Source organism: Psychrobacter sp. ANT_H3, from assembly GCF_027919975.1.
Classification (GTDB): domain Bacteria; phylum Pseudomonadota; class Gammaproteobacteria; order Pseudomonadales; family Moraxellaceae; genus Psychrobacter; species Psychrobacter maritimus.
The window spans coordinates 1-57,671 of sequence record NZ_JAQISM010000007.1 but is presented as its reverse complement, the minus strand read 5'-3'; the positions used below and the strand labels follow the sequence as shown (position 1 = coordinate 57,671).

The following is a 57,671-nucleotide window of genomic DNA, read 5'->3' as shown; positions in this document are numbered from 1 at the left end:
GTCAATTGAGTGATAAAGTATCGAGCTTTTTATTACCATGTTTTTTATTATAATTCCTGTTGCTATTGTCTAGCCTTTCTACTTATTTTGTTTATATATTAACTGTCTACAATAAGAGAAAACTTAAGCCATCATATAAATATTCCAGCATAATAGAAAGATTAAACTTTAAATGAGCGGTGACTGTCACGGGTATCATGACTGCTATTGAGCGTTTGTACCTTTAAAAATGGAATACAAGTTTCAAAATCACGACAGTCGTGACCACGATGACGACGGACAAAATAGTCTTGTACCATACGCGCCTGCTGTTCAATGCCATAGTTAAAAAAGGACTTACCTGCTTCAAGTACATAATCATAACGGCGATTTATGATAGCGCCACGTACGACTTTAAGACCTTGCTGCAATTGCCAAACGTGGGTCAATTCATGGATAAGCCAGCTTTGCTTAGCCAAGGAACACTGGCTAAAATCCGTAACCCAGTCGGCCAGATGGAAATAAATATTACCATTAGGACTGACAGCATAATGCTTTAGTACCCACCACGCGGTCTTAAGCTGCACACCATCAAGCTTAAGGCTGTCACCGAACACTGAGCGTGCCAGTGCTATCTCTCCCTCAGTCAGCTGGCGTGACTGTTGCTTTGGGCCTTTAGCAGCTATAGAAGGCTTAAATAAGCGCTTGAAAGTCGACTGCAACATCATTAGTGTCTTACCTTATATTCAAAAACTGAGCATTTATAGATGCTATTTTATAAGTACTATTTTTTATAGAACTGTTAAACCTTTAATAAGGGTAAAAACTTAAAAAATAAAGCCTTTAAGACATAAGCTGTACACTTAGCTGACTTTTATTAACGTAAATCTGCGTTAGCCTAGCTAGAACGACATGAGTCATTGTTTTTAGCGTTAAGCTTAAAATAAAGATACACCCTAATAAGAATTAAAAATATTTAATTGATAATAGAGACCTTTATGCCACCTAATTTTCATGCCGATACGCCCCTTGCTCAGCGTATGCGCCCTGCAACCCTTGATGCTATTATCGGTCAAGAGCATCTGTTAGCAGCGGGTGCACCGTTACGGCGCTTGGTCGAACAAGGACATTTGCCGTCGATTATTTTGCATGGCGAAGCAGGTATTGGCAAAACCACCATTGCGATGCTGTTGGCTGATGCCGTTGGGCGACCCTTTCATGCGTTATCAGCATTAAATACCGGCGTTAAGCAATTGCGTGAAGTATTAGATACCAAGGATTCACTAAGCTTTGAGTCACCGGTGGTGTTTATCGATGAGATTCATCGTTTTAATAAAGCCCAGCAAGATGCGTTACTTGGCGCAGTAGAGTCAGGTGATATTACTTTGATTGGGGCGACAACCGAAAATCCATCATTCAGCGTTAATAATGCGCTGCTATCGCGCTGCCAAGTTTATCGTCTAGAGCCGCTGACGCCTGAACAAATCAGTGCCGTATTACAGCGCGCGCTTTTAGAAGATAACATTCTCAAAAATTTAACCGTTGATTTACAGGCGCAACAAACGATAAGCCAGTTGGCACATGGTGATGCCAGAAAAGCGCTCAATTTATTAGAGCTTGCTATTCAAACGGCGGATGCTAAGCAGTCGCCGCTTGTCATTGATGATGAATTGGTCGCCCGTGTCGCTCAGACGGCGCTCGTACGCTACGATAAAGATGGCGAGCAACATTACGATATTATATCTGCCATGATAAAATCCGTACGCGGCTCCGACCCTGATGCTGCGCTATATTGGATGGCGCGGATGTTGGTTGGCGGCGAGCCTGCCGATTTTATCGCGCGGCGCTTGGTCATCTTGGCGAGCGAAGATATCGGTAATGCCAATCCTAATGCCCTACTTCTTGCGGATGCCGCATTGCGCAGTGTGCAGTCCATTGGCATGCCTGAGGCACGTCTAATTTTAGGGCAAGTGGTGGTTTATCTGGCGACCAGCGCCAAAAGTAATAGCACTTATAAAGCCATCAATGCGGCGATGGCCTTGGCAGAAAAAGACGCCTCACCTGTGCCGCTACATTTGCGTAATGGCGTGACCAAATTGATGCGCAATCAAGGTTATGGTCAAGGCTACGCTTATCCGCACGATTATCCCAACCACTATTATCCGCAAAGCTATTTACCCGACAATTTAGTCGGGACAAGTTTTTATAAATTTGCTGACAATCAGCGCGAGCAACATAGTAAGCAGTTTATGGACTGGCTAAAGGGTCAAGCGGCCAGTAACGAATAAAGGCTATGCGTTTGCATCATTGATAATACTTATGATTATTTTTAACCTATTAACTGACATATTGGCAAGATGACGCAGCACATTGGGGTGAAAAGCGTTAAAATGTCCTCATAATGATATATACAAACCAGTTGATCGGAAAACTTTATAGCACATTGCTTCTATTTATGTGGCTCTTATCAAGCCATGCTTTGCTTTACCGCAACAGTGTTTTTGTCAATCTACTGCTACAATAGGCAGATGATGATGTATATCCCTAATTAAACCTATCTATAAATAATAAAATATTGAGACTTCCTATGAGTTTAAATACGATTCCTGAGATTATCGAAGATATTCGTGCTGGAAAAATGGTCATCTTAATGGATGACGAAGATCGTGAAAACGAAGGCGATATCATTATGGCAGCGACCCATGTGCGCCCTGATGATATTAACTTTATGATTACCCATGCGCGCGGTTTGGTTTGTTTGACCTTATCAGAAGCACGCTGTCAGCAGCTGGCACTGCCACTGATGTCAGACCGCAATGAGGCAAAATTTAGCACCAACTTTACCGTGTCTATTGAAGCCGCTGAAGGCGTGACGACGGGTATTTCTGCCGCTGACCGTGCGCGTACCATTCAAGCAGCGGTATCTTCTTCAGCAAAACCAGAAGATATCGTCCAGCCTGGGCATATTTTCCCAATCATGGCTCAAAATGGCGGTGTCCTTCATCGTGCCGGTCATACTGAAGCGGGTTGTGATTTAGCGCGCCTAGCAGGTCTGGAGCCAGCAGCGGTTATTGTTGAAATCATCAATGATGATGGGACGATGGCGCGCCGTGATGACCTTGAGATATTTGCCAAAGAGCATGGTATTAAAATCGGTACGATTGCAGACTTAATTAACTATCGCATTGCCAATGAACAAACGGTCGAAGAGATTGAATCACATCCGTTTGAGACCGAATACGGTACCTTTACCTTACATCGTTTCCGCGAATTTGGCGCTGACGAAACTCATTTAGCCTTGGTAAAAGGCGATGTGAGCGAAGGCGTTAGTACCGTTCGTGTCCATGGTTTCCATCCATTACGCGACTTATTTGCCGCTAAAAATGACACCACTGGTCGTAGCGGATGGAGCGTACGCTCAGCATTAGAAGAAATACAAGAATCAGAACGCGGCGTGCTGGTTTGGATTGGCAATCATCAGCCGATTGATTTAGGAGAGGCGCTTGATAAAGCCGCTGAAAATCAATCAATCTCAACCATTGCTCAGCAGCCGTATCGCAGCATTGGGGTTGGCGCACAGATTTTACGCCATTTAGGGGTTCGTGATATGCGCTTACTGTCATCACCGATGAAGTTTTATGCCTTGTCAGGGTTTGAGTTGAACGTCGTTGACTTTGTTCACGCGCCTAAGCAAAAATAAAGACCCACAGTAAAAGCTAGCAGTAGAAATAGAACAAAAAAGGCACGCTAATCATTTAGCGTGCCTTTTTTTATGAGTTTTTTATTGATTCTTTATTGATGATTACTGTTTTACCGTTATCATTTTAGTAGCATTTATAACCTACTAAATAAGCCGACTTTTTAAAGTTTTTAAAGCTCGGGCGTATGACCAACGCTTGCTTCTAATGCCACTAAGCGCTCACGCTCCTCATTGGTCCAAGGCAACTTATCCTTGCCATCACTGTCTAAACGGACAATGACCGCATCAGCGGTTGCGACAATCATCTTTTGGGCGCAGCTATAATAGCTATACTCGATTACTATGCTGGTATTACCCAAACGCTGACAACGCACGCCTAATAATAAGGTATCGGGATAAGTGACAGGGTGTAGATATTGGCAGCTTGATTGCGCTAAGACCGTGACCATACTGCCATCAAACATGCCAAGCGCCTGCAAATAGCCAATCCGTGCTGACTCCGCATAGCGATAAAACACTACGTTATTTAGATGGTTAAAGGCATCCATCTCACCCCAATGTATCGGCTGATGATGAATAATTGGATAGTGCGCCAACTCGTCAGGACGGGCATTACTTAAACTTTCATTACTTAACGCTGTATTTTTCTCAAAACTATTCATCACTAGCTTTCTCTTGTTTTTATCTTATAGAGTTTTAAAAAACACCATTAACGTTTAGGCTTATCTAAAATTTGCTTGGTTAATAATGGCGTAGGTTTTGGCGCATTGGCAATCAATCGATCTAGCCAGTCTATAACCTCGGTAATGTCATTAGGAGACGATTTGGTTTGTACCTTATCTTTATTAGCGGTTGTACTATTCGCTGTTGGAGAGGTTTTATTATTAGTAGATGTTGTTTGTGGCGTTGACGTTTGTGGTACTAGGGTTTGCAGCTGTTTGCGCGCTTGACGCAGATAGCCGACCAGCTGCTCTTTTTCACGCATATTGCTGGCTTGGGTGGCGAGATTCAATGTCATAATCACTTCGTGAATCATGAGCTGGCGACGCGTTAAGCTCATATTATTATCAAGGTTTTGAGTCAAATCGCTGGCATTAGCAGGATGTTCACGCTCGTAGCTGTGCAAAAACTCTTGGATATTTTGAATGGCTATATTTTGTAGCTGCCACGGACTCGGCTGTGAGCTTCTTGCCTGCAGGCGCTCAATATCCTTTGCCAAGCTTTGTTTAATCACCACAGTCAGCGCTGGGGCAATCTCATTACTGCTTTGGGACAATTGCCAATGCAGGCCACGTAATAATTCAATCGCCGCACTTTCGTTATTGTCTGCCAATAATCTATCAGCCGCTTGTATTTGAATACGTAATAAATCGAGCTGGTTTTGGGCTTGGCTACTGGCGGCGGTACGCGGTGCTGGCAAGGTTTGCTGACTCATAGCAAATATGCGATCATCCATCTCATTGAGGCGACTGACCACTTGCTCATTGCTTTGCAAACGCTCATTGACATTATGCTCAAAACGCTGCTGACTGATATAAAGCCACAGTAAAGCGGCGATAAGCAATAAAATCATTAACCATTGCAGGCGCACCAAAAACATATTTGCTTGCCGGCGCTGCTGAATAGCAGAAGGTTCCTGAGATAACGATTCAGAATTCATGGACATAAGGCAGCACCGTTAGTGATTGATAATTTTTAAGCAAATATAAAATAAGTAGATTAATAAAAGTCTGTGTTCTGGCTTACTCTGTTTTCTTACCTACATTGAATCCACTATTGGCGAATGGATTGCCGCAAGGATAGTGGCCGGCGCCAAATCTTCCACCCGCCAATAGCTTAACTGCTGACGCGCGACCATATTGGCTAAGCGCTCACCTAATACCACGTAAGCAAAATCATTAAGCTGCAGCGGTGAACCGGCTATTTTGTCTTTATTTGACTCTGAAGCTTTTGCGGCAACTGTCTTAACAATCGCTTCCCAATGCTCAAACGCCGTGCCACTACTGACAATCACGATGGGCTTTGGCTGTGCTACTGAGGTTGTCTGCTGCAAGGATTGTTGGGTAAGAAACTGCGTTTGCCATTGCTCATACTGCGTCATAGCATCGGCAGGCATTTTGCGCTCATACCAAGCGATGCTATCGATATGGACGCCGCGCGCCTGTAAGGTATCGACCAATAAGCGCCGCCCACCAAGCCCGCGCCATACCAAGAGCTTATCGCCAGCTTGGAGACTGTCAATTTCAGGCATGGCTAGCATACCTTCATTATTGGCAATTAACGGCTGCAATACTTGATAGCTTGATGCAGCCAACTTTGCATCATTTAACACCGCTGCGGTGGCTTCCCCAACCGCTATCAGATGACTTGGCGCTTCTAAACCTGTAAACCCTGTCTCTTTTTGCTGACTAGCATTTTCGCTAGATTTTTGAGCATGGCGCTCATGCTCAAGTGCTTGCCAAACAGCCAGCCCTGAAGCTGCTGCTGTCGGGCTCACGATAACGAGTGCTTGATAGTTACCTGCAAACCATTGGCGCATCAATCCCATATCCTGCTCGGTAGTTGGACGCGCCTCTAAGGTCAACATCGGCATATCAATCACTGACATCCCTGCTGCTTGTAAATGCTCGGTCAGCGGTGCGGCACGCTCAACTGGGCGCGTATTGATGACAACCTGCGGCAGCAATACTGGCTTATCAATAGGTTGATTCGAATCAGTGGACTTCGGTGATGACCAAGACATAAACATACCGTGACAAAAGGCTTAGGAAGAAAGGACGCTTAATCATAGAACCATCTAAATAAAGATAGCACTATGATTGAGATGACAATAATAGTTAAACATTATTAAATATAGATGCTATTTAGGATTATAAATGGCTGATAAAATATCACCAGCACCGATGGCTAGTAGCATTTCAGCGACGTCAATACCTAGCTGGTTGGCTTGCGCTTCTTGTTCAGCTTGGCTGCCGCTTAAAGTCAGGCGTTTATCAGCTTTGAGCAGCTCGCTACCGTCTTCTTGACCGACGCGGCCACGTAGCCATAAGCTATCACCGGCATCATTATTGCCGTTTTGGCTATCGCTATCGTCGTCTGCATCAGCCATTTGCAATACTGCATAAGCCGCAATCGGTACTTGGCAGCCACCTTGTAAATGACGGTTTAGCGCGCGCTCAGCGATGAGGCGGATACGAGCTTTATCATCATTTAACGGTGCTAGTAATTTTAGAACCTCATCATCGCCTTCACGGCATTCAATCGCTAGAGCACCTTGTCCGACCGCTGGCAAGCAAATATCAATATCCAACTCACTGCGAATGCGCTCATCAAGCTCAATACGCTGCAAACCACTGGTGGCCAAAATAATGGCGTCATACTCGCCCGCATCAAGCTTCCCTAAGCGCGTACCGACGTTGCCGCGCAGGGTCTTAATTTGCAAATCAGGACGATAGGCCTTGATTTGGCATTGGCGACGTAGACTTGCGGTACCGACTACCGCACCTTGTGGCAACTCATCGATACTATGATAAGTGTTAGAAACAAAGGCGTCAGTTGGCGAGGCACGTTTACAATAGACACCCAGCGTCAAGCCTTCTGGCAATTCCATCGGTACGTCTTTTAAAGAATGCACCGCAATATCGGCCTGCTTGTCATACAATGCTTGCTCAAGCTCTTTAACGAACAAACCCTTGCCGCCAATTTTTGCCAGTGGCGTATCTAAAATCTTATCCCCTTTAGTGACAATCTTTAGCAGGTTAATCGTCAGCTCAGGATATAGCGCCAGTAGGCGGTCACGGATATGCTCAGCTTGCCATAATGCCAATGGGCTTTGGCGGGTGGCGATATTTAAGGTAGTCAAAGCAGGTGGCTGCATGGTGCTCATAAAAGGCCTCAATAAGTTCGATACTAGAATGTCAGTGCGCAACAATAATGCAAATTTGGCACCCAAAACGGGCGCTACAAACGATATATAAAGCAGAATGATGCAAAAAAATACCCCTATTTAAGCATAAATAAGGGTTTGATGATATGGCATGATTATGTCAACAGCATGAAGCCCTTATCACTACATGCTTTGAATCTTTTCACGGAGTGCCGGTAGATGGCGACGACTGACTGCTAGCGTCTCATCAATCCCTTTAAAGTGCAGTTGAAACTGTCCTGCATCTAAGGCTTCTAAAAAATATAGATATTTGATATTGATAATCGCGTTACGATGCACGCGAAAAAGCCTGTCTTCAAACTCTTGCTCAAGCTCTTTTAGGGTGTCATCAATGAGGACAACGCCTTCTTTATGGCGTACTTTGACGTATTTTTGATCGGCAGTAAAGTAGTAGATATCTTTGAGCTCAATCAGCTCAACCCCGCGGTGGGTACGCGCTGCGATATGTTCACGCACTGGACGGGCAGTTGGGTTTTCGAGTTTGCGAATCTCATTTAATTGCGCGGCATTGAGATTGGTGGCTTTATGCAGTGCTTCTAGCAACTCATCTTTATTGGCTGGTTTTAATAAATAACCAATGGCATTGGCTTTTAACGCTGCAATCGCATAATGGTCGTAAGCCGTTACAAAGATGATGGCGGGTGGATGATTCAGCTTCGCAAGCTCTTGGGCACACTCAACCCCATCCATCTCAGGCATACGAATATCGAGCAGTATGATGTCCGGCTGCTGAGATTTTACGGCAATAATGGCCTCGATGCCCGTCTTTGCTTGGGCAACCACCTCATGACCTGATTCTTGGACAATCCTAACCAAACGTTCACGGGCTAATGGCTCATCATCACAAACAACAATCCGCATGCAAACTCCTTTATAAGTGCAGACTTAACAATCTTTAATAGTATTTATCATATATCAGCATTTATTAGGATTTATCATCATTTAAAGCTCACCACTTAGCAAAAAATACCATACGCCTTTTAGCAAAGGCAATGCACCCTACTTCAGTTATAAACCAACCGTCCCATTTCTGCAAGCCACCAATAGCGCTTGAGCGTTTCAACGCCATTTTTAGCATTTAAGCACTGTTAATATTTAAGCATTGGTAATATTTAAGCATTGGTAATATTTAAGCATTGGTAATATTTAAGCATTGGTAATAGTTAAGCATTGGTAATAGTTAAGCATTGGTAATAGTTAAGTACTGTTGATTTTAAAAGCTGCTAATTTTAAAAACTGGTGAGTTTAAAAACTGATAATAATCATCAACAATATGATAAACAGTGCAATAAATATGCCACGCTACCCGCCTACGATTGCTGGTTTATTATGACCAACCAAAGAAAGCGCTTTCAAAAGCAAAGATTATAAACTGACATCTTGGAGCGGGTAATGAATAATAGTAATAATTTGTTTACTCGTCACGCGGCTTTGGATATCTGCGCTGTCGCCAAAATAAGCTCGCAGACGTTCTGCTTGAATATAAAAATCCATGTGCTGGCGTAAGTCATGGTTAATCATCAAGGTTTTTTTAGGCAGCTGCACGCTAATGGTAATCTCGACGCGATGCTGCAGCCAACTGACTTTAATATCGATATAAATGGTGTCGGTGGTCATCCTAATGACGTTAACCAACATTTTTTCAATCACGCTTTGTAAAGTCAAAGCAGTGATGACCATGTCATACATAACATCTTCGTCAGGTAGCCGCCAGTTTACTGCCAGTTTGTCCTCCAAGCGGATAGACTCAATGGCCAAATAATGCTCACAAAGGGCAATCTCTTCTTCAAAGCTAATCTCACGCGCACCATTAAAACTGGCACGGAATAACGCTGAAACGTGCTGCAATAAGTAAGCGGCGCGGGTTGGGTTGGTTTCAATCAGCGACATCAGGGTATTAATGGTATTAAAAAAGAAATGCGGCGCTAAGCGAGCTTTTAATATATCGTTTTGGGCGCTCAATTTTTGCTCAAATGATTGCTTCAGCGCATTCAGCTCACGGTAGCGCCGTAAAAAAATTAGCAAAGTGGCAATAGTAAAACCGGCGGTAATGACGGTATTAAACACCACCGTTGAGACAAAGACGCGAATACTATAATCAAACCAACCAAAATTTATCATAATCAGTAGGACCAACATCATGGTCACTGCTGTGGCGCTCGTTAAGATAAGCAAGACATAGATGCTGGCTGTTGAGACGCTTAAACGCTTTAATATAGGGCGCAGATAATCAATTAAATAAAAAGAAGGTATCAAGGTTAAGCTGGTCTGGATAAACCTTGCGATAAATTTGATGATAAATTGCGCTTGGTTGGCCACACTATGGCGATCGACTATCGCTACAAACAGTGACCAAAAAAAGATTGCCAGTAGCCACTGCCAAGCCTTCATGATTTCCATGAGCTTGGGCATAAAAAACTCTAAGCGCTCCGCTAGTAAGGCAACCTCATCATTTGCTATACTTGAGTTCTTATTCTCTTGACTTGTCTTGTACCGATATGAACGCCAATTCTTCAAATAGTAATAATCCCGATTCAAATAAAAATCCAGCTGTTTCTGATTCTAGCACAGAAGCTTCTCCAACAAATACTGCCGCAGCGCAAAGCCCTACCAGTAGTCAGGGTCAGCAGATGTGGGGCGGTCGCTTTAGTGAAGCGACGGACAGCTTTGTCGCCGCCTTTACCGCTTCTGTCGGCTTTGACCAACGCTTTGCCCGCCACGATATTCAAGGCTCAATTGCGCACGCCACCATGCTTAAAGAGTGTGGCATCTTAAGCGCTGACGACGTTGCGACCATTATCGATGGTCTACAACAAGTGTTACGCGAGATTGAAGCCGGCGAGTTTAACTGGTCTATCGCGCTTGAAGACGTGCACATGAACGTCGAATCACGCTTAACTGATATTGTCGGCGCGGTAGGTAAAAAATTGCATACTGGCCGTAGCCGTAACGATCAGGTTGCGACCGATATTCGTCTTTGGTTGCGTGAAGAAACCGATAATATCATCGCGCTATTGGTACGTTTGCAAAGCGGCTTGCTAGATTTGGCGGAACAGCACACTGATACCATCATGCCAGGTTTTACCCATCTGCAAACCGCGCAGCCCGTCAGCTTCGGTCATCACGTGATGGCATGGTTTGAGATGTTATACCGCGATACCGAGCGTCTTGTCGATGCGCGCCGCCGTATCAATCAGATGCCGCTTGGTAGCGCCGCCCTTGCTGGCACGACTTTCCCTATCGATCGTACCATCACTGCCAAGTTGCTAGGTTTCGAAGGTATTTGCCAAAACTCACTCGATGCGGTCTCAGACCGTGATTTTGCTATTGAGTTTACCTCTGCCGCATCTATCCTTATGATGCATATGTCACGTATGAGCGAAGAGATTATCCTATGGATGTCAGCGCAATTTAACTTTGTGCAAATCCCTGATCGCTTCTGTACTGGCTCATCTATCATGCCGCAAAAGAAAAACCCTGACGTACCAGAACTGGTGCGCGGTAAAGCAGCGCGCGTCTTTGGGCAATTGATGACATTGTTAAGCCTGATGAAAAGTCAGCCGCTTGCTTATAATAAAGACAACCAAGAAGACAAAGAGCCGCTCTTTGATTGCGTTGACACCTTGACCGGTTCGTTACTCGCCTTTGCTGATATGCTACCGAACATCACACCAAATAAAGAAAATATGCGCGCTGCAACCATGAAAGGCTATGCAACAGCCACCGATTTGGCTGATTATTTGGTTCGCCGCGGTGTGGCTTTCCGTGATGCCCATGAAGTGGTCGGCAATGCCGTTGCTTTGGGTATCAAAGAAGGCGTTGATTTAAGTGACTTATCACTGGCGCAGCTACAGCAATTTAGCGATGCGATTGGCGATGATGTTTTTGAGTATCTAACGCTAGAAGGTTCATTAGCCGCCCGTGACCATTTAGGTGGTACCGCGCCAAATCAGGTTAAACAAGCAGTCGTTAATGGTCGTGCGCGCCTAAAAGTATTTGCGTAAAGCTAGCAGCGCCATACAAGGTTTAATCACAGTATTAGCCCATGCATAAAAATACCCGCATCAATCGCGGGTATTTTTATGCAGATAGTTTTATAAATATGGTTTTATAAATATCGTTATGAACATCAGTAACTATATGGGCTGTTACCTTCTCTACACCTGATATCCTTGGCTAAATCTTAGAAGACCGTTATCATAGGTCAATACCAATAATTCATTTAATAATTTAATACCATTAACTAATAAGGATTGCTTTATGACTGAGACTTTTAATCCACAAGCCAATACCGTCTTTTGCCGCAAATATAAGCAAGAATTACCAAAAATGCCGCATCCGCCTTTTCCTAGTAAAAAAGGTCAAGAGCTGCAAGAAACTGTCTCGGACAAAGCATGGAAAGAGTGGCTTGAGCAGCAAACCATGCTGATTAACGAAAACCATCTCAGCATGCTAGACCCTGCAGCCAAAAAGTTCTTAACCGAGCAACGTGAGAAGTTCTTAGATAACGAAGACTATGAGCGTGCGCAGGGCTGGACACCAGAAAAATAATGCGCATGATGGTTGTTATTAATTGAAGGAACTGTCATTGATTAAAAGACAGTTACTAAATTAAAAATATCAAAACTGCCTCTCAACTAACAAACGGCAAATGACTAGGCAGCACCCTTATAGTTTGTTAGTATGAGACTGATTCACAACACTGACAGACTCGGGGTGCGGTGTATGACAAGCTTACTTTCTAAGCTTTTTAATACATTCGCTGAGAGATCACCCGCCGAACCTGATGCGGTTAGTACCGACGCAGGGAAGTCTTAAGCCTATGTTACAACTGTACAAAAGGCGCGCAGAAATGCCTTTTTATTATTGCCCATATCTTATGTCTGACGGCGTTTTTACGCTGCTGTATGGCAATAATAAAAAGCTGCGCCTACCAATTATCTAAAAAACGGCATTAGATTGAGTTTCAATGAAAGTTGAATTTAATCATAGTGCACGTGTTTGATGATTGAATTTGTCTGTCTTACATAGTCTTGCCCCGCAGCTACTGGCGGTGTTGCTTTTATTCAAAAACCAACACGCTAGGACAGCATATGACTACTTCAGATTTACAAACAACCCAAACCCCTTCGACCCCTGTTACTAAAACTGTCGATAAAAAAGCCGACGTCCTAAAAACGCCTGCCCATCGCAACCAAAAAGATGCCCGTTTCGAAGAAGACGCCCGCGACTTACACCGTATTCTCCCCGCTTCCAAAAAAATCTATATCGAAGGTTCAAGACCCGATATTCAAGTACCGATGCGCGAGATTAGCTTAGCAGATACCCCTGTTGGCGGTGCCGGCGCTAATGAAGGCGAGCACAATCCTCCATTTTATGTCTATGACACCTCAGGCGTTTATACCGATCCTAATGTCGATATCGACTTGACCAAAGGTTTGCCTAAATTACGTGAAGGTTGGATAGCTGAGCGCGGTGATACCGAACAGTTAGATGGTTTATCAAGCTCATACGGACAAGCGCGTGCCCGCGATATCAGTACCGCTAACTTAAGATTTGCTCATATTGATAAGCCGCGCCGTGCTAAAGATATCAATGGCAAAGCTGGTAACGTCACACAAATGTACTATGCACGTCGCGGTATTATCACTCCTGAGATGGAATATATCGCCATTCGCGAAACGCAAAAGCAGCATGCACTGACCGATATGCGCCAACACGAAGGCGAAAGCTTTGGTGCCAATACGCCAAAAATTATCACCCCTGAATTTGTCCGTGATGAAGTGGCTGCTGGTCGCGCAATTATTCCAAATAACATCAATCATCCTGAATCCGAGCCGATGATTATTGGACGCAATTTTTTGGTCAAAATTAATGCCAATATTGGTAACTCAGCGCTGGGTTCTTCTATCGATGAAGAAGTGTCAAAAATGACGTGGGCAACGCGCTGGGGCGCAGATACCATTATGGATTTATCGACGGGCAATCATATCCATGAAACCCGTGAATGGTTGATTCGTAACTCGCCAGTCCCAATCGGTACCGTACCGATTTATCAAGCACTAGAAAAAGTCGATGGCGTTGCAGAAGACCTGACATGGGAGATATTCCGCGACACGCTTATCGAGCAAGCGGAACAAGGCGTTGATTACTTTACTATTCACGCCGGCGTGCTCCTCCGTTATGTACCGCTAACGGCTGGACGCCTAACTGGTATTGTCTCGCGTGGTGGCTCTATCATGGCGCAGTGGTGTTTGGCTCATCATAAAGAAAGCTTTTTATACACCCACTTTGAAGATATCTGCGAGATTATGAAGCAGTATGATGTGGCATTTAGTCTGGGTGATGGTCTACGTCCGGGTTGTTTGCAAGACGCCAATGACGAAGCGCAATTTGGCGAGCTGCATACCCTTGGCGAGCTAACCAAAGTCGCTTGGAAGCACGATGTACAGGTGATGATTGAAGGTCCTGGGCACGTAGCGATGAACCGTATTAAAGAAAATATGGACTTGCAGCTTGAGCTATGTGCTGACGCCCCCTTTTATACCCTAGGACCTTTGACGACTGATATCGCTCCCGGTTATGACCATATCACCAGCGCCATTGGCGCGGCGATGATTGGCTGGTTTGGTACGGCAATGCTTTGCTATGTGACGCCAAAAGAGCATTTAGGTCTGCCAAATAAAAAGGACGTCAAAGACGGCATTATCACTTATAAAATTGCTGCTCATGCTGCTGACCTTGCTAAAGGTCATCCGGGTGCACAGGCGCGTGATAATGCTTTGTCCAAAGCCCGTTTTGAGTTCCGCTGGGATGATCAGTTTAATCTGGCCCTTGATCCTGATACCGCGCGTGAATATCATGACGAAACCTTGCCAAAAGACGCCCATAAATCGGCGCACTTTTGCTCGATGTGTGGACCAAAGTTTTGCTCAATGAAAATCACCCAAAACGTGCGTGAATATGCAGCAGGATTAGATAAAGATGCCGCTAATAAACAAGTCACCCCGCATACGGGCGATTTAACTAATGCAGGTCATGTCATCAAAGAAGTGGATACTGAGCTGGTTGGACAAGTAGGCGAAGCCAGCCTCGATGAGATTCATAAAGGTATGGCAGAAATGAGCGAAAAATATCATAAAGAAGGTCGTCAGCTATATAAAGAAGTTTAACCACTTAGCATTAACCTTTAGCTTATAAAAAAAGCGCTACTCATTGGTAGCGCTTTTTTATTTTAAACATACCCTGTCTTGTAGAAGATTAAGCTAAATCTTTGACGCCTCGTAAATCTCTTCAATAGAAGCATTGATAGTACTAGCAAACTCTTCGTCACTTTGTTGCTTGCTTAAACCTTCGGTAAAGGCACGCGAGAAACTGGCAATCATACCGGGGTTTTGCTTGAGCTTTTCGCAGGCATCATAACGACTATAACCACCAGACAATGCCACCACTTTTAGTACTTTTGGATGGTCAACCAACTCTTGATAAAAGCCCTCTTCTTCTGGCAAGGTCAGTTTTAGCATCACTTGATGACCGTCGTTTAAGCGCTCAAGATTATGCAAAATACTGGTTTTAAGGATGATTTCGCAATCATGTTTTTTGCTACTGTTGATATCTACTTCAGGCTCAACAATAGGCATTAAACCTTTAGAGATAATCTGTTTTGCCACATCAAACTGCTGCTGTACCACTAGCTCAATCCCATCGACACTTGGCTCATAAATGACTGAACGCATTTTGGTACCAAATACCGGATAGTTTTTAGCTTTGTCCAATAAAGCATCTAGATTAGGTATCGGGCGCATCACTTGCACGCCATCCATGTGCTCAGCCAAGCCCTTATCTACCTTTAAAAAAGGTACGATATTTTTATCTTCCCATAAATAGTTGGCGGTTGGCTTGCCATTGACCTCGCGCTCCATCGTATCTTCAAATAAAATCGCGCCAAGGACACGCTCATTATCAAAAGCATCACAAGTCATGATACGGGCGCGCATCTCATGTACCAAGTCAAACATGGCTTCATCGTTGTCATAAGCATCGCCGCTAACGCCGTAATTTTCTAGCGCTTTTGGCGTACTGCCACCGCTTTGATCAAGGGCGGCGATAAAACCTGAACCATTTTTGATACGCTGTAATTGTTTTTCGTATTCCATTGAGTAGATATCCTATCCTAATTAATAAGGGTCAAACATTATTATAATAAATCAATCAGCCCGCAGCTAACGTGAGCTTGACTATAAATAACCTTAACATAGGACATCGCGCGTGCCTATCGTTGATAAGTTAAAATTTTGCTCATTTAAACGCTCGAAGTTAAACCAAAAACAATACTGCCACACAGCAAATTGCCAATAATAAACCGACGATATTGATACGATTAAGCTGCTCTTTAAACACACCGACGCCTATCAACGTTGCCACCGCAATCACACCGACGTTCATACCCGTAAAGACGATGCTTGGCGACTCAGACAATACTTGATGGGCACGGACATAAGCATAGATATTGCCCATATTTAGCGCGCCAAGTAATAATCCTGCGCTAAGAGCATTACCCTGCCAGCGTACGCGCGTAATGAGTAAATAAACGAACAGCAGCAATCCTGCCAACCCAAACGTCACAAATAAGGTTAAAGGAAATGCCGCCCCTTGCTTGGCCACTTGTTTAAATAAGATATCAATAACGCCATAACCTAGCCAAACGCCAAACAGCCACAGCGGCGTCTGCTTTGCTTGGGTATTTATAAGCCCATGCTGCGGGCGATAGACCAAAGCAGCAAGTGCCAAAAACCCTAATGCTAGCCCAAGGACTCGCGTACCTGTCAGCACTTCGCCAAATAATAAAAAAGCGGCAACGATAGGAATGATAAGCGATAAACGCTGAGCGGCATCGGTTGCGACCATACCAACCGATTCAATCGCGCGCCCAAGGATAATAAATACCGCCGGCAATAAAACCCCAAGCGCAATAATGATGCCCCATGCATTACCAAGTGCGCCGATGCCACTGACATCTGGTTTTAATAACACCCAAGTTAATAAAAATGCCACGGGATATCCCGCCACGATGGTTTGGCGAATATCGATATTTTTTTGGCGTAGTATTTTTAAAAGTACGGAAACAGCGACGCTACAGAGCACCGCTATTATGAGATACATCATTAAGGTCATCCTTGTTAAATTATAATCTGGCGTGTTTATTACTGGCATTTAAGACAGCTATCAGTATCGCCTTTATTCTTTAATATTTTACTTTTAAGCTTCCACTGACCTTTAACTATTAGTTAGTGCTTAGAAAAAAACTGCTAAATCAAATGAAACCCTAGAATGTAACAAAATATTTCTTATACAGCAATCTATTTATCTTATCGAGTTTTAGTATTGTTTATTTAATATGGATAACTCATGCTCGATACAGTCATAAAGAATCGGCAAAACCGTCAAGACAAATCACCATGTCAATAATTAAGATAGAGTTGAGTATTAGCGATACCCTGCAGCTTACAATTAGCATGCAGCCATCAGAGCGAAGTTTGTTAAAATAACCAACAATCCTAATCACAAAAGTAAAGATTCAAGATAGCACCTTATCGTGCTTATTTTGGCGTACTGCTATTGATGCTTTATCACTGCCTATGAATGCTCTATTTCGTTTCTTTGAAACTCGTCTGCCCGCCTTTCCCGATACGCCTATGCCGCTGCCATCCCCAAGTGATGGCATGCTAAAGTTTTTGTGGGCCTGTACCAAAGGTCTGCGTGGTTGGCTATTGCTGTTTATGATTTTGTCTGCCGGTATCGGTATCTACGAGGCCATGCTATTTGCCTGGATTGGCAATATCGTCGATTGGCTTGGGGTATATACCCCGCAAAATCTGTGGACAGAAAAAGGCGATGTGCTGCTCATGATGTTGGCCGTGATGATTGTCAGCCCACTATGGATTGCCTTGTCATCGTTTATTCATTTTCAAACCTTGCAAGGCGTTTTTCCGATGCAAATGCGCTGGCGTTTTCATCAGCGCATGCTTGGGCAATCGATGCAGTTTTATCAAGACGAATTCTCTGGTCGCGTATCGGCTAAGGTGATGCAAACGGCGTTGGCGGTGCGTGATACCGTGATGACGGTCACCGATATGTTTATGTATGTCGCCGTCTACTTTATTACCACCGGTGTGATTTTATTTAATTTAGACAGCTTGTTATTAATCCCATTTATCGCTTGGTTTGTCTTAGTTTGGTTGGCGATGTGGTACTTTATTCCCAAACTGAAACAAACGGCGATTGTACAAGCCGATGCCCGTGCTTTGATGACGGGGCGCATAACCGATGCTTATGCCAATATTATGACTGTGAAGCTATTTAGTCATTCGCGCCGTGAACTTGGTTATGCCAAAAATGCCATGGGGCAGTTTTTAGGTACGGTCCATGCACAGATGCGCTGGGTCAGTTATTTAGAAGTATCGACTCATTTAATCAGTGTGGTTTTGGTCAGCTCGACTGCTGGTATCAGCTTATATTTATGGCAACAAGGCGCGGTCGGTGTTGGGGCAATTGCTGCAGCGACGGCGATGGCACTGCGTTTAAACGGTCTGACGCGCTGGATTATGTGGCAAACTGCCAGTTTGTTTGAAAGTATTGGTACGGTACAAGACGGTATGCGCACTCTATCAGCGCCGCAAACCATCGTTGATAAACCAAACGCGCCCGCACTTAAAGTTACCGAGGGTCGTATCGTCTTTGACCATGTTGATTTTAGTTATGAAGGCGAAGACGATGATACAGGTTTAAATACGCATAAATTAGCCAAGCGTCTTGATAACGTTAATGGCGATGACACCGACTTAGCGAATAATACTTCATACGCCAAGCTACTAGATAATTTTTACTTAGATATCAAACCGGGTGAGAAAATCGGTTTGGTTGGGCGTTCTGGTGCGGGTAAATCAACCTTGGTCAATCTGCTGCTACGTTTTTTTGATGTTGATAAAGGTAAGGTCTATATCGATGGGCAAGCGATTGATGAAGTTACCCAAGAATCGTTACGTCAGCAAATCGGTATGGTTACCCAAGATACCTCATTATTGCATCGCACCGTCCGTGAAAACATCGCCTACGGTCGTCCTGACGCAACCGATGAGGAAATCATTACGGCTGCTAAGCAAGCACAGGCATGGGACTTTATCGAAGGCTTGTATGATGATAAGGGCAATACCGGTCTTGATACCCAAGTCGGCGAGCGTGGCGTTAAGCTGTCTGGCGGTCAACGTCAGCGCATTGCTATCTCGCGCGTGATGCTTAAAAACGCCCCGATTTTACTGTTAGATGAAGCGACCAGTGCGCTTGATTCTGAGATTGAATTTGCCATTACTGAAAGCCTAAATGACATCATGACGGGCAAAACCGTTATTGCGATTGCCCATAGACTATCTACCATTGCCGCCCTTGATAGACTGGTCGTCATGGATAAAGGGCATATCATCGAGCAAGGCAGCCATGATGAGCTATTGGCATTAAATGGCGTTTATGCACGCTTATGGCAGCGTCAAAGTGGTGGCTTCTTAGGCGAAGACAGCTAATAAGAATTCTATGACAAAAGCTAATGATAGAAGTTAATAATAAAGGTTAAAAAAACCGTCACAAGGAAGTTTTATTCTTATGGAAGTATTTACCAAGCGTATTAATATCGATGGCAAACAAGCACGCTATTATGACTTGCAGCCGCTGAATCATTTAGCGAATCAAGCAGAAAAATCGAACGAACTTAAACGTCCGTCAGCCCATTTTTATGGCGGCAATAGTTTCACCGTTGGTACTTATGCGCCCTTATTAAATGAGTTGGCAACGGATTTTGATTTATTGGCGCTGGCGCTACGTGGCTATTGGTATGACAAACCGCAAGCGCCGCGTCTGACCCGTGAGCAAGATGCCGATATACTGATTGAGTTTTTAGAGAAAACCCAAGACGCGCCTATCGTTGGTATTGGGCATTCACAAGGGGCGACCGCCACCGCCATGGCAGCGGCCAAACGCCCTGAGCTATTCTCACAGCTATATCTTATTGAGCCTGTCACCTTTACTAAAAAGCAAGCGACACTTTATAACTTGCTGCCACGTCAATTTTTGCTAAGCCGTGAACCCTTTAAAAGCACGCTAACCAAGCAATCTACTTGGGCAAGTATCGATGATTACTATGAGAGTTTACGCGCGCAACGGGCTTATAAACGTATCAGTGATGAGCATCTAAAGGTGTTTGCTGAGCAAAGCTTGTCTGCTAACGATGCTGGCAGCTATAGCTTGATGTTCGCCCCCGAGCAAGAGCTTGCCAATTATTTTGGTGCGCCCCATATCGATGCCGCATTAAAAAAACTTAGCTGTCCTTATACCTTAATCACGGGCAAACCGACCTTATTTATCAATAATAAAGTACGCAAACAATGGCAAAAATTTGTCCCTGATGGCAGCGTTATCTCCTTGCCAGACTACGGTCATCTATTACCGATGGAAGCGCCTGAATTGTGTGCGCAGATTATCAATGAACATTATAAGAGCGCTAAATAAGCTGAGCGATGTGAGATGTGAGTTATGACTGACCTTTTTGCGCCTGCGCCGACTGATAACTTATTGCCTTATGATGGCAAGGTAAATGATTTAGGCGGCGTGATTGATTACCCAAGTGCCTTATATTATGCCTTATTAACGACGCTACCTTGGCAGCCTGATATCGTAACGCTATTTGGCAAGACGCATGTCACCACTCGTCAAATAGTATGGATGGGCGACAGTGATGCCAGTTATCAATACTCGGGGCACACGCGTCAAGCGATTGCATGGACAGACTCAGTGTTTCATGTGAAACATCATATTGAGCAGCAACTATTAAAAATCGGTATTAACGCAGAATTTAATTCTTGTTTGCTCAATTACTATCCATCTGGCGATGACGGTATGGGCTATCATGCAGACGATGAAAAAGAGCTTGGTCATCAGCCCGTTATTGCCTCTTTGTCACTGGGTGCCACGCGCAAGTTTGTCTTTAAGCATAAAAAAACTCAAGATAAAGTCGAGCTTTATCTTGAGTCCGGTCAGCTTATCGTCATGCATGGTGCTACGCAACAATATTGGAAGCATAGCATTACTAAAACCAAAACAGTCGATGAAGGGCGTATTAGCTTAACCTTTCGGCAAATGGCATTAAATTAAGCAAGTTTGGCTTAGCTTGCTTTTAGCACAATCTTACCAAAGGTATTACCTTTTTCTAGCTCACGGTGAGCAGCCACTACTTCAGATAATGGATACGTTTGCTGAATTTGTAAGGTCAGCTTGCCATCGGCAACAAGCTGTAAAACTCGCGCCATGTCCTCCCCACTACGCTGCGCTTTATAACCTGCCACCTTTAAGCTTTTTTGACTACCCGCTGCTTTTAGTTTATCAACCCAAATCGTCGGCAAGACATAGACGCGGCCGCCAAATTTTATAACGTTCAGCGCGCACACGCCCGCATCATCACCAACCAAATCTAGGAGCACATCGGCTTGTAAGTCAGGAAAAGTGTCGTCTTTGGTATAATCAATCCAACCTGCCAGCTTATTTTTATCTATTAAGCCACCCAGTTTGTCGTACTTCTCAGGTGAGCAAATCACGGTTACTTTTACATTATCTTGCGTCACTTTATCCATCAATAGCTGAATAGCCAAATGTCCAACACCGCCAGCTGGGGCATTGATAACGACATGCTCACCGTTTTTAATATCAGCAAACTCGACAAATTGTAGCGCTGTTTGTCCAATACAAGGTAGCGCGCCTGCTTGCTGCAAAGTGACTGGCTCAGGTACTTTTGCCAATAAGTTGGCATCGACCGCGACATACTCTGCATAACCGCCACCGTCAAAGGTCAATGCCGCGACTTGCTCACCGACAGCAAACTTATCGCTAGTACTTTTAACCACGATACCGGCGACATCACAGCCTAAAATAGCCGGCTCATTATTATCAAATTTGTCTTTTTGAATCGCCTCAGCGCCCCAACCTTTACCTTGACGGGTTTTGTAATCGACGGGATTGATACCGGCATAAGCGATTTTTATCAATACTTGATTGTCCGTTAATTCAGGAATAGCCACGCCATCTTGATATATCATGACTTCAGGCTCGCCAAATTCACGTATAAGAGCGGCATGTTGCGTCGTTGGTATTTTTTTATCAGACATGATTGATCATCCTTGTATTATTCTCATATTTTTTTTGATTGATTTACAACCTTTTTAACTAACAGCTTTTTTTAGATAACGGCTTTTTAAATAATAGCTGCTTTGATTACTGATTTCTTTACTTACCAACTTGTAATGCTAAGGCAATGCCAACTCGGCACTAAGCGGCAAATGATCCGATAATGTAGACCACGGTTTGCCGGTATGCACCCAAGCATCTTTCACTCTTAGGTTACGCACGTAGATACGGTCCAAGCTTAGCACCGGCAGTTTGGCAGGAAAGGTCGGTAATAACTTACCATGACAATGCTTAAATGCTTCGGTCATACCTAAGCTCGATGCGAGTCGGTCGCAAGACATTTTCTTCCAGTCATTAAAATCACCCGCCAATATCAAAGGTTGGTCAGGCGCAATCTCATTACGCACATAGTTGGAAATGGCTTCATATTGTTTGATACGATCGCGCTCAAAAAGGTTTAGGTGAGCGCATAACACCACAACTGGCATCTCCCACCCTATCGGCTGCACCTCGCAGTGCAGAACACCACGCTGCTCAAGCTTATTAACCGTGATATTGACATTATGTTTGGGATCAAGCGGAAAACGACTTAGGACGGCATTACCATGATGACCATTTTCATATTCTGAATTTTTACCATAACTGTTTTGCAGCTGCAGATATTCACCAAACCATTCATGTTGAGATTGGTCAGGGTATTCGTTGTATTGCATATTGCGCTTCAGATTTTGACCTTGTACTTCTTGAAGACAGAGTATATCGGAGCCAATGATATCAAGCGCCTGGGCGATACCTTGTATTTTGACCTCCCGATTCATCGGCGACATGCCTTTGTGAATGTTATAGCTGGTCAAAACAAAAGAGGCGGTGTTATTCATAAATTTATCAGTCATAGACTCATGGTTCATAGAGTAAAGGTTAAAAACGATGTTAAGTAAGCACATCATTAAGTCAAAAAGAACAGCTCTTATAAAGCAGCTCTTATTTAATGGTTAATAATAATAATTAAGAAATAAAAGCTTATTAAAAATAGTGATGGTACTAATAATTATAGTGATTCATGCAAAAAGAGCATTGATTCATATCGAACCAATGCTCCCATATTATACCTATGTTGTAACGATGGCTAATTCATTAACGAATATCAGCAACCGATTAATAGCGCGTTACCAGAGCAATTGGCTGATCTGCACTCATAATATCTTGTGGCATAAAGACCGCTTTACCACCATTATGAATGACATGCTCGATGATTTCACCAATCGCATCATCGGTAACACCTTCTGCCGTCGCATCATCTGCCATACTCAAGGTTTGTGCTTTTTCATCAATCTTCGCAGGTTGCATATAACCGCGACGGATATATAACGTCTCGCCTACACCCTGAAATGCACTGCGATAGACTTCTTGTAAATCCGTCTGCAGCATATTTGCACCGCGCGCTTTATCAATCTCACCCAAGGCAGCTTGATGTAATGAGGTGCGATAACCCTCTACCGCTTCTTGTACGCTATCAACGATATGCTGGGCACTGCCTTCTTCTAACTTGGTCGCGTTTGAAACCGTAGCAATGATATTTTCTGGACGGTCACAGATATCTTTATAGTAACCGATATTTTTGGCATCACCAACGATAACAAGTGGCATTTTATTCTCGCCCCATATCTCTTGCACGCTTTTATCTACTTGGTTAAAGAAGGCTTTGAGATAACTGCTTTCGTTGTTCGCTGAGCGATCTGATCCGCCGTCACTGGTATTATAAAGACCGTTATTTTCGATAGGGAATGGGATATTTTCCATATTATTTTGCGCATCATCGTCTTTATCAAATTCTTTAATAACACGGTCATTAGACGCTTCAATCAAACGGGCATTATCACGGGTCAATACCACCGTATAATAATGAACTGCACTTGCCATATCTCGCACCAAGTCGCGCGTGGCAAAGCGGTCTGAAATAATGACACGCTCTTTGGTATCAATCGGCATACGGATAACTTGAACATCGTCAGTACTGGCAAATATCGCCAACGTATCTAGATTATAGTTGTGGTTAAAATCGCTGGTTTTATTTTTGATATTTTCTAATATAGTGGTTGCGGTACGCTTATCATACTCATTGGTTAAGCGCTCTTCGACGACTTTTAATTGGTTTTTTAGGGCGATGGGGTCTTTTTCATTATCAGGATGCTCACGGTGCGTTTTGACAAAAATACTCACGGCTGGATTGGCTTTTGTCTCACGTAAACTTTTTAGAGTTGCTTTCATAAATACTGCTCCTTGTTTTATTATCATTGGTTTGCGCGTTAAAATAGATTTTTTATATTTATTGGTTATCTTTGAAACTGCTTTTATTAAAAATTGTTTTTAAAAGTCATCAATCTATAGTTATTCTTAAAACTATAGTTATTCTTAAAATCCGTTTGAGCGGTTTAAACAATACCTATTAATACCCTTTTCAATCAATTTACTCAAGTATTTCAGGTAGTAGAAAAATCCATTTTTGCTATTCTCTTACTATGATGCTAACAATTTAACCCCACTGCCTATAGGGTTAATTTGCAAGCAAATGATGGCGCTTTGTAAGTGAAGCTTAATTAACTTTAAGTACAGGCGATAATTGAAGTAATGAAATAATGATAGTTATCAATAATGACAGTGACAGTGACAGTGACAGTGATAGTCAATGTATCGCTATCTACCATAATCTCATAAGCGCACCACTTTAAAACGATATCTGCCGAATTGGGTTGTATTCCAAGCGATTGATACCCATCTTTTAGATACCCTATATAACAACCCTTGTATAACAATACTCGCCATTAATAATAATTCTCTCATTACTATTGGATACTTTTATGACCTCTATTTCTGCAAATTTACGCCTTGTCGATTTTGACAATGTCGCACCAGACACCTTACAAAACCAAGTTATCAGTGCCATCGATACTGCCAATGCCTTTTTAGATAATATGAGCGCAACTACTGATGATATTACAGCTAAGCAAGCCTTGGCCGATATCATGACCTTTGACCATATTAATCTTGCTTTAGATCGCAGTTGGGGAATTTTGTCGCACCTTAATAGCGTGATGAGTAATGATGAAATCCGTCATGTCCATCACGAGCTGCTACCCAAACTGTCCGTTTATGGCACACGGGTAGGACAGCATCAGCCATTATTTAATCGTTATCAAACTATCGTTAATGATACAGCGTTTTTTGCTGACCTAGAGCCAGCACGAGCGCGTGCTATTGAGCTTGCGCTACGTAGCTTTGAGCTATCAGGTGTTGCACTGCCAAAAGCTGAGCAAGAAAAGTTTGCTGCTATCCAAAGCGAATTATCAACCTTATCGGCAACATTCTCAGACCATATATTGGACGCCACCCAAGCGTATGCCCTAGCGCTTAAACCAGAGCACTTAGCCGGTCTAACTGAAAGTGGACTGGCGCTCTTGGCTGATGCTGGCGAACAATATAAAGCTCGCGAGCTTGCCAGTGGTGCGCTCACCCAAGCAGAAATCGATGCTTTGCCGACGCCTTATTATGTTGCCAGCTTAAACATCCCCGTTTACCTTGCTGTCATGACCCATGCCGATGACCGCAATCTGCGTGAAACGCTTTATCGCGCTTATGTTACCCGCGCCTCTGAGTTTGATAAGCATACCAATGCCAAAGGTGAATCGCTTAATAATGCCGACATCATGAGTCAAATTCTACAATTACGGGTGCAAAAGGCCAAGCTATTAGGTTTTGATAATTATGCAGAAGTTTCGCTCTCGACCAAAATGGCAGATAGCGTAACCGAAGTTGAAACCTTTTTACGGGATTTGGCTGAGCAAGCGACCCCAGCCGCTAAGCAAGATTTAGCACAGCTGCAAAAGTATGCGCAGGATTATGGTATTACTGAGCTACAGCCGTGGGACAGCGCTTATGTCGCTGAGAAAGTCAAACAAAGCAAGTTCAGCTTATCGCAAGAAGAGATTCGCCCGTATTTCCCACTGCCAAAAGTGATTAGCGGATTATTTGCTATCGTCGAGCGTTTATACGGTATCAAAGTACAAGAGCACAGTGAATCTGTATCACGCTGGCACGATGAGGTAAGTTTTTATCAGTTATTTGATGCTGATGATAACTTGCTTGGTGGTTTTTACTTTGACTTATTTGCCCGTAGTGGCAAACGTGGCGGCGCTTGGATGAGTGGTTTTCAATCGCGTTATACCTATGCTGAACAAAACCATGAGCAGCTGCCTGTATGCTTTATGGTCGGTAACTTCACCCCTGCCCTCGATGGCAAACCAAGCTTATTGACCCACGATGAAGTATTGACCTTGTTCCACGAGTTTGGTCATGGTCTACATCATTTATTAACCCAAGTAACCGTTAGTGATGTCGCTGGCGTTAATGGCGTTGAATGGGATGCAGTTGAGCTACCCAGTCAGTTTATGGAAAACTGGGCATGGGATGCCGAAGGTATTGCGCTGATTAGTAGCCATGTCGAAACTGGCGAGCCATTACCGAAAGACAAACTTGCAGCCTTACTGGCGGTGAAAAACTTCCAGAGCGGCATGCAAACCTTACGTCAAATCGAGTTTGCACTCTTTGACTTATTGATTCATGCGCAGACGCCAGCGCTTGATTATGACGGTATCCTTGCGACGCTAAATACCGTGCGCGATGATATTGCTATCATGCAGACACCTGACTATAACCGCTTTGCCAATGGCTTTAGTCATATTTTTGCCGGTGGTTACGCGGCAGGTTATTACTCGTATAAATGGGCAGAGCTGTTATCAGCAGATGCCTTTAGTAAGTTTGAAGAAGACGGTATTTTTAACCCAATAACCGGTAAAGCTTTCCGTGAAACCATCTTATCAGTGGGTGGTAGTTTCCCGGCCAAAACCAACTTTGAGAACTTCCGTGGTCGCAGCGCCAGCATTGATGCGTTATTACGTCATAGCGGTTTTGATAACGCTAAAAATGACGATGCTGCCAATACTGAAAGCAATGTTCAAATAGATGACCAAACTAATGCTCAAACCAATGCTAAAACCAATGCTAAAACCAATGCCCAAACGACGCGCGAGGTTATCTAAATGCGCTATCAATCATCAACCCCAAAGCGGCGGTTTTTAGCGGGCGTTCGTTGTCCTAAATGTCAGGCGATGGATGCGGTGGTGCAAGTCAATATCCTCGAGCCTGCCCCAGATGAGTATATCGAATGTACTAAGTGCGGACATGCGGAGCATCGCCCCGACCCTGATGTAATCAGTGCCAAAAATCATGCAGAAGACCAAATCGCTCGTGATGCAATGGTGACCGGCACCAGCGGTACGGTCAAGTTCAAACCATAAGTAACAAAATCCGTATCGTCAAGCCTTAATAGCTACTAGCCTATCTAATGATATATATCCAGTTAGATGGGCTTTTTAATTTGAGTTTGTTATAGTATGCCTACTTATACTTTTGACATAAATCGACCCTTGTATGAATAAAAAACAAATACGTCCTTTACCCGTTAAGACACTAAAAAAACAACCTAATAAATCACGGCAAAAATGGTTGCCAATCATTATCTTGGCAGCACTATTAATTGGTTATTTGGTTTGGAGAAATAGTTCGCCTGACGCTAATACCTCGCCTATCGAAAGCACGCCAACGCCTACCGAGCAAAATAGCGCTGCGCAATCAGATACTACGTCCTTAGATAATAATGCGTTAGATACGAGTGCGTCTATTTTAGATACCGATGCTGCTAGCACAGATAGTCAGACGCCTGATCCCGACGCTATCTTAAACGCGCCTTTACCAGAAACAGATAGCTTAGCGAAAGAAGAAATTGATCGCTTAGCGGACGAGCGTAAACGCTTAGCAGAACAAGAAAAGCTAGCGGCTGAGCAATTGACAATGAATAAACAGCTGACAGAGATGAAGGCTGAGCAAATCGCCTTGCTCGAGGAACAAATCGCCCAGTTAGAAGCCGCTGAAGGGGCTAAAACCAGCGCAAAATAATAACATTTTTATAAAGGGGCTAATAAATGGCACATCTACAACTCACCCATGCCCCTATTTTAAATAGCAGCGCCCAGTTGCTGATACTGCCTGTGAATAACGCCGGTATCCTTTTAGACCCTATCCTTACACGTAGCAAAAACCTATATCCAGACAACTACCAACGCTACTATCGTGCTTGCCGTGATGGTAGCCTAATGGTTGGTAGCTGCTTAGTGCATAAACGCTCACGCGAGCAAGCAGGACTTGGCGTCAGCAGTAATGGCAATCAGCCAAGTTATATCGCCAATCTTGTGATATCAGACCACCCCTATCATCCAAGCAGATCTCGTTGGCTTACTGCAGCTTTAGTCGATTTACAACAGCAGCTAATACCTTTGATACGTTATCAAGGGATTCATAGGGTTGCCCTATTAGCGCGTCCGCTTATTACTAGTCATGTGCAAAACGGTTCTGCTCAAAATAATGCTATTAACAACGCCGAATTAGCAGAATCAATTGCTCTAGATTGGCATACTGATATCTTACCTCTTATCAACCAGCATCTACAGGATTTACCCAATTTGCGCATCGATATCCACCTTCCTAAAAACATCAACATATAGATTATTTTCTCATTGTCATTATTTTTTTGAGCGCATAAAAAAACCGCCTTGATTGCTAATTATCAGCAACCAAAGCGGTTTTTTAGGTTTTGACTATATTAAATTACGTCAAATATCGAGGATTAGCTTTGCTCGATACCTTTCATAGTCAGTTTGATACGACCGCGGTTGTCAACGTCTTGTACCAATACTTTAACGATTTGACCTTCTTTTAGATAGTCAGATACGTTTTCTACGCGCTCGTCTGCGATTTGCGAGATATGCACGAGGCCGTCAGTATTTGGCAGTACGTTAACGAATGCGCCGAAGTCGACGATACGGGCAACCGTACCTTCATAAGTTTTACCAACTTCAACTTCTGCGGTGATTGCTTCGATTTTACCGATAGCCGCTTTGGTTGCTGCTTTGTTTTCACCAAAGATACGAATCGTACCAGCGTCATCGATATCGATAACCGCGCCAGTTTCTTCGGTTAGCTGACGAATCGTTGCGCCGCCTTTACCGATGACATCACGGATTTTGTCTGGGTTGATTTCGATAACCGCATAGTTAGGCGCATGGGCGTTGATTTCAGTACGGCTTGCAGGCAATACTTTGTTCATCGCATCTAAGATATGGATACGGCCAGCATGGGCTTGCTTAAGCGCTTGCTCCATGATATCGGCAGTAATACCTTCGATTTTGATATCCATCTGTAGTGCTGTGATACCGTCTTTTGAACCCGCTACTTTAAAGTCCATATCGCCAAGATGATCTTCATCACCTAGGATGTCAGACAATACCGCAAAGCGATCGCCTTCTTTAACCAGACCCATCGCGATACCAGCAACCGGTGCTTTTAATGGTACGCCAGCGTCCATCAATGCCAAGCTTGCGCCGCAAACTGAAGCCATTGAAGATGAACCGTTTGATTCAGTGATTTCTGATACCACACGAATCACATACGGGAAGCGTTCGCTATCTGGAAGCATCGCTTCAACACCGCGGCGCGCTAGGCGACCATGACCGATTTCACGACGTTTTGGAATGCCTTCACGACCGGTTTCACCGACTGAGAAATGTGGGAAATTATAATGCAACATGAAATGGTCACGAATCGTGCCAGCCAATGAATCAATCATGTTTACGTCGCGCGTGTTACCAAGCGTAGTAGTCACTAATGCTTGCGTTTCACCGCGGGTAAATAGTGCTGAACCATGGGTAAATGGTAATACGCCTACTTGCACATCAAGAGCACGAACGGTCTCAAGATCACGACCATCAATACGTGGCTTACCTGACAAGATATTATCACGAACGGTGCGGTATTTTAGGTCATTGTAAATCTCTTTTAGCTCAGAAACAGTATCATTATAAGTTTCTGCTTCCGGATCGCCTGCCAATGCATCGATAATGGCTTGTTTGATTTCATCTAGCTTGGTATAGCGTTCTTGCTTATCGGTGATGGTATAAGCGTCAGCCACTTGCTCGCCAAACTGCGCTTTCATGCTGCTCTCTAACGCTTGATCGCGAACAGGTACAGTATACTCTTGCTTAGCAGTACCAATTTCTGCGGCCATTGAAGCAATGTTATCGATAACGATTTGTTGTTGCTGATGACCGTATAAAACCGCACCTAGCATTTGGTCTTCAGACAATTCTTTCGCTTCTGATTCAACCATCAAAACGGCAGATTTAGTACCAGCAACCACTAAATCAAGGTCGCTCTCTTTAAGCTGCTCAAGCGTTGGGTTAAGAACGTATTCGCCATTGATAAAGCCAACACGGGCAGCAGCCACAGGACCATTAAAGGGCGCATCAGAGATAGCGAGTGCTGCTGAAGCACCGATTAGTGCAGCAATATCTGCAGACTGGCTCTTGTCTGATGAAACAACCGTTGCCGTGATTTGAATCTCGTTCACATAGCCTTCAGGGAACAATGGACGAATCGGACGGTCAATCAGGCGCGAGGTTAGCGTTTCAGCTTCGCTGGCACGGCCTTCACGTTTGCCATAAGCACCAGGGATTTTACCGGCTGCATACATTTTTTCTTGATAGTTGACGGTCAATGGAAAGAAGTTTTGACCTTCTTTAGCATCAGACTTTACCACGGCTGCTACTAGTACAGACACGCCGCCCATGTGGACTAAAATAGAGTTTGCTTGACGAGCAATACGGCCCGTTTCGATAACGACCTGCTGGTCGCCGTATTGGAATTCACGCTTAATGGTATTAAACATTGTCATATAATTTTCCTAATATTGACTGACGAAAGTGATATCAGCGCTATAACAAGCTGACATCTGTCATTTAAAATTCTTTGGATGTAGCCGCTAATTTAGCTACTAACTGGCAGTGATTCAGTTAAAAACTGCGTCAATTAGCGCGGGTTTCATCATCTATATATCTGATGCATCTGCAATTTATTTAAAATAGAGCACGTACTTCTGATATGTTGCTTGTTTACATTCGGTCTTGTGCCAAACTGGTCTTGTTCAAGTCTGGTTTTTTATACTTACAATTAAAGGGGTTACCAAATCAAAATACCTTAGCATCCGATACGGCACTGTTTGCTGCGTATCTTTAGTAAAATACTTACATTGTCTTCCATGCCGTCTAAACAGTCATCAGCTAATGGTAAGCTATACAAATATTTGCGCGCCAGTATGTCTCTAAAACGCACAAGGCATTATTTTACAGTGATTTATAACCATTGACCAATGAAATACAAAACCGTCTGTTTACTCATAATGAGCATCCAATAGCTGCTCATAAATCATTTTTACGCTGCAATCATCGTATGGCATACGCTTTTAGTATTTAAGCCCAACACGCAAGCCAATGCGCCATCCTAATAAGCATAAAAAAACGGCGTGAAACTATTCCACACCGTCTTTAGAAAAAATCTATTTTATCGAGTTCAACAAGCAAGTTCCAAATGGTTTGGCAAAAAATCTAAAATCTTGCCACATTCTGGCATATTCTATATTAGCGACCACTCGTACTATTGTCGCCAAATTAACGACGTAGACCTAATTGGCTAATAAGGGTGGTATAGCGACCAAGATCTTTACCTTTTAGGTAGTCAAGTAGTTTACGACGCGTGTTAACCATACGGATAAGACCGCGACGGCTATGATGGTCAGCTTTGTGTGCTTTAAAATGGTTTTGTAAGTCATTAATACGCGCACTTAACAAAGCTACTTGAACTTCTGGTGAGCCTGTGTCGTTTTCGCCACGTTGGTACTGAGCAATGATTTGTTCGCGATCGGTATTAGTTAGCATAAATCTCTCCGGCAATGCTATAAGCGCCAAGATGTACTTAACATTTAAGCATCAAGGTGCAATAGAATAATAAATAAAATAGTTTGACCGTCATTCAGGACAACCCTGCATTACTAGAGTTGACCTAGTGTACGACAAACTTATCAATGATAACATTTATTTAAATACGGCTTAGAATAAGATAAAACATCCATTAACTTGGACTTCTATCCAAGCAAAGATAAGCTCTATCTAAAACGATATTTAAATATGACAGCGATTATAACAAAAAACTGCTGAACTAGCAGCAGTTTTTTATAGGAGATTTACAGTTTAACTTTTAAAGATGCAGAGGCTACCAGTGATAGCTATGAACTTATAATAGCTTACTTTTCATAGCTTACTTTTTAACATCATCTTGCGTGGCAGTACCACCAAGGGCATCGTCATCAAGGAGCGCTGTCGTTGCTTCTGCTAGGCTATCAGGACTAGTACTCTCACTAGGATTGATATCTTCCGCCTGCTGTTTAATTTTCTGCTCTTGTGCATCTAAATGTTTTTCTGAATCAATCATAGTAACTCCTAATTATAATTATTCTTTGTATTTACTAAGCATTTACGGTTATTAATATTTACGGTTACTAATATAGCTACTAAAGTAATAGTCCTTTGCTAACGCTAAAGCATTAGCAAATTCACTATTTTTCTTCTTTAGCATCTTTTAAATTATCGGCAATACGCTCGGCAGCGGCTTCTGAATCTTCGGTGTGATTATCTTCAGTTTGACCTTTTAATGCCGCTTTTGCTGATTCAGAACGTTGTTGCTCAAATTTGGTATCGTTTGGGTTAGAGTTTGACATAATAGCTTCCTTTTTATGATTGTCATTGATGATAGAAATTAATTTATATTTATATTTACAGCATTTACTGTGACGCAATGACTTGCTAATTCACTGACTGCTAGCTGCTAACTCTCGTGACTAAGACAATGCCTTATCAATAGCGGCAACAAAGTCTTTGATATCGTCTGGATTACGTGAAGTAATCAGATTACCGTCTACTTGCACGCTTTTATCTACGAAAGTTGCGCCAGCGTTTTCTAAATCTAGCTGTAATGTATGATAGGCGGTCAGCGTTTTACCTTTAGCTATACCAGTATTAATCAGCGCCCAAGGTGCATGACAGATTACCGCTAAGGGCTTACCAGCCTCGTTGACGGCATTGATAATGGTATGTGCTTCTTTATTGCCGCGTATGGTATCGGCATTGACCGTCCCACCTGGTAGCACTAACGCATCATAATCAGCAACTTCGGCATCTTTAGCAAATATATCAGCCGTAAAGGTAGCGCCTTTATTAACATCCTGCTGCATCGCTTGGACTTGTTTGTCTTTATTGGTGGTAATTAAAAGGGTTTTATAGCCTTTTTCTTTTAGCTGGTTATTTACCTCTTCGTATTCTGCTTGTTCGAAGTTATTGTGTAATAAAAAGGCAATGGTTTTCATAATAATCCTTATGCTTTAATTCATACGTTATGCTTTAATTAATACGTTAATTTTATTATTTTTTATATGCATCTTTAGTTATTGTCTTTAATTTAAAATCTAAAATTATATTAGTTAATGTCTTTTTATTTTTATAGAGACAGCTTTTTATAATTATATTTCAATAAATAACTATTCAATTATTCTTATCATCCTATTATTTTTATATCCTTGTCGTGCTTTCCTTAGCTGACTTAACTAAGGTACAAAAAAAGCAGGTTTCACTATAGGCGAAACCTGCAATTAAATGTGACGATATGTGATTAGTGTAAACTCTTAGTAAGCTTTACCTAGTTTCAGTTAAGCTGCTTTGAAAAGCTACATCATAACTGAATCAGCTTTTTAGGTTGTAGTCGACCGTTTAAACTTACCGCGCCTAGGCCAATAAACTGCCCTTGCTCATTTACTAGACGGATATCTACCGGTATTTCATAAGGCAACAAAGCCTCACTATTACCTTGACTATCACCACCTTGACGATCATCACCTTTACCATCATCGCCATTTTTTTGAGTAACGCTATTCTCATCATGGCTATGCTGTTGCTCGACGGTAGCTGAAATATAGTTTCGTAAATCGTCGGTTAGCTGCTCGATAACATTTAGGCGCTGACCCATTTGTACACGGGCGCACTGTTCAGCGGTCAATGCAAGCTCAGCCTCAAGATTGATGCAGGCATCCACGGGCAATAAATGCGCCTGACGTCCATCTAAAGCCAACGATTCTAAATCCGCCAAAGCAATCGCAGCGTCAATATGAAAGTCGCCGACTTGGACACGTCGTAAAGCGGTCAGATGTCCTAAGGTGCCAAGCGCTTTGGCAATATCTTCTGCTAATACGCGTACGTATGTACCTTTAGAACAAGTGACCGTTAACTGGAGTTGCTTAGCGTCTATCTCTGTTAAGTCGATTGCTTTAATAACAATATCTCGTGGCGGGCGATCAATCTCAATACCCGCGCGCGCGTACTCATATAGCTTTTTGCCATCTTTTTTTAACGCCGAATACATCGGTGGAATCTGCTGCTGAGCACCCAAAAACTGCTGCGCAACCTCTTCTAACCCCGCTGCATCAAATGATGGAATGTCTTCTTGAGCGACAACATGCCCATCGGCATCACCCGTATCTGTCTGGCTACCCAATAGAATGGTTGCTTGATAAGATTTATCGGCATCAAGTTGGTAGTGACTAAACTTAGTGGCTTCACCTAGGCAAATAGGTAATAAACCGGTTGCCATCGGATCAAGCGTCCCCGTATGACCGGCTTTTTTACTGTCATGATTGGGCGACTTAAACAGGTATTTTACCTTTGACACCACTTGCTGTGAGGTCATACCTTGAGGTTTATCCACTAAAATCACGCCATTGACTTTTATCTTATCAGGCATCTTATTGGTCTTGGTAGCAGCTATCGACATAATGGCTTTTACTCTTGTATTTCTTGCTCATCAGATTCATTTTGCTCAGTTTTAATGACGGCTTTACTAATCAAGTCCATCATATAGTTACCACGAGCAGTGACTTCATCATAATGGAAACGTAGACGCGGCGTGGTGCGAGTTTTTAGACTGTGGCTGAGCTCAGTACGCAAAAAGCCAGCAGCTTTATTAAGGACTTTAATACTGTCTTCATGGTTAGATTTAGTCATAGCATCGTTGAGCTCAGGCTCCATGATGGTGACATAAATATCAGCGTAGCCCAAGTCTGGGCTGACTTTAACACTAGAGATAGTGACAAAACCCGTCAAACGCGGGTCATTGACGGCATCACGGATAAGGACAGCAAGTTCACGCTGAATCTGATCTGCTAAGCGTTGTAAACGTTGGTTCATGTTATTACCCTGTTGGTCATACGACTTATTTTTATTGATTAAAATACGATTTTTGATTAAAAACTATCGTTCAAAAACACAGCTCTTTATGGCTAATAAACTTTTATAAAAAGACGCAGTTTTTGATAAAAAAGGCCTAGCAGGGTGTACCTGTTAGGCCTAAGTACAGCTGAATAGTAACAAGCTATCCAATTGACTCTATTATTTAAATCATAGAACAATTGGATAACTTTATTATCATGCAACCAATTTAGATTGTACGTTCGAACTCTTGGATTTCAAAGACTTCGATTTTATCGCCAGCTTCGACGTCATAACCACGAACGGCCAGACCACATTCCATACCGGTACGTACTTCATTGACGTCTTCTTTATAGCGACGTAATGATTGCAATTGACCAGTAAAGATAACTTGGTCATCACGCAATACACGGATAGGTTTGTTGCGATAAATAGTACCTTCAACCACCATACAACCAGCAGCTGCACCAAATTTACTAGAGCGGAACACTTCACGAACGTCTGCAACACCCAAGATTTTCTCACGATGTTCAGGTGCAAGCATACCGCTCATCGCTGCTTTAACATCATCAATCAAGCCATAGATAACACTATAATAGCGGATATCCATTTTAGCAGCGTCAGCTTTACGGCGTGCGGTTGCGTCTGCACGGACGTTGAAACCTAACAATACCGCTTCACTAGATTCTGCTAATGTCACATCAGACTCAGAGATTGGACCAACCCCTGAGCTAATGACTCTGACTTTAACTTCATCAGTTGATAGCTCATTTAATGCAGCAAGTAAGGCTTCAAGTGAACCACGAACATCAGTTTTTAGTACGATATTCAAGAATGACACATCGCCTTGTTCCATCTGATCGAACATGCTCTCTAGACGCATGGCATTCTGACGCTCAAGCTGACGCTCACGCTCACGATTGGTTCTAAAGTCAGCAACTTCACGGGCTTTTTTCTCGTCGGTTAAGACTAAGAATTCGCTACCAGCGGCTGGCGTTTCAGGCAATCCTAAGATTTCTACTGGAATAGAAGGGCCTGCTGATTGAATACGCTTGCCATGTTCATCGGTCATCGCACGAACTTTACCGTAATGCTCGCCTGCTAATACTAAGTCGCCTTGTTTCAGCGTACCTTTTTTGACAAGGACACTAACAACCGGACCGCGACCTTTTTCAAGTCTTGACTCAATAACCACACCTTGAGCAGCCCCATCTAATGGCGCTTCTAGCTCCATCAGTTCAGCTTGTAGGCTAATAAGCTCTAATAGCTCATCAATACCATCGCCTGTTTTGGCTGAGATACGAGCCATTGGAGTATCGCCGCCCCACTCTTCTGAAACCACTTCTTTAGCAGTCAATTCATTAAGGACGCGATCAGGATCGGCACTTGGCTTATCCATCTTGTTGATAGCAACAATGATAGGTGTACCAGCAGCGCGCGCATGATCAATCGCTTCTTCAGTTTGTGGCATCATGCCATCATCAGCAGCGACCACAACTACAACGATATCCGTCGCTTGGGCACCGCGTGAACGCATGGCACTAAAGGCTGCGTGACCCGGGGTATCAAGGAAGGTAATAACACCGCGACCAGTTTTCACATGATAAGCACCGATATGCTGGGTAATACCACCGGCTTCGCCAGTGGCAACCTTAGTTTCACGGATTTTATCTAATAGTGAAGTCTTACCATGGTCAACGTGACCCATAATAGTAACAACTGGTGGACGCGTTTGTACGTTACTGCTGCGCTCATCAACCGCATCTTGTAGATCGTCTTCAACTTTCGTATCACTAACCGGTACTGGGTTGTGACCCATTTCTTCAACGATCAGACTGGCTGTCGCTTGATCAATGGTATCTTCTTCGCGAGCAATTTCACCCATTTTCATGAGTAATTTGGTCACTTCGCGAGCTTTAACCGCCATACGCTGCGCCAAATCAGAAACAGTAATGTGTTCACTGATTTCGACATCATAAATGATTTTATCGAGCGGCTTTTCAAACTTATGCTGTGAGGCTTGCGTTGAACGTAAACCGTTTTTGCGGTTTTTAATTTCACGCTCATCTTGATTTTTACGACGACCACGACCACGGGCACTAGTACTACTGGTACCGCGTTTGATTTCACGACGTTCTTTTTCAAATGACTCTTCTAAAGCGTCACCGACCAAACCTTCTGCTAATGGCTCATCTTTACGAACTTCAGTAGCAGGCTGATCGGTATATTTACCAGCCATTTTGCGCATTTGCTCAAGCGTACGCTTTTGAGCTTCTTCGGCTTGCGCGCGGCGTGTTTCGGTTTCGATTTCACGTAGACGTGCTTCTTCTTTCTCACGCGCTTCGCGAGCTTTACGCTCAACAGCCGTTTCGACTTTTGGTTTCGTCGCTGCAACTTTTTTCTTCGGTTGGTCTTTAGGCTTAACTTCTACCGCCGTTTTACCACCCTTTTTCACAACCACTGAGGTTGAGATATCGTCATTCTTATCGTCTGACTTTTTGCTAGAGCCCAAGCTTGCACGCATCGCTGCTAAGGTCGCTGCTTGACGTTCTTCAGCTTTTTTCTTAGTAGCCGCACGTTCTTCAGCGTCCTTAGTAGCACGCTCTTGTGCCTCAATCATTGCTTGCTCGCGAGCAGCCAACTCTTCAGCCATTTTTTCTGGGTCAGGTTTTTCGAATACTTTCTTTTTACGCACTTCCACATTGACGCTCTTAGATTTACCTGAAGAGCCAGTCACGCGCGCGGTGCTAGTCGTTTTAGATTTAAGACTAATACGACGCTTTTCTTGCTGACCATGACTTTGCTTTAAATACGTCACCAACTTCTCTTGCTCAAGCTCGGTGACTAGGTCACCCTCTGCACGAGCAGGCAGTCCAGCGTCTACCAGTTGCTGTTGTACAGCACTTGCGGTTTTGCCTACCATATCTGCCAGTTCTTTGACGGTCTTATCTGCCATTTATTATCACCTACTGTCTATTATTTGCTATATGTTCAATTCAGTTGTTGGCTACAAATGATTGGGTTAAGGCTGGTGTGTATTGAATTTGACTATGTTACGTCGCACCAGCCCTTATTATCGATAGCATATCACTAAAAGACAGCGATATGCAGTTACCGCTTATTCATTGAACCAAGATTCCCGAGCTTTCATGATGAGTTTTCCTGCGGTTTCAGAGTCTAAACCTTCGATATCTTCTAAATCGAAGACGGCTTGTTCTGCCAAGTCATCCACGGTAATGATGTCTTTTTGCGCCATTTTATAAGCCCAACTGACCGTCATTCCTTCAAGATCTTGTAGTTCTTGACTTGGCTCTTTCATGTTCTGTTGTTTGACCAATTCATCGGCGATGACAACTTCTTTCGCACGCTCTTGAATCATGTCAATCGCTTCGTCGTCTAACCCTTCAATATCATAGAAAGTTTCGACAGGTACATAAGCGACTTCTTCAATGCTGGTAAAACCGATATCGACAAGCGCTTGTGCTAAGTCTTTATCGACTTCTAGGCGCTCATAGAATAATTCAATAAAGGCTTTCGATTCGTTTGCTTGACGCTGCTGATACTCTTCTTCTAGCATCATATTAAGCTTATAGCCGGTTAATTCAGAAGCCAGACGAACGTTTTGACCCTGTGAGCCAATCGCACGTGCCAACTGATCATTGGTGCTAAAAATAATATCCGCAGTTTTAGTGTCTTCATCTAAGATGATACTGCTAACGTCAGCTGGCTCTAAAGCGCTGATGATAAATTGGGCGGGATCATCTGACCATACCACCACATCAATACGCTCGCCATCAAGCTCTTGCTGTACCGCTTGGATACGTGTACCACGCATACCGATACAAGCACCAACGGGATCGATACGATGATCGTTGGTCTTCACAGCTATTTTAGCACGCGTACCCGGCAAGCGAGCAACATTGCGAATTTCAATAATTTGTTCTGCAATCTCAGGCACTTCTTTTTGCATTAAGGCTGAGAGCATTTCAGGATGGGTACGTGACAACAATAACTGGGCGCCGCGATTTTCACGGTTGACATGATATAAAATAGCATTGATACGCGATTTTGCACGTAATTGCTCACGTGGCAGCATCTGATCACGTGATAAATAGCCTTCAGCGTTATCACCTAAATCAATGATATAACCATCGCGAGTCTGTTTTTTGACTTCGCCATACATCATCTCGCCAACACGTGGCTCAAACGCGTCTGCTACTAAATTGCGCTCCGCTTCACGGATTTTTTGGATGATGACCTGTTTGGCTTGAGTGGCAGCAATACGACCAAATTCGATCGATTCGATCTGCTCTTCTTTGATATCACCAATTGACCATTCATCTTGGTCAAGATCGGTAATCGCCAGCTGACACGCAGGCATCTCATGGTCTTCATCTGCAACCACTGTCCAGTAACGATAAGTATCGTAATCGCCGGTTGCGCGGTCGATTGACACCCGCACTTCTACTTCCGGCTGATCGGTATATACTTTTTTCTTAGTGGATACCACCAAAGCATCTTCGATTGCTTCAAAGATATCTTCAGGATTTAAGCCCTTTTCATTACTGACAGTTTCTACTACCGTTAAGATTTCACGACTCATGCTATACCTGTCCTATCGTTTTATAATTGACTTAAACTTTATCGTTAGTGTGTTGACGCTATATTTTCACCGTCAGCCATAAGCTGCTTGGAGATTAAAATACCAATTTATAAGGAAGCTATTTTAAGAAAAGCTGTTTTAAAACCAGTCTTTAAGATTAAGCATCTTCATAAATCAGGTTGGCTTTATCAATATTGCTTAACGCAATCTCAAACTGCTCACCATCGGTAGCAGTCAGTTTTAACGTGGTCGCATCGATACTGTCTAAAGTACCGGTAGCTTTACGGCGTTTTTTATCGCCTTCGCCAATCGCTTGTATCAAACGTAAGCTCACTGTTTGACCCACGTAGGCATGCATTTGCTCATCTGAGAAAAAGGCACGGTCAAAACCTGGTGACGACACTTCTAAAATATATTCGCCAGCAATCGGATCATGAACCTCAAGAATACCGCTTACTTGATGATTCACCGCTGCACAGTCCTCAATCGTTACTTGTTTATCTTGCGCTTGCTCTTCTGGTAATGCCTCAATATAAATGCGTAATAATGAGCGACGGCCTTGAGGCGCAAACTCAATACCCCATAGCGCCACATCACAAGCCGCGACGGCAGGAGCAATAATATTGGTCAGTTCTGTAACTTTTGTCGAAAGCTTCATAATCTATTTATCTTTTCCTATTCACTTCTCGAACATAGCGAGTTAAGTGTTTTTAATTTTATGCATCGAACTTTTATAAGTTCAAAATTTATTAACAGCGCTTTATTAATCAAAATCTTATGAATCAGAGTTTTATCAATCAAAGCTTTGTTAAGCATTGTCTTATATAGACAAGAATATTACTTCAGCCATGATTATCATTCTATTCTTAAAACGTAAACACGTCACTATTGTGCGTGGCCTTATATGCTAGGCGTTTATGACTCGTGCTTTTATATAGGGATGAGCATAAAAAACATCAAGCTCAACCAGACAATGCCTTTATTATTTATAAAGCAGAACTATCGATAAAAGCGTGAGGAATAAAGGATAGTATGCTTACCAAGCATCGCGCCGGTCGCGGCAGATGATGGTTAGTAACGAATAGCATCGCACTCTATAGAGATAGAGCTTAGCATAAGTAGGATAGATATCGCGATAACACCGACCATCAGATACAAAAAAACCCACAAACATAATGGTGGGCTAATCGTTACTGACAAATTTAGTGTACAAAACATCAGTATAAAAAGTGGTAGCGGGGGCTGGATTTGAACCAACGACCTTCGGGTTATGAGCCCGACGAGCTACCAGACTGCTCCACCCCGCATCAATCTAGAACGCGTATTATAGGGAGGTTTTATAGAAGTGTCAATACTTATTTTAAATAAATACTAAATTAAGTATTGTCGACGATAATTCCAATCTTATACCGTTCAAGTAAAACATCGTACAAATAAAGCTTGGTGCGATTGGGGGGACTTGAACCCCCACAGCTTGCGCCACCACCCCCTCAAGATGGCGTGTCTACCAATTCCACCACAATCGCATCTTTCTCACTGTGCTTTTTTTCACCTTTAACCCTTTATAACAGATGCTTAAGGAGGGCATCGAAGGTTAAAGACTGCTAAAAACAGAGAAGCATTGTAAAACTAACCTCTTAAAATAGCAAGTACTGCCTGCAGCAAAAGCCACTTAACAACCACTCTATTCAAAATCAGCTATTATTAACTTATAAACAGTCAATAATGATAGCCAATAAATACTGACTATAAACTATCAATAACTATTAAAAACAGCTACTGAGGATTTTGCGTTAAAGGACGCGGCGTTTGTGGTGCTGACACTGGCGCATCTAAACGGAACTGGTCTTCTGCCTGTTTACGCGCATGGACAGCAAGCGTCATACTGGTGATAAAAAATATCACGGTTAATACGGCGGTCGCACGCGTTAAAAAGTTTGCAGTCCCTGCGGCGCCAAATACTGTGCCCGATGAACCAGCACCAAAAGAAGCCCCAGCATCTGCCCCTTTACCATGCTGTATCAAAATCAAGCCAATCATGGCAATCGCCACGATAATGTGCAGGGCTAATATAAACGTAAACATGGTGGCCTCTTTTGCCGCGTAATGACGACTGATAACGAAAAATAAATCGTAGGGATTAATAGTAAAAATGCGTGGCGTTTAACAATTGACATCTAATATTGCCAAACCAGTTGTATAAACAGAGCGATTATATAAATAAGGCGCATTGTACACGATTGCAAGGGCACTGTTAAAGCCACTTTTGCCAACTGCTAAAGACATTTTTTGAATAAAGTAGCCATTCAGTATTTATTAAACGGCTGTTTTATTTGATTTTATTAAGCCATAGCACGGCTAAAGGCTTCGGCAATAGCTAAAAAGCTTTCTGCTTTTAATGATGCACCGCCGACTAATGCACCATCAATCATGCTATCGGCGGCAAAGCTATCGGCATTGTCAGCATTGACACTACCACCATATAAAACAGTCATGTTGTCTAATGCAGCATTAAAGCTCGCAAGCGTTTGCTTAATATGCTGATGCGTTGCACTCACCTCTGCCACGGTCGGTACTTTGCCAGTGCCAATCGCCCAGACAGGCTCGTACGCGATTATTAAACGCGCTGGTAAACCTGCAATAAGTTCTGGTTGCTGGGTAAGCAAGTCTTTGATAACGGCTAATTGCGCATCAATGACGGCCAGTGTTTGCATTGCATCGTACTGCGCTTGGGTTTCGCCAATACAAAATATCACGCCTAAATTTTGCGTGAGCGCATGAGTCATTTTTTGCAATAAGCAGTCATGCGATTCTTGATGGTACTGGCGGCGCTCAGAGTGACCCAATATCGTCCATGTTGCGCCAGCATCAGCAATTTGCTGCGCTGAACAATCGCCTGTATAAGCGCCTGTGCTTGCACTATGCGCGCTGATATCTTGTGCGGCGCACAACACCGAGCTGCCTTTTAGGCGCTCATTGACAGCTGTTAAATGAATAAAACTTGGTGCGACCATTAATTGACAGGCAGCGATATCAGATTGCTCTTTGCTGCTAACGGCAGTTAATAAGTCGTCTAATAGCGCCTTGACGTCATGGCTCGTTGCTGGATTCTGCTTCCAATTTCCAATTACCCAAGCTTGCATACTTATATACCTTGTCTTATCTATTGCTGCCAATATGGCTCATATGCGCGCAAGTATAACAAATATTTCCCAAGTGCTATAGTATAGTGCGGTCAGAATCGAAACTCATGTTTTGCCGACTCTTACATTATATTTTTTCTAAGTGGTTATTTCTTATAGACTAACAATCTCATACCCTATATAAAGTCTTTTAACAGCAGTAAATTTAGATATCATTCTATTTATAATAAATAAAACCAAGACAATCAATCATCTGTATGATTGACTAGCGATAATTACAACAAGTTAGATACAACTGATTGGCACTCGCTTATTAGATATAACTATATAAGTCATGGTCGATCGTTGGTTATTAACCATATAGTTGGTTTAAAATAAAATCGATACGCTAGGTATGCTAATAGTTGTGTGCGAGTTCAAAGTGAATGCGCTATAAATATTATAATGATGTAGTTTCGGTAAAATTCAGTCTAAAAAATTCAGCCTATTTGATATCAAGCAAAGAGAGGTCTTAATGTCTATTACAGCCAGTAAATACGGCGGTTTAGCACAGCAGTTGATTAGTGAAGGTATTGTGAGCGAAGCGCACATGAAAACCGCGCAAACGGAGTCACAACAACAGCAAATAGGGCTAGTGCCTTATTTGGTCGACCACAAGCTTGCCAATGCTTATCAGTTGGCACAGATGTTGTCACAAGCGTTTGGCGACCCTCTTTTTGATCTCGATGCGCTCAGCTCAGACGTCATACCAAAAGACTTGGTCGATGAAAAAATCGTGCGCAAGTTTAATGCCTTACCGCTTTTTAAGCGCGGACAGCGCTTGTTTGTGGCATTGAGTGACCCGACCCGTATTGATGCCATCGATGCTATTGCCTTTAACTCACGCCTATCTATTGAAACCGTCGTCGTTGAAGAAGATAAGTTAAAAAAGCGTATTGAAAACCTTTACGCCGATACCATGCAAAGCTTTGATAGCTTTTCTGATAACGATTTAAATATTGGATTTGATGAAAGCGAAGAAGACGAAGGTGAAACCAAGCTTAGTGACGGTGTCGATGAAGCACCGGTTGTAAAGTTCGTCAATAAAATGCTGGTTGACGCCATTCGTATGGGCGCCTCAGACTTACATTTTGAACCCTACGAGAAAACCTTTCGAGTGCGCTTCCGTGTCGATGGTGTGATGCAAAAAATGGCCAGCCCACCGGTACAACTGGCGAGTAAGATTGCGGCACGCTTAAAAGTGATGTCGCAGATGGACATCTCCGAGCGCCGTATACCGCAGGATGGCCGTATTAAGCTTAAAATCTCTAAAGATAAAGCCATCGACTTCCGGGTAAACTCCTTACCTACCTTATTTGGCGAAAAACTGGTTTTACGTATCTTGGATCCTTCATCAGCCATGCTTGGTATTGAAGCATTAGGTTATGAGCCCGATCAAAAAGAGATGTTTTTAGAAGCCTTACATAAGCCGCAAGGCATGCTTCTTATCACCGGTCCTACCGGCTCTGGTAAAACCGTGTCGCTCTACACCGGTATTAATATTTTAAATACCGGCGAAACCAATATTTCTACTGCCGAAGATCCGGTCGAGATTAACCTTGAAGGTATCAATCAGGTCAACGTCAACCCGAAGGTGGGTTTGACCTTTGCCAATGCGCTTAAATCATTCTTACGTCAAGATCCTGATATCGTTATGGTTGGTGAGATTCGTGACCTTGAAACCGCTGAAATTGCGATTAAAGCGGCACAAACGGGACATATGGTGCTGTCGACCCTGCATACAAACTCTGCACCTGAAACTTTAACCCGTTTACGTAATATGGGTGTTGCCTCATTTAATATCGCAACGTCAGTAAACTTAGTGATTGCTCAACGGTTAGCACGGCGCTTATGTAAAAACTGTAAAAAACCAATCAATATCCCGCGTCAAAGCCTGCTTGAACTGGGCTTTACCGATGCTGATTTAGACAATCCAGACAATATTATTTATGAGCCTGTCGGCTGTAACGAATGCCGTGAAGGTTATAAAGGGCGTGTTGGTATTTACGAAGTGATGAAAGTCAGCCCTGATATCTCCCGTATTATTATGGAAGATGGTAACGCGATAGACATTAAAGATGCGGCACTAAGAAACGGCTTTAGAGACTTACGCCGCTCTGGTGTTTTAAAGGTGTTACAAGGGGTGACCAGTATTCAGGAAATGATGCGCGTCACCTCTGAATAACTATCGTCGAACATAAAAACGCCACTAATGATAGTTTTAAGCATGCATTTTTATAAACCAGCAATATTACCTAACAGATGTACTTAAATATAAAACAGATATATACTGGCTTTTTAAGCTAAAACAAAGTATGTCAAATTTAAAATACAGATCAGGTATCTTTTTATAGTTTGGCAATTTTTTATAGCCTGGCAGTATCTCTATTAGACAATTTTTGAGGGTAGTAACATGGCAAAAGCTAAAACCGACATGCTGTTAGACTTTGTCTATGATGGGGTAAACCGGCGCGGACAAAAAGTGAAAGGCGAGACCACCAGTCGTAGCTTGGAGCTGGCGAAAGCCACCTTGCGCAAACAAGGTATTACGGTTAAAGGCATCAAGAAAAAGCCAAAGCCACTCTATACCTTTAAAAAGTCTATCAAACCTATTGATATTGCCATTTTTGCCCGTCAATTGGCCACCATGATGAAAGCAGGTGTGCCGCTGACCCAGTCTTTTGAGATTGTCGCCGACTCCCTTGATAATCCAAGCATGAAAGACTTGGTTCTGCAAATCAAAGCTGATATTGAAGCAGGCGGCACTTTTGCTTCGGCATTACGTAAGCATCCACGCTACTTCGATGATCTGTTTTGTTCTCTTGTCGACTCTGGTGAGCAATCAGGTGCACTTGAGACCATGTTAGAGCGCGTTGCGACCTATAAAGAGAAAAGCGAGCTGTTAAAAGCCAAAATTAAAAAAGCAATGAAATATCCGATTGCGGTTGTTGTCGTTGCCATTATCGTCACCATTATTCTACTAGTTAAAGTAGTTCCTGTATTTGCTGATTTGTTCAGCTCTTTTGGTGCCGAGCTACCCGCTTTTACCCAAATGGTAGTAGGGATGTCTGAGTGGATGCAAGCATGGTGGTTTATTTTAATCGTGGTTATTGGCGGTGCTATTATTGGCTTTTCAGAGGCCAAAAAACGGTCTAAGAAATTCCGTGATTTCTTAGACCGTGCGGTTTTAAAGGCGCCAATATTTGGTAATATTGCTTACCAAGCCGTTATCGCCCGTTTTGCACGCACGTTATCAACCACCTTTGCCGCTGGTGTCCCACTTATCGATGCCTTGGACTCTACCGCTGGGGCAGCAAACAACGTGGTATTTTATAATGCCATTCAGCAAATCAAAAACGATGTCTCAACAGGTCAGCAACTACAGTTTGCTATACGCTCAACCAATATATTTCCAAGTATGGCGATTCAAATGGTCGGTATCGGTGAAGAGTCAGGTAGCTTAGAAGAGATGCTCGATAAAGTAGCGGTCTATTATGAAAATGAAGTTGATAACGCGGTTGATGGGTTGACCAGCTTAATGGAACCATTAATTATGGCAGTGCTAGGGGTGTTAGTCGGCGGCTTAGTAATAGCGATGTACTTACCAATCTTCCAAATGGGCTCAGTGGTAGGCTAAAATCTACTACAAGGACAACGACTTCATGCAATTTATTCAGTTATTACAAGAAAATATGACTCTTGCTTTAGTCGTATTTGGTCTACTCGGTCTTTGTGTCGGCAGTTTTCTAAATGTCGTCATTCATCGGTTACCGCTTATGATGGTAGCGGCTTGGCGACAAGAGTGTAGCCAGTTTATGGCTGAGCAAGCAGACATGCCGCGTGAAGATACGCAGCCACTAGCAGATATCGTTGCCACCGATACCCCTATCACATTAAGCACACCTGCTTCACGCTGTCCTCATTGCGCCCATAAAATAAAGTGGTATGAGAATATCCCTTTAATAAGTTGGCTTACATTACGAGGACGCTGCTCAGACTGTAAAGCCGCTATTGGACTGCGTTATCCTATTGTTGAGTTGGCGTCCGCCCTACTATCTATCTTGGTCATTTACCAGTTTGGCGTCAGCGTCGCTGGATTATCTGCCCTGATTTTGGTCTGGACGCTGGTTGCATTGACCGGTATCGATTTTGATACGCAGCTACTGCCTGACCGCCTGACTTTTCCATTAGCAGGATTAGGCTTGGCGGTAAACTCTCAAGGCTGGTTTGTATCCCCTACTCAGTCCATTTGGGGGCTATTAATCGGATTTTTATCTTTATGGGTTGTGGTTAAAGTCTTTTATCTCATCACTAAAAAACATGGCATGGGACAAGGTGACTTTAAATTATTGGCGGTGTTAGGTGCTTGGCTTGGCCCTATGATGTTGCCGTTAATTATTTTACTGTCGTCGCTGCTTGGTTCAATCGTTGGGCTTATTCTAATGAAAAAACAAGGGGAAAGTCGTCCTTTTGCCTTTGGTCCTTATATCGCGATTGCCGGTATCATCGCTTTACTATACGGCTCAGACATCGTCAATTGGTACTTAGGAATGTATACTTAGCCATCTATACTATGCAAGTAGACCCGCCATACTATGGCAAGTAGAGCAGCAATTTCTCAAAACAGGGGCTTTAACCTGCTAGAATAGGCTATTGCTGTATTACGGTCATCCCTCTTTTATCAGTTAAATAAGTCATCATTATGTCAAATTATGCCTCATCTTCGTCTTATTCCTTTCAACCACAGCCTCACCAAGCCAAAAGTAAGACATTGGTCATCGGTTTAACCGGTGGTATCGGCAGCGGCAAGTCGGCGGCAAGCGACTGGTTTGCCCAGCAAGGGATTGATATTATTGATGCGGATGTGATTGCTCATCAAGTTGTCGCTAAAGGTAGTACCACTTTACGCAAAATCAAGAGAAAATTTGGCGATTGGGTGTTAAAGGCCGATGGTGAAATGGATCGTGCCGCTGTGCGCACCCATGTCTTTACTCATCCTGAAGCCTTAATTGAGCTTGAAGCAATCACCCATCCAGCGATACGTGAAGCGGCGAAACTGCAACTAGCAGCCAGCACGTCACCGTACGTGGTGCTATCAGCGCCGCTGCTCATTGAAGGCGCTGAAGCTGGGCTTGCCAATTTATGCCACCGTATTTTGGTAATGGATGCCACCGAGGACACCCAACTTGCGCGTGCCAGCCAGCGTGACGAGCAAAGCGTACAAAAGATTAAAGCCATTATGGTCAATCAGCTAAGCCGCGAAGAGCGTAATAGTCATGCAGATGATGTGGTACTCAACGAGAGCGATCTTGCGGCATTATATGTACAGCTTGAGCCTTTACACCAAGACTATCTTACGCTTGCCCAGCAGCTAAAGTTCGCTGCCGATTAATCTCATAGAGCGCCATACCGGTAGCAACACTCACATTTAAACTCTGTAAGTTACCATGCTCGTTGCCTGACATCGGAATATAAACCAGCTCATCGCAGCTCTCTGTTGTCAGGCGACGCATGCCCTCGCCCTCTGATCCCATAATAATCGCGGTTTTGCCCGTCAAATCTGCCTCATGTATTGGCTTAGCCTCTGCATTTAAGGCAGTACCAAAGACAAATACACCAGCGCTTTTAATCTTGGTTAGCGTACGTGCTAAGTTGGTCACACTGACGATAGGCATCATCTCTGCCGCCCCTACCGATACTTTAGCAACGGTTGGCGTCAAGCTTGCCGCATGGTGTTTTGGACAAATGACCGCATCAACGCCCATGGCCACTGCGGTACGTAAACACGCACCAAAGTTATGCGCATCGGTAATTTGATCAAGCACCAATAATAAACACTGCTCACGTCCAGCAATGGTATCGAGCAAGCCTTCGTCAGCGAAACCTAATGGACGCGCATTAAGCACCACGCCTTGGTGCTGCGGGCTGCCGCACAGTTGCGTAAGCTTGTCTTTTTGCGTCGGTTGAATACTAATGCCATTATCACGTGCTTGCGCCATAATCGCTTGTACGTGGCTGTCAGTCTCACGTCCTTGCTGTACAAATAAGCTGAGTCCATCAAGCGGACGGTGTTCGAGTAAGGCATCAATTGCATGAATGCCATAGAAATAGCTAGGTTTTGCCATAATAGGCCTATTGATTATAAAGTGGGTATCACGCGCGGCGATAAAGAAGAAAAATATAACGATAATTGTAGCAACTAATCAGCGGCTAAACGAAATATTATTATTAAAAAAATCGTCAAAAAAAAAGAAACAAACCTTATTTAAGATTTATCTCTTTTTAAGCGCTTCGTTTTAGGTGTCAGAAGTAGTCTTTTAACACCCTTATCCGCATTGACTTTTGATAGTATGAATTTTTAAGAGCTTTATCTTTTAATAGAAGCAAGCTTAAATAGCATTAACCTTCTAAATGACAGATATACTGCACGATTTCTTCTGTGCGTAAGTTAAAGCCACTATTGCCTTCGACCACGAATGACTGTCCTGCGCGGTAGTAGCTGAATTCTTCTTCACCGTTTATTTTGACCTCACACTCACCGCTGATGATTTCGATACGTTCAGAGGTATTGGTGCTAAAGTGATAGTGTTCGACCAAATTGTCGCAAGGCAAAATAACTCCTAACGTTTTATGGCGACCGTCCTCAAACATAATGGTATGGCTTGAGCAACGACCATCGTAGGATATCGTGGCTTGAGCATTGACTGTTACATTGGTAAATTGCGCCGCTGTCATAGTGGCTTCCTTATCAAATAATTATTGCCAAACTAAAAAACCAAATTGAAAAACCGAATTGAAAAACTAGAGATTAATTCACTGCCTAAATGACAGTTAAACAACCTCTTTTTAATGACTAATACTATATTCAGCTTAATGTCACTAGCAACTAAAGATAGCTTCCGGCTGAGCTTACATTGTCTAAAATAGTGATGCACCTCTGACTTTGACCGTCATAGTACTGTATTTTTTTATCTATAAGACCAACCTTGTAGCACAGATTGTATGAAAATCTGGTGGTAAGAGTTTATCATTATGTGAGATTATGCTACCACATTATATCTATAAAGTTTGTTACAGCGACTAGGAAAGTTTGCTTTATTATTAAATGAACAACCAACTTTGATTACCTTTAAAATTTGTATTTACTGTCTTTTGCCACCATAATATTTGCCAATCCCCTTTATCTCATTAGCACCATTAACCAAAGCCATTTATTTCCTTATTTACCTATTTTAGACATGAATTATCAGCATAATTGGTGAAGTTCATTGTCTGCCATGAGAGGCGTTGATGCTCGTATCATTAACTTTACATCAGTTTGCATTGATTGCTCAGCATGAGCTGAGTGTGGCTGAAGGCTTCAATGTCATCACCGGTGAGACGGGTGCTGGCAAGTCATTATTATTGGATGCGCTATCTTTATGTGCAGGCGAGCGCGCCGACAGTGCGATGGTCAGACACGGGGCTGCGCACGCCGATATTTATGCCCAGTTTGATGTGGAAAATAATGACGTCGTTGCCGAATGGTTTGCCAAAAACGACCGACCTTTAGAAGAACCTGAAGTCTTGATTCGTCGTCAGCTTAGTAATACAGGGCGCTCAAAAGCGTGGTTAAATGGCACGCCGGTCAGCTTGGCGGAGCTTAAAAGTTTGGGCGCCTTACTGGTTAATATTCATAGTCAACATGCCCAGCAAGCCTTGCTAAAGCCGCAGTTTGTGGTGCAATGGCTGGACGAGATGGCACAAATCACGCCACTTGCAGAACAAACGGCCAGCAGCTATCAAGCTTATCAGCAGCTTAAACGCCGAGCTGCTGATATCGCAAGCCGCGAAGCCCAGCGCCAAGACCGTATGCAGTTGTTGCAAAGCCAGCTTGCCGACATTGAGCCACTACTCGCCGTTGATTATGCAGAAGTTGAAGCGGAGCACGAAGAGTTATCTAATATCGAGGCATTAATGCAAGAGGCCAGTCACGGCTTGCACCTACTCGATAATGATACCGACGAGCCAGATGTAATGACCTTGCTCGGGCAAGCGATTAAGCTTTGTGACAACCAAATGGGCGTCAGTCAAACCTTTGAGCAGGCTTCCGAACAGTTGCATTTAGCCCAGCAGCAAATCACTGAGGTCACAGGTTTGTTATCGGATTATGCGGAGCAACAGCTACCTGACCCTGAGCGCTTGCAAACACTTGATAGCTTAATCAGTCTCGGGCATCGTTTGTCACGTAAGCATGGCTTGCCAGCAAATGATTTAATCGATGAAGCAAAAGGTTGGGCAGCACAATTAGCACAATTAGAAAACGAGCCAAGCAGCGATGCGATGGCGGCGCAAATCGAGCAAGCCTGGCAAGATTATCTCACGCTCGCAACGCAGTTAAATAAAGAGCGCTCAAAAGCGGCGCCGATTGTCAGTAAGCAGCTGATCAAGCAATTACAACCACTTGCCCTGCCCAACGCCCGCTGCGAGTTTGTCTTTACCAAAAGGGCCGATACCAGCCAATATAGTGCGCAAGGCTGCTATGATATCGATTTATTATTTAGCGCCAACGTCGGTATGCCGATGCAGCCGCTACATAAGATTGCTTCAGGCGGTGAGCTGTCACGGATGGCACTGGTGATGCAAGTATTGCAAGCGACCAATGCTGATAATAATGCCGCCAAACCAATGCTCGTCTTTGATGAAGTCGATGTTGGCATCAGTGGCGGCACCGCGCAAGTGGTCGGTGAGTTACTACGCGCGCTTGGGCAGACGCAGCAGCTGCTTGCCATTACCCACCAAGCACAAGTCGCGGCGCAAGCACATCAACATATCTTGGTACAAAAACATCATGATGAACAAACCGAAAGCGAGCTGTTAATATTGACCGATAGTGCGCAAGTCGATGAGCTGGCACGTATGTCTGGCGGTGTGACCATTACTGATGTCACCCGTGACCATGCCCGTAGTTTATTGACCGATGTTAAATAAACATCTACGGTGCACCGTTAACGTCGAATAAGCGCTAAATATTTGCTTTGGTTGATTTTTTACTCAGTATCGCCATATAGTGGTGTGTCATCTCTGTTATTTTACCATTTACATTAGGTTGCGTTTTTTGCTATGTCCAAAGCCAATTTGACCCATCATTTCTTAATCGCGGCACCCGAGCTGTCAGACCCACGGTTTGAGCAGGCGCTGATTTATATCTGTCGTCACGATAAACACGGGGCGCTCGGTCTGATGGTCAATCGGCCATTAGAGCAGTCACGCGTGGGCAAACTGTTAGAGGATTTAGACATTGAAGTCACTAATCCGCAAGTGATGGAAGATGTGGCGCTAGAAGGTGGTCCTATGTACCCAGAAGTCGGCTTTGTCCTGCATACGGGTCAGCCAGAATGGGCATCGTCTTTTGCAATATCAGAAAACGTCTGTATCACTACCAGTCAAGATATCCTAAAACGTATCGCCGCCGGTCAAGGTGTTGGCCATTATCAGCTGTGCTTAGGTCATGCCAGTTGGGGTAAAAAACAGCTCGACCAAGAGCTCAATAACGGCGACTGGCTCGTCTGCCCTGCTGATTTAAACTTATTGTTTGATACGCCATTTGAAGAACGTTGGCAAATCGCTGCCGATAAGATTGGCGTTAATTTTGACTATCTAAGCAGCGATATTGGTCATGCCTAGTGTTATATATTGAATGCTATATACTTAGCAGCATTTGCTTAATGAAGACAGAAATAGGAAACACCCCTGATTATGGTAGATAGCACGCTTATAACAGATACGACAGCTGTCGAACCAGCGATTAAGCCGCATCTTATTTTGGCACTTGATTATGGCGTTAAAAAGATGGGCATGGCATTAGGTAATACCATTACCGAAACTGCGCGCGCCTTTGATATCTTGGCGATGAATAACGGTCAGCCTGATTGGGATAATCTGCTCGGTATTATCAAGGTTTGGGGCGTGGCAAAAGTGGTGGTCGGATTGCCACTGAATATGGATGGTAGTAGCTCAATGCTGTCCAAGCGGGCGCACAAATTTGCCCGACGCTTAGCCCATAGAGTTATGGAGCAGCATCTGCCAGTGGTGGTGAGTCTTTGCGATGAGCGCCTGACCTCAGTCGCAGCACGCGAAATTGCGTGGGAAAATGGCTGGATTAAAAACGAGCGCGACCCGATTGATGATATCTCCGCCTGTATCCTGATGTCGACTTACTTTGCTGATCCCAGTAGCAGTATCGCCATCGACGCGATTAAAGCGGATTAAGATAGCAGTAAGTCCATTGCTAATATACCGCGCCTCTTTGCTATATCATCTAAACGAATAAATGACTGATTAATATGACCACTGTCTCAGACCAATCTTTGCAAAACAAGTCGCAACGTGGCTTTGCACCGCTCGCGATTGCGCGTATCAAAGGCGCTCAGCGAGCAAACCAAATAGCGATTTATCTTATTTATGCCGCTATTCTCGCCTTTATGGTCTTTGGCACCATTGCCAGTATCAAAGCCTTTCATGACAATCAGCTGCTTTATCAACTCTTCTATAACTTGCCCTACGCTTTGGTGGCGCTCACGATTCCCATTACCATTTACGATGCGTTGGTTATTTATCGTTATCGCTTAAATCAGCCATCGATGATTGCTATGAGTATTGGCGTATCGACGGTTATATTACTTGGCGGGCTATTATTTGCCGATACTGCTTGGTTAGGATTATCTTGTTGGCTTGGGGTGGCGTTTTTATTCAAAGTTAGCTTTAAGCGCTTTTTTAATTTTTTAGAAACTGAAGAAGAAGCCGAAATCGCTGAAGAAGCGTAAAACAGCTGAACAGAAAATAATGCTAAGCAATAGATAGCAAAAAAACTTAACCTTTTAATAATTTAAAACGACGACTATGACAACTTCAATATCTGATAGCACGATTCAACATCATCTAGATACTCAAGGGCTGATTTGCCCTGAGCCAGTGATGATGCTGCATCGAATCATTCGTAAAGCCGAAGCCGGTGCGGTGATTGAGATACTCGCCACTGACCCTGCAACCACTCGCGATATTCCTAATTTTTGCCGTCATTTGGGCCATGAGCTTGTGCAGCAAGAAACGCTTGCTGAAAATGTACCTTTAAATGTCGATCCGGATGAAATCACGGTTGCTGACGATAATAACGCGCCTATCAGCGCCACGCTTTATCGTTATTTGGTCAAGAAAAAGAATGCTTAAATGTATTTGATTGACCCTAGAGCATTAGTAACCTAAGAGCACTAAGAACGTCAGTACATTAATAAAGTAACAGCAGTAATAGCATCAAGATATCTTTGCTTTGTACGAAACATATCATTCACAAATTAAAGGTAGATAGCGTGTTAGCAACCCAAAAGCAGTATGTGCAGTGGCAGGAAAACAAAGACGGAAACGAAACCTTACATCAAGCCCGCTGGTTGTCGGAAAGCAATCATATGCCGCCTGCCCGTATTGTATTGATTGATGATAAAACGACCGCAGATGAGGCTTACCGTTTGGCTTGCGAAGGCACTTCATTACTGTGGCGCGGTGACTTTCATAATGCCAAGCAATTGCTACAAGCGCTCAACCGACGTATCGAGCGTACCAATGAGCGCTCTGAGCAGCGTAAAATAAAAAAAGCAGCGAATCAGTCTGCTAGGTCTAATAAAACTGCAGTTGAATCTTCAGAGTTATCCAAAGACATTCCCAACTTATTTCATCAGCAGCGCCAAATCCAAGCGCAGCGTGCGCGTATCTTAAGCCGCTTGCTATTAGAACTTGATGCCAATTATGTCAGCCAATTACGCCGCGCCCCTGATGTCAGTGCAGCTTGTATAGCTGCTTTTGGCGAGCTGAAAGAGTCATGTGTACTGTCGTTTCGTGATTTGCAAGGGGCGCTTGGCGCAGCTCAGTGGCGCGAAAAAGGCGTCCCAATTGAAAGTTTAGGTTTATCGATTTTCCCGCATTATGGCGTTTTTGCGCCAACCCGCCATGAGTATGTGCAGCTATTGCTCGATGCACCATTGCCAAAAATTCATGATGTCGCCTATGATATTGGTACGGGCACTGGCTTGCTGGCTATTATCTTAGCGCAGCGCGGTGTCAAACAAGTAATTGCCACCGACTTAAATCCGCGAGCTTTAACCTGCGCCAGCGAAAATTTTACGCGATTAGAATTAGCTAATGTACAGTTGCAACAGGTGGATTTATATTCAACGGATGCGCCACTCGCTAATTTAATTGTCTGTAATCCGCCTTGGCTACCCGCTAAGCCAAGCTCGCCGTTAGAGTATGCCGTTTATGATGCCAATAGCAAAATGCTGCGTGGGGTTTTGCAGGGCGCGAAATCTCATTTAGCTAAGCAAGGAGAAGTCTGGTTGATTCTGTCGGATTTGGCTGAGCATTTACAATTACGCACTCGTGAGGAATTATTAGGCTGGTTTGCTGATAGTGGTTTGAAAGTAAAATACCGCCTCAATACCAAACCTAAGCATAGTCGCAGCCAAGATGAGTCTGATCCACTATTTGCAGCGAGGAGTAGCGAGATTACTTCATTATGGTGCTTAGAACCTGCCTAATCTTTAATAATTGATAATTAATCATTGAGTATCAAATTATGAGCCGCGACCGCGCCGTCCAACAGCGCCAACCTAAAGCGCTAGCCGTCGATGACGAGCCAGCTTACATCACCGAGTTTCGGCAAGCAATGCTCGCCCGCGGTTTAGCAACGCGGACGCGTAATGCTTATGTGCGCGATTTACGTTCTTGCGAGCTGACCAATCCTATCGCGCTGACGAAATGGCAGCCTGAAGACGTGCTGCACTGTTTATCAACCCTTACCATCGAGGGCAAAACGCCGCGCACGCAAGCACGTACGCTGTCAAGCTTGCGCCAGTTCTACCTTTGGATGATTGCTAGTAATTTGCGTGAGGACAATCCGTGCGAGCGTATCAAAAGCCCCAAATTAGGTCGTCCACTGCCAAAGGATTTGAGCGAGGCAGATGTCGATAACCTATTGGCGGCACCTGATAGCAGCACGGCGCTCGGTCTACGTGATAAAGCCATGTTAGAGGTGCTCTATGCTTGTGGTCTGCGCGTCAGCGAGCTGATTAATCTGTCGCTTGAGCAAGTCAATCTAAACGCTGGTTGGCTACAAATTACCGGTAAAGGCAATAAAACCCGCTTAGTGCCACTCGGCGAATATGCAGCAGATGCGCTAGAAGATTATCTAACGCACGCTCGTGGCGATTTGATTGCGCATTTGAAATCTGGTAATTGCCAAGCGGTGTTTTTGACCGCGCAAGGCGGCTATATGACACGGCAGAACTTTTGGTATCTATTAAAGAAATACGCCAAAGTTGCCAGCATAGATAAAGAGCTATCACCGCATACCCTACGCCATGCTTTCGCCACCCATTTACTCAATCATGGCGCAGACCTGCGTAGCGTGCAGTTATTACTGGGGCACAGTGATTTATCAACCACACAGATTTATACTCATGTGGCGACGGCGAGATTGCAGAAGTTGCATGCCGAGCATCATCCGCGCGGTTAGAATTGAAATTAAAGATTTATTGATGATTGTAAAAGGAATAAAACGTGTCGCAAGCTCAGCCATCTACTTTGCCTACCCTAACAAAAGGGCAAAACTCTGCCCTCAAAAACCTGACCATCATGGGTTACTTAGAAGGCACGTCTTTTTTATTATTGCTTGGTATCGCCATGCCACTAAAATACATGTTAGGTATTCCTGAAGCAGTGAAATATGTCGGTATGGCGCATGGGGGATTATTTATCGCCTATATTTTGATGCTGTTGATTGCAACGAGTAAAATAAAAATGCCGCTATGGGCAATGCCTGCAGGTGTGCTTGGCTCGTTTTTACCATTTGGTCCGTTTATATTTGATCATTTATTAAAAAAGCGTTTGAAAAAATAGAATTAAGTATTTTTGGTTATCGATTAGACCTCTTGCAAAAGTCATAGGTTTAGCTCGAAATTAATGATACCAGCAAACAGCTTCATTCTAAGATCATAGCGCTGACGACGGTTACGATATTTATGAGCCACGATTTTGAACAACTTGATTAAGCCTATTTTATGCTCAACCACAATACGGAACTTTGCCAGATAGTGATTGGCCTGTTTGCATATCTCCAGTAACTGACCACCACGTGGCTTTTTAAAAGGGGTGAAGGTTTGCTTATGTAGCTTTGCTAACCCTTAATAACCACTATCTGCTAGTAATTTAGCATTGTCAGGAAGCCAATCAGGACAAGTATCTTTATAGAGCTTAAAATCGTGGATTGACCCTTTACAGGTTTGCACATCAAGTATCAAACCGGTTTGCCAATGGACGATAACCTGCGCTTTCAAGGTGTGTTGTTTTTTCTTACCGCTATAGTAGTCGCTTTGGTTTTTTTTGGACGCTCAATTGGGGTTTCGGTGGCATCGACAATGACGACTGACCAATTGATGTCCTCATCGACACGACTAGGCAGCTTTTTGGGCAATTCAAACTTGCCAGAGTCAATCAGTGTGTCTTCTACTTTACGGATGATACGACTAGCAGAAGACTCATGAATACCAAAGTCCATACTGATATGATAAAGCGTGCGGTATTCACGCCAATAAGTCAGGGCTAGTAGTATCTGCTCCTTAAGACTGAGCAAGCTTGGTCTGCCTGATTTGGTTTTAGATGCTTCATGCTCTTGCATGGCCTCAAGCATGTCATAAAAGGTGGCTTTATGAATGCCAGTGTAGCGTTTAAAACCAGCGTCACTTTGTTT

Annotated in this window: 51 protein-coding genes, 2 tRNA genes, 1 pseudogene and 1 riboswitch; of the genes and pseudogenes, 24 read left to right on the top strand and 30 right to left on the bottom strand. The window is 43.5% G+C overall.

The window, feature by feature from the left end; all coding sequences use genetic code 11:
* Window positions 1-161: 161 nt before the first annotated feature.
* Window positions 162-704, bottom strand: a complete 543-nt coding sequence (locus PG901_RS05210; protein WP_271133865.1) for a type IV secretion protein Rhs — start codon at window positions 702-704, stop codon at window positions 162-164.
* 273 nt (window positions 705-977) lie between these two features.
* Between PG901_RS05210 and PG901_RS05205 the strand changes: the two genes are divergently transcribed.
* Entirely contained in the window at window positions 978-2,267 is a 1,290-nt protein-coding gene (locus tag PG901_RS05205; RefSeq protein WP_271133761.1) for a replication-associated recombination protein A, read from the top strand.
* A gap of 299 nt (window positions 2,268-2,566) precedes the next feature.
* A complete protein-coding gene (gene ribBA, locus PG901_RS05200; protein ID WP_201564333.1) occupies window positions 2,567-3,679 on the top strand; it encodes a bifunctional 3,4-dihydroxy-2-butanone-4-phosphate synthase/GTP cyclohydrolase II in 1,113 nt (370 codons plus the stop codon).
* Between the two features lie 170 nt (window positions 3,680-3,849).
* On the opposite strand, the gene PG901_RS05195 is transcribed toward ribBA, so the two are convergent.
* The 6 genes from PG901_RS05195 to PG901_RS05170 form a co-directional block, all read right to left on the bottom strand.
* Entirely contained in the window at window positions 3,850-4,341 is a 492-nt protein-coding gene (locus PG901_RS05195) for an acyl-CoA thioesterase (protein ID WP_271133760.1), read from the bottom strand.
* A gap of 47 nt (window positions 4,342-4,388) precedes the next feature.
* Window positions 4,389-5,345 (bottom strand): hypothetical protein, encoded by a 957-nt coding sequence (locus tag PG901_RS05190; RefSeq protein WP_271133759.1) that lies wholly within the window; start codon window positions 5,343-5,345, stop codon window positions 4,389-4,391.
* A 93-nt stretch (window positions 5,346-5,438) separates the two neighbouring features.
* Window positions 5,439-6,422 carry a uroporphyrinogen-III synthase gene (locus PG901_RS05185; protein WP_271133758.1) on the bottom strand — a complete coding sequence of 328 codons (984 nt, stop codon included), beginning with the start codon at window positions 6,420-6,422 and terminating at the stop codon, window positions 5,439-5,441.
* 117 nt (window positions 6,423-6,539) lie between these two features.
* Window positions 6,540-7,565 carry a hydroxymethylbilane synthase gene (gene hemC / locus PG901_RS05180; RefSeq protein WP_271133757.1) on the bottom strand — a complete coding sequence of 342 codons (1,026 nt, stop codon included), beginning with the start codon at window positions 7,563-7,565 and terminating at the stop codon, window positions 6,540-6,542.
* Window positions 7,566-7,748: 183 nt separating this feature from the next.
* Complete coding sequence (locus PG901_RS05175; protein WP_271133756.1) at window positions 7,749-8,486, bottom strand: LytR/AlgR family response regulator transcription factor; 738 nt, start codon at window positions 8,484-8,486, stop codon at window positions 7,749-7,751.
* A gap of 504 nt (window positions 8,487-8,990) precedes the next feature.
* A complete protein-coding gene (locus PG901_RS05170; RefSeq protein ID WP_271133755.1) occupies window positions 8,991-10,037 on the bottom strand; it encodes a sensor histidine kinase in 1,047 nt (348 codons plus the stop codon).
* 218 nt (window positions 10,038-10,255) lie between these two features.
* On the opposite strand from PG901_RS05170, the gene argH reads away from it, so the two are divergent.
* From argH to thiC, 3 genes are all read left to right on the top strand, one after another.
* Window positions 10,256-11,629, top strand: coding sequence for an argininosuccinate lyase (argH, locus tag PG901_RS05165; protein ID WP_201564387.1), 1,374 nt, complete (start codon window positions 10,256-10,258; stop codon window positions 11,627-11,629).
* 256 nt (window positions 11,630-11,885) lie between these two features.
* Window positions 11,886-12,176, top strand: a complete 291-nt coding sequence (locus PG901_RS05160; protein ID WP_271133754.1) for an oxidative damage protection protein — start codon at window positions 11,886-11,888, stop codon at window positions 12,174-12,176.
* Window positions 12,177-12,327: 151 nt separating this feature from the next.
* A riboswitch (TPP riboswitch) is annotated at window positions 12,328-12,452 on the top strand.
* 266 nt (window positions 12,453-12,718) lie between these two features.
* A complete protein-coding gene (gene thiC / locus PG901_RS05155; protein ID WP_271133753.1) occupies window positions 12,719-14,797 on the top strand; it encodes a phosphomethylpyrimidine synthase ThiC in 2,079 nt (692 codons plus the stop codon).
* A 93-nt stretch (window positions 14,798-14,890) separates the two neighbouring features.
* Here the strand turns inward: thiC and PG901_RS05150 are convergent, their stop codons facing one another.
* Complete coding sequence (locus PG901_RS05150; protein ID WP_271133752.1) at window positions 14,891-15,781, bottom strand: fructose bisphosphate aldolase; 891 nt, start codon at window positions 15,779-15,781, stop codon at window positions 14,891-14,893.
* A gap of 160 nt (window positions 15,782-15,941) precedes the next feature.
* Window positions 15,942-16,790 carry an EamA/RhaT family transporter gene (locus PG901_RS05145; RefSeq protein ID WP_271133751.1) on the bottom strand — a complete coding sequence of 283 codons (849 nt, stop codon included), beginning with the start codon at window positions 16,788-16,790 and terminating at the stop codon, window positions 15,942-15,944.
* Window positions 16,791-17,263: 473 nt separating this feature from the next.
* On the opposite strand from PG901_RS05145, the gene PG901_RS05140 reads away from it, so the two are divergent.
* The 3 genes from PG901_RS05140 (at window position 17,264) to PG901_RS05130 (ending at window position 20,825) form a co-directional block, all read left to right on the top strand.
* A complete protein-coding gene (locus tag PG901_RS05140) occupies window positions 17,264-19,201 on the top strand; it encodes an ABC transporter ATP-binding protein (protein ID WP_271133750.1) in 1,938 nt (645 codons plus the stop codon).
* 79 nt (window positions 19,202-19,280) lie between these two features.
* Window positions 19,281-20,183 (top strand): alpha/beta fold hydrolase, encoded by a 903-nt coding sequence (locus tag PG901_RS05135; RefSeq protein WP_271133749.1) that lies wholly within the window; start codon window positions 19,281-19,283, stop codon window positions 20,181-20,183.
* Window positions 20,184-20,207: 24 nt separating this feature from the next.
* Window positions 20,208-20,825 carry an alpha-ketoglutarate-dependent dioxygenase AlkB family protein gene (locus PG901_RS05130; RefSeq protein WP_271133748.1) on the top strand — a complete coding sequence of 206 codons (618 nt, stop codon included), beginning with the start codon at window positions 20,208-20,210 and terminating at the stop codon, window positions 20,823-20,825.
* A gap of 11 nt (window positions 20,826-20,836) precedes the next feature.
* Here PG901_RS05130 and PG901_RS05125 read toward each other — a convergent pair whose 3' ends face one another.
* The 3 genes from PG901_RS05125 to PG901_RS05115 all read right to left on the bottom strand — a co-directional run bounded on the left by PG901_RS05125 (window position 20,837) and on the right by PG901_RS05115 (window position 24,119).
* Window positions 20,837-21,832 carry an NADP-dependent oxidoreductase gene (locus PG901_RS05125; protein ID WP_271133747.1) on the bottom strand — a complete coding sequence of 332 codons (996 nt, stop codon included), beginning with the start codon at window positions 21,830-21,832 and terminating at the stop codon, window positions 20,837-20,839.
* Between the two features lie 138 nt (window positions 21,833-21,970).
* Window positions 21,971-22,744, bottom strand: coding sequence for an endonuclease/exonuclease/phosphatase family protein (locus tag PG901_RS05120; RefSeq protein WP_372829544.1), 774 nt, complete (start codon window positions 22,742-22,744; stop codon window positions 21,971-21,973).
* A 262-nt stretch (window positions 22,745-23,006) separates the two neighbouring features.
* Window positions 23,007-24,119, bottom strand: coding sequence for an AOC03_06830 family ribosome hibernation factor (locus PG901_RS05115; RefSeq protein WP_271133746.1), 1,113 nt, complete (start codon window positions 24,117-24,119; stop codon window positions 23,007-23,009).
* 590 nt (window positions 24,120-24,709) lie between these two features.
* On the opposite strand from PG901_RS05115, the gene PG901_RS05110 reads away from it, so the two are divergent.
* The 4 genes from PG901_RS05110 to PG901_RS05095 all read left to right on the top strand — a co-directional run bounded on the left by PG901_RS05110 (window position 24,710) and on the right by PG901_RS05095 (window position 28,468).
* Window positions 24,710-26,947 carry a M3 family metallopeptidase gene (locus PG901_RS05110; protein ID WP_271133745.1) on the top strand — a complete coding sequence of 746 codons (2,238 nt, stop codon included), beginning with the start codon at window positions 24,710-24,712 and terminating at the stop codon, window positions 26,945-26,947.
* Window positions 26,948-27,205 (top strand): YheV family putative zinc ribbon protein, encoded by a 258-nt coding sequence (locus PG901_RS05105; RefSeq protein ID WP_271133744.1) that lies wholly within the window; start codon window positions 26,948-26,950, stop codon window positions 27,203-27,205.
* Window positions 27,206-27,338: 133 nt separating this feature from the next.
* Complete coding sequence (locus PG901_RS05100) at window positions 27,339-27,863, top strand: hypothetical protein (RefSeq protein ID WP_271133743.1); 525 nt, start codon at window positions 27,339-27,341, stop codon at window positions 27,861-27,863.
* Between the two features lie 26 nt (window positions 27,864-27,889).
* A complete protein-coding gene (locus tag PG901_RS05095; RefSeq protein ID WP_271133742.1) occupies window positions 27,890-28,468 on the top strand; it encodes a hypothetical protein in 579 nt (192 codons plus the stop codon).
* Window positions 28,469-28,590: 122 nt separating this feature from the next.
* On the opposite strand, the gene pnp is transcribed toward PG901_RS05095, so the two are convergent.
* From pnp to tpiA, 14 genes are all read right to left on the bottom strand, one after another.
* Complete coding sequence (gene pnp / locus PG901_RS05090; protein WP_271133741.1) at window positions 28,591-30,693, bottom strand: polyribonucleotide nucleotidyltransferase; 2,103 nt, start codon at window positions 30,691-30,693, stop codon at window positions 28,591-28,593.
* A gap of 772 nt (window positions 30,694-31,465) precedes the next feature.
* On the bottom strand, window positions 31,466-31,732 hold the full coding sequence (rpsO, locus tag PG901_RS05085; protein ID WP_045443035.1) for a 30S ribosomal protein S15: 267 nt from the start codon (window positions 31,730-31,732) through the stop codon (window positions 31,466-31,468).
* Between the two features lie 379 nt (window positions 31,733-32,111).
* A complete protein-coding gene (locus PG901_RS05080; protein ID WP_271133740.1) occupies window positions 32,112-32,285 on the bottom strand; it encodes a hypothetical protein in 174 nt (57 codons plus the stop codon).
* A 124-nt stretch (window positions 32,286-32,409) separates the two neighbouring features.
* Complete coding sequence (locus PG901_RS05075) at window positions 32,410-32,571, bottom strand: hypothetical protein (RefSeq protein WP_201564294.1); 162 nt, start codon at window positions 32,569-32,571, stop codon at window positions 32,410-32,412.
* A 120-nt stretch (window positions 32,572-32,691) separates the two neighbouring features.
* The gene (locus PG901_RS05070) at window positions 32,692-33,216 is read right to left on the bottom strand and encodes a type 1 glutamine amidotransferase domain-containing protein (protein WP_271133739.1); all 525 of its coding nucleotides are present in this window, start codon (window positions 33,214-33,216) and stop codon (window positions 32,692-32,694) included.
* Window positions 33,217-33,578: 362 nt separating this feature from the next.
* The gene (gene truB / locus PG901_RS05065; protein WP_271133738.1) at window positions 33,579-34,673 is read right to left on the bottom strand and encodes a tRNA pseudouridine(55) synthase TruB; all 1,095 of its coding nucleotides are present in this window, start codon (window positions 34,671-34,673) and stop codon (window positions 33,579-33,581) included.
* 8 nt (window positions 34,674-34,681) lie between these two features.
* Window positions 34,682-35,086, bottom strand: a complete 405-nt coding sequence (locus PG901_RS05060; RefSeq protein WP_201564288.1) for a ribosome-binding factor A — start codon at window positions 35,084-35,086, stop codon at window positions 34,682-34,684.
* A gap of 250 nt (window positions 35,087-35,336) precedes the next feature.
* Window positions 35,337-38,063, bottom strand: coding sequence for a translation initiation factor IF-2 (gene infB, locus PG901_RS05055; protein ID WP_201564286.1), 2,727 nt, complete (start codon window positions 38,061-38,063; stop codon window positions 35,337-35,339).
* 162 nt (window positions 38,064-38,225) lie between these two features.
* Entirely contained in the window at window positions 38,226-39,710 is a 1,485-nt protein-coding gene (nusA, locus tag PG901_RS05050) for a transcription termination factor NusA (protein WP_149490341.1), read from the bottom strand.
* A gap of 157 nt (window positions 39,711-39,867) precedes the next feature.
* Window positions 39,868-40,368 (bottom strand): ribosome maturation factor RimP, encoded by a 501-nt coding sequence (gene rimP / locus PG901_RS05045; protein WP_201564284.1) that lies wholly within the window; start codon window positions 40,366-40,368, stop codon window positions 39,868-39,870.
* A gap of 572 nt (window positions 40,369-40,940) precedes the next feature.
* Window positions 40,941-41,017 (bottom strand) — tRNA-Met (locus PG901_RS05040).
* Between the two features lie 134 nt (window positions 41,018-41,151).
* Window positions 41,152-41,236 (bottom strand) — tRNA-Leu (locus tag PG901_RS05035).
* A gap of 250 nt (window positions 41,237-41,486) precedes the next feature.
* Window positions 41,487-41,795, bottom strand: coding sequence for a preprotein translocase subunit SecG (gene secG / locus PG901_RS05030; RefSeq protein ID WP_025652589.1), 309 nt, complete (start codon window positions 41,793-41,795; stop codon window positions 41,487-41,489).
* Between the two features lie 257 nt (window positions 41,796-42,052).
* On the bottom strand, window positions 42,053-42,853 hold the full coding sequence (tpiA, locus tag PG901_RS05025; protein WP_271133737.1) for a triose-phosphate isomerase: 801 nt from the start codon (window positions 42,851-42,853) through the stop codon (window positions 42,053-42,055).
* 514 nt (window positions 42,854-43,367) lie between these two features.
* On the opposite strand from tpiA, the gene pilB reads away from it, so the two are divergent.
* From pilB to coaE, 4 genes are all read left to right on the top strand, one after another.
* Complete coding sequence (gene pilB, locus PG901_RS05020; protein WP_271133736.1) at window positions 43,368-45,077, top strand: type IV-A pilus assembly ATPase PilB; 1,710 nt, start codon at window positions 43,368-43,370, stop codon at window positions 45,075-45,077.
* Between the two features lie 228 nt (window positions 45,078-45,305).
* Window positions 45,306-46,529: a type II secretion system F family protein gene (locus PG901_RS05015; RefSeq protein ID WP_271133735.1), complete on the top strand. Its 1,224-nt coding sequence runs from the start codon at window positions 45,306-45,308 to the stop codon at window positions 46,527-46,529.
* 25 nt (window positions 46,530-46,554) lie between these two features.
* Window positions 46,555-47,454 carry a prepilin peptidase gene (locus PG901_RS05010; RefSeq protein ID WP_271133734.1) on the top strand — a complete coding sequence of 300 codons (900 nt, stop codon included), beginning with the start codon at window positions 46,555-46,557 and terminating at the stop codon, window positions 47,452-47,454.
* Window positions 47,455-47,594: 140 nt separating this feature from the next.
* Entirely contained in the window at window positions 47,595-48,284 is a 690-nt protein-coding gene (gene coaE, locus PG901_RS05005; RefSeq protein ID WP_271133733.1) for a dephospho-CoA kinase, read from the top strand.
* On the opposite strand, the gene rlmB is transcribed toward coaE, so the two are convergent.
* Both rlmB and ppnP read right to left on the bottom strand, forming a co-directional pair.
* On the bottom strand, window positions 48,247-49,017 hold the full coding sequence (gene rlmB, locus PG901_RS05000; protein ID WP_271133732.1) for a 23S rRNA (guanosine(2251)-2'-O)-methyltransferase RlmB: 771 nt from the start codon (window positions 49,015-49,017) through the stop codon (window positions 48,247-48,249). The two genes, coaE and rlmB, sit on opposite strands and share 38 nt — an antisense overlap.
* 274 nt (window positions 49,018-49,291) lie before the next feature.
* Entirely contained in the window at window positions 49,292-49,627 is a 336-nt protein-coding gene (gene ppnP / locus PG901_RS04995) for a pyrimidine/purine nucleoside phosphorylase (RefSeq protein WP_068407914.1), read from the bottom strand.
* Between the two features lie 555 nt (window positions 49,628-50,182).
* On the opposite strand from ppnP, the gene recN reads away from it, so the two are divergent.
* The 8 genes from recN to PG901_RS04955 all read left to right on the top strand — a co-directional run bounded on the left by recN (window position 50,183) and on the right by PG901_RS04955 (window position 56,821).
* Complete coding sequence (gene recN / locus PG901_RS04990) at window positions 50,183-51,862, top strand: DNA repair protein RecN (RefSeq protein ID WP_271133731.1); 1,680 nt, start codon at window positions 50,183-50,185, stop codon at window positions 51,860-51,862.
* Between the two features lie 132 nt (window positions 51,863-51,994).
* Window positions 51,995-52,558, top strand: a complete 564-nt coding sequence (locus PG901_RS04985; RefSeq protein WP_201620045.1) for a YqgE/AlgH family protein — start codon at window positions 51,995-51,997, stop codon at window positions 52,556-52,558.
* Between the two features lie 72 nt (window positions 52,559-52,630).
* Window positions 52,631-53,143: a Holliday junction resolvase RuvX gene (gene ruvX / locus PG901_RS04980; RefSeq protein ID WP_201564270.1), complete on the top strand. Its 513-nt coding sequence runs from the start codon at window positions 52,631-52,633 to the stop codon at window positions 53,141-53,143.
* 74 nt (window positions 53,144-53,217) lie between these two features.
* A complete protein-coding gene (locus tag PG901_RS04975; protein WP_271133730.1) occupies window positions 53,218-53,697 on the top strand; it encodes a hypothetical protein in 480 nt (159 codons plus the stop codon).
* A 76-nt stretch (window positions 53,698-53,773) separates the two neighbouring features.
* Window positions 53,774-54,100, top strand: a complete 327-nt coding sequence (tusA, locus tag PG901_RS04970) for a sulfurtransferase TusA (protein ID WP_068033657.1) — start codon at window positions 53,774-53,776, stop codon at window positions 54,098-54,100.
* A 140-nt stretch (window positions 54,101-54,240) separates the two neighbouring features.
* Window positions 54,241-55,461 carry a class I SAM-dependent methyltransferase gene (locus PG901_RS04965; RefSeq protein ID WP_271133729.1) on the top strand — a complete coding sequence of 407 codons (1,221 nt, stop codon included), beginning with the start codon at window positions 54,241-54,243 and terminating at the stop codon, window positions 55,459-55,461.
* 38 nt (window positions 55,462-55,499) lie between these two features.
* Window positions 55,500-56,438, top strand: coding sequence for a site-specific tyrosine recombinase XerD (gene xerD, locus PG901_RS04960; protein WP_068407934.1), 939 nt, complete (start codon window positions 55,500-55,502; stop codon window positions 56,436-56,438).
* A gap of 44 nt (window positions 56,439-56,482) precedes the next feature.
* Window positions 56,483-56,821, top strand: coding sequence for a DUF3817 domain-containing protein (locus tag PG901_RS04955; protein ID WP_068407936.1), 339 nt, complete (start codon window positions 56,483-56,485; stop codon window positions 56,819-56,821).
* Between the two features lie 41 nt (window positions 56,822-56,862).
* Here PG901_RS04955 and PG901_RS04950 read toward each other — a convergent pair.
* Together PG901_RS04950 and PG901_RS04945 are read right to left on the bottom strand one after the other, a co-directional pair.
* A pseudogene (locus tag PG901_RS04950) lies at window positions 56,863-57,258 on the bottom strand (transposase family protein).
* Window positions 57,255-57,671, bottom strand: a 417-nt coding sequence (locus PG901_RS04945) for a transposase family protein (protein ID WP_271133728.1), incomplete at its 5' end; no start/stop codon positions are given. The pseudogene PG901_RS04950 and the gene PG901_RS04945, both read right to left, overlap by 4 nt.

Coding starts and splice junctions, on each gene's coding strand:
- PG901_RS05210 (WP_271133865.1), bottom strand. CDS start 704: ATGTTGCAGTCGACTTTCAAGCGCTTATTTAAGCCTTCTATAGCTGCT.
- PG901_RS05205 (WP_271133761.1), top strand. CDS start 978: ATGCCACCTAATTTTCATGCCGATACGCCCCTTGCTCAGCGTATGCGC.
- ribBA (WP_201564333.1), top strand. CDS start 2,567: ATGAGTTTAAATACGATTCCTGAGATTATCGAAGATATTCGTGCTGGA.
- PG901_RS05195 (WP_271133760.1), bottom strand. CDS start 4,341: ATGAATAGTTTTGAGAAAAATACAGCGTTAAGTAATGAAAGTTTAAGT.
- PG901_RS05190 (WP_271133759.1), bottom strand. CDS start 5,345: ATGTCCATGAATTCTGAATCGTTATCTCAGGAACCTTCTGCTATTCAG.
- PG901_RS05185 (WP_271133758.1), bottom strand. CDS start 6,422: ATGTCTTGGTCATCACCGAAGTCCACTGATTCGAATCAACCTATTGAT.
- hemC (WP_271133757.1), bottom strand. CDS start 7,565: ATGAGCACCATGCAGCCACCTGCTTTGACTACCTTAAATATCGCCACC.
- PG901_RS05175 (WP_271133756.1), bottom strand. CDS start 8,486: ATGCGGATTGTTGTTTGTGATGATGAGCCATTAGCCCGTGAACGTTTG.
- PG901_RS05170 (WP_271133755.1), bottom strand. CDS start 10,037: ATGCCCAAGCTCATGGAAATCATGAAGGCTTGGCAGTGGCTACTGGCA.
- argH (WP_201564387.1), top strand. CDS start 10,256: ATGTGGGGCGGTCGCTTTAGTGAAGCGACGGACAGCTTTGTCGCCGCC.
- PG901_RS05160 (WP_271133754.1), top strand. CDS start 11,886: ATGACTGAGACTTTTAATCCACAAGCCAATACCGTCTTTTGCCGCAAA.
- thiC (WP_271133753.1), top strand. CDS start 12,719: ATGACTACTTCAGATTTACAAACAACCCAAACCCCTTCGACCCCTGTT.
- PG901_RS05150 (WP_271133752.1), bottom strand. CDS start 15,781: ATGGAATACGAAAAACAATTACAGCGTATCAAAAATGGTTCAGGTTTT.
- PG901_RS05145 (WP_271133751.1), bottom strand. CDS start 16,790: ATGATGTATCTCATAATAGCGGTGCTCTGTAGCGTCGCTGTTTCCGTA.
- PG901_RS05140 (WP_271133750.1), top strand. CDS start 17,264: ATGAATGCTCTATTTCGTTTCTTTGAAACTCGTCTGCCCGCCTTTCCC.
- PG901_RS05135 (WP_271133749.1), top strand. CDS start 19,281: ATGGAAGTATTTACCAAGCGTATTAATATCGATGGCAAACAAGCACGC.
- PG901_RS05130 (WP_271133748.1), top strand. CDS start 20,208: ATGACTGACCTTTTTGCGCCTGCGCCGACTGATAACTTATTGCCTTAT.
- PG901_RS05125 (WP_271133747.1), bottom strand. CDS start 21,832: ATGTCTGATAAAAAAATACCAACGACGCAACATGCCGCTCTTATACGT.
- PG901_RS05120 (WP_372829544.1), bottom strand. CDS start 22,744: ATGACTGATAAATTTATGAATAACACCGCCTCTTTTGTTTTGACCAGC.
- PG901_RS05115 (WP_271133746.1), bottom strand. CDS start 24,119: ATGAAAGCAACTCTAAAAAGTTTACGTGAGACAAAAGCCAATCCAGCC.
- PG901_RS05110 (WP_271133745.1), top strand. CDS start 24,710: ATGACCTCTATTTCTGCAAATTTACGCCTTGTCGATTTTGACAATGTC.
- PG901_RS05105 (WP_271133744.1), top strand. CDS start 26,948: ATGCGCTATCAATCATCAACCCCAAAGCGGCGGTTTTTAGCGGGCGTT.
- PG901_RS05100 (WP_271133743.1), top strand. CDS start 27,339: ATGAATAAAAAACAAATACGTCCTTTACCCGTTAAGACACTAAAAAAA.
- PG901_RS05095 (WP_271133742.1), top strand. CDS start 27,890: ATGGCACATCTACAACTCACCCATGCCCCTATTTTAAATAGCAGCGCC.
- pnp (WP_271133741.1), bottom strand. CDS start 30,693: ATGACAATGTTTAATACCATTAAGCGTGAATTCCAATACGGCGACCAG.
- rpsO (WP_045443035.1), bottom strand. CDS start 31,732: ATGCTAACTAATACCGATCGCGAACAAATCATTGCTCAGTACCAACGT.
- PG901_RS05080 (WP_271133740.1), bottom strand. CDS start 32,285: ATGATTGATTCAGAAAAACATTTAGATGCACAAGAGCAGAAAATTAAA.
- PG901_RS05075 (WP_201564294.1), bottom strand. CDS start 32,571: ATGTCAAACTCTAACCCAAACGATACCAAATTTGAGCAACAACGTTCT.
- PG901_RS05070 (WP_271133739.1), bottom strand. CDS start 33,216: ATGAAAACCATTGCCTTTTTATTACACAATAACTTCGAACAAGCAGAA.
- truB (WP_271133738.1), bottom strand. CDS start 34,673: ATGTCGATAGCTGCTACCAAGACCAATAAGATGCCTGATAAGATAAAA.
- PG901_RS05060 (WP_201564288.1), bottom strand. CDS start 35,086: ATGAACCAACGTTTACAACGCTTAGCAGATCAGATTCAGCGTGAACTT.
- infB (WP_201564286.1), bottom strand. CDS start 38,063: ATGGCAGATAAGACCGTCAAAGAACTGGCAGATATGGTAGGCAAAACC.
- nusA (WP_149490341.1), bottom strand. CDS start 39,710: ATGAGTCGTGAAATCTTAACGGTAGTAGAAACTGTCAGTAATGAAAAG.
- rimP (WP_201564284.1), bottom strand. CDS start 40,368: ATGAAGCTTTCGACAAAAGTTACAGAACTGACCAATATTATTGCTCCT.
- secG (WP_025652589.1), bottom strand. CDS start 41,795: ATGTTTACGTTTATATTAGCCCTGCACATTATCGTGGCGATTGCCATG.
- tpiA (WP_271133737.1), bottom strand. CDS start 42,853: ATGCAAGCTTGGGTAATTGGAAATTGGAAGCAGAATCCAGCAACGAGC.
- pilB (WP_271133736.1), top strand. CDS start 43,368: ATGTCTATTACAGCCAGTAAATACGGCGGTTTAGCACAGCAGTTGATT.
- PG901_RS05015 (WP_271133735.1), top strand. CDS start 45,306: ATGGCAAAAGCTAAAACCGACATGCTGTTAGACTTTGTCTATGATGGG.
- PG901_RS05010 (WP_271133734.1), top strand. CDS start 46,555: ATGCAATTTATTCAGTTATTACAAGAAAATATGACTCTTGCTTTAGTC.
- coaE (WP_271133733.1), top strand. CDS start 47,595: ATGTCAAATTATGCCTCATCTTCGTCTTATTCCTTTCAACCACAGCCT.
- rlmB (WP_271133732.1), bottom strand. CDS start 49,017: ATGGCAAAACCTAGCTATTTCTATGGCATTCATGCAATTGATGCCTTA.
- ppnP (WP_068407914.1), bottom strand. CDS start 49,627: ATGACAGCGGCGCAATTTACCAATGTAACAGTCAATGCTCAAGCCACG.
- recN (WP_271133731.1), top strand. CDS start 50,183: ATGCTCGTATCATTAACTTTACATCAGTTTGCATTGATTGCTCAGCAT.
- PG901_RS04985 (WP_201620045.1), top strand. CDS start 51,995: ATGTCCAAAGCCAATTTGACCCATCATTTCTTAATCGCGGCACCCGAG.
- ruvX (WP_201564270.1), top strand. CDS start 52,631: ATGGTAGATAGCACGCTTATAACAGATACGACAGCTGTCGAACCAGCG.
- PG901_RS04975 (WP_271133730.1), top strand. CDS start 53,218: ATGACCACTGTCTCAGACCAATCTTTGCAAAACAAGTCGCAACGTGGC.
- tusA (WP_068033657.1), top strand. CDS start 53,774: ATGACAACTTCAATATCTGATAGCACGATTCAACATCATCTAGATACT.
- xerD (WP_068407934.1), top strand. CDS start 55,500: ATGAGCCGCGACCGCGCCGTCCAACAGCGCCAACCTAAAGCGCTAGCC.